The 55,559-nt window shown below is 69.2% G+C and carries 57 protein-coding genes (2 of these 57 only partly in view); 17 read left to right on the top strand and 40 right to left on the bottom strand.

Features of this window, described 5'->3' with window-relative positions; genetic code table 11:
* From CK951_RS03940 to CK951_RS03910, 7 genes are all read left to right on the top strand, one after another.
* A protein-coding gene (locus CK951_RS03940) for a sigma-54 dependent transcriptional regulator (protein WP_096784914.1) crosses the window boundary here: on the top strand, positions 1-1,137 show its 3' portion. 390 nt of this gene lie to the left of the window's left edge; the window shows 1,137 of its 1,527 coding nt (coding positions 391-1,527); the start codon falls outside the window, past its left edge; the stop codon is at positions 1,135-1,137.
* A gap of 1 nt (position 1,138) precedes the next feature.
* Complete coding sequence (gene hypC / locus CK951_RS03935) at positions 1,139-1,429, top strand: HypC/HybG/HupF family hydrogenase formation chaperone (protein ID WP_096784913.1); 291 nt, start codon at positions 1,139-1,141, stop codon at positions 1,427-1,429.
* Positions 1,426-2,565: a hydrogenase formation protein HypD gene (hypD, locus tag CK951_RS03930; protein ID WP_096784912.1), complete on the top strand. Its 1,140-nt coding sequence runs from the start codon at positions 1,426-1,428 to the stop codon at positions 2,563-2,565. Before hypC ends, hypD begins: the two co-directional genes overlap by 4 nt.
* 28 nt (positions 2,566-2,593) lie before the next feature.
* On the top strand, positions 2,594-3,616 hold the full coding sequence (gene hypE, locus CK951_RS03925; RefSeq protein WP_096784911.1) for a hydrogenase expression/formation protein HypE: 1,023 nt from the start codon (positions 2,594-2,596) through the stop codon (positions 3,614-3,616).
* 61 nt (positions 3,617-3,677) lie between these two features.
* Positions 3,678-4,076, top strand: a complete 399-nt coding sequence (locus CK951_RS03920; protein ID WP_096784910.1) for a rhodanese-like domain-containing protein — start codon at positions 3,678-3,680, stop codon at positions 4,074-4,076.
* A 171-nt stretch (positions 4,077-4,247) separates the two neighbouring features.
* Complete coding sequence (locus CK951_RS03915) at positions 4,248-4,823, top strand: DNA-binding response regulator (protein WP_232520675.1); 576 nt, start codon at positions 4,248-4,250, stop codon at positions 4,821-4,823.
* A gap of 273 nt (positions 4,824-5,096) precedes the next feature.
* Complete coding sequence (locus tag CK951_RS03910; protein WP_198402399.1) at positions 5,097-8,378, top strand: PAS domain-containing protein; 3,282 nt, start codon at positions 5,097-5,099, stop codon at positions 8,376-8,378.
* Here the strand turns inward: CK951_RS03910 and CK951_RS03905 are convergent.
* The 8 genes from CK951_RS03905 to CK951_RS03870 all read right to left on the bottom strand — a co-directional run bounded on the left by CK951_RS03905 (position 8,375) and on the right by CK951_RS03870 (position 18,574).
* Positions 8,375-9,748 (bottom strand): family 16 glycosylhydrolase, encoded by a 1,374-nt coding sequence (locus CK951_RS03905; RefSeq protein ID WP_096784908.1) that lies wholly within the window; start codon positions 9,746-9,748, stop codon positions 8,375-8,377. The genes CK951_RS03910 and CK951_RS03905 overlap by 4 nt on opposite strands.
* Before the next feature lie 275 nt (positions 9,749-10,023).
* A complete protein-coding gene (locus tag CK951_RS03900) occupies positions 10,024-11,037 on the bottom strand; it encodes a UDP-glucuronic acid decarboxylase family protein (protein ID WP_096784907.1) in 1,014 nt (337 codons plus the stop codon).
* A 61-nt stretch (positions 11,038-11,098) separates the two neighbouring features.
* Positions 11,099-12,172 (bottom strand): glycosyltransferase, encoded by a 1,074-nt coding sequence (locus CK951_RS03895; protein ID WP_096784906.1) that lies wholly within the window; start codon positions 12,170-12,172, stop codon positions 11,099-11,101.
* Entirely contained in the window at positions 12,169-13,263 is a 1,095-nt protein-coding gene (locus tag CK951_RS03890) for a glycosyltransferase (protein ID WP_096784905.1), read from the bottom strand. The genes CK951_RS03895 and CK951_RS03890 overlap by 4 nt, the downstream gene beginning before the upstream one ends.
* The gene (locus CK951_RS03885) at positions 13,260-14,369 is read right to left on the bottom strand and encodes a glycosyltransferase (protein ID WP_096784904.1); all 1,110 of its coding nucleotides are present in this window, start codon (positions 14,367-14,369) and stop codon (positions 13,260-13,262) included. Before CK951_RS03885 ends, CK951_RS03890 begins: the two co-directional genes overlap by 4 nt.
* A gap of 1 nt (position 14,370) precedes the next feature.
* Positions 14,371-15,471 carry a glycosyltransferase family 4 protein gene (locus tag CK951_RS03880; RefSeq protein WP_096784903.1) on the bottom strand — a complete coding sequence of 367 codons (1,101 nt, stop codon included), beginning with the start codon at positions 15,469-15,471 and terminating at the stop codon, positions 14,371-14,373.
* Positions 15,468-17,471, bottom strand: coding sequence for an NAD-dependent epimerase/dehydratase family protein (locus tag CK951_RS03875; RefSeq protein ID WP_096784902.1), 2,004 nt, complete (start codon positions 17,469-17,471; stop codon positions 15,468-15,470). The genes CK951_RS03880 and CK951_RS03875 overlap by 4 nt, the downstream gene beginning before the upstream one ends.
* Positions 17,468-18,574 (bottom strand): NAD(P)-dependent oxidoreductase, encoded by a 1,107-nt coding sequence (locus tag CK951_RS03870; protein WP_096784901.1) that lies wholly within the window; start codon positions 18,572-18,574, stop codon positions 17,468-17,470. The genes CK951_RS03875 and CK951_RS03870 overlap by 4 nt, the downstream gene beginning before the upstream one ends.
* Between CK951_RS03870 and CK951_RS21310 the strand changes: the two genes are divergently transcribed.
* The 4 genes from CK951_RS21310 to CK951_RS03855 all read left to right on the top strand — a co-directional run bounded on the left by CK951_RS21310 (position 18,527) and on the right by CK951_RS03855 (position 21,620).
* A complete protein-coding gene (locus CK951_RS21310) occupies positions 18,527-18,670 on the top strand; it encodes a hypothetical protein (protein WP_198402468.1) in 144 nt (47 codons plus the stop codon). The two genes, CK951_RS03870 and CK951_RS21310, sit on opposite strands and share 48 nt — an antisense overlap.
* Positions 18,671-18,802: 132 nt before the next feature.
* On the top strand, positions 18,803-19,801 hold the full coding sequence (locus CK951_RS03865) for a zinc-binding dehydrogenase (protein WP_096784900.1): 999 nt from the start codon (positions 18,803-18,805) through the stop codon (positions 19,799-19,801).
* Entirely contained in the window at positions 19,792-20,811 is a 1,020-nt protein-coding gene (locus tag CK951_RS03860) for a Gfo/Idh/MocA family protein (protein ID WP_096784899.1), read from the top strand. Before CK951_RS03865 ends, CK951_RS03860 begins: the two co-directional genes overlap by 10 nt.
* A gap of 5 nt (positions 20,812-20,816) precedes the next feature.
* Complete coding sequence (locus CK951_RS03855) at positions 20,817-21,620, top strand: Ku protein (protein ID WP_096784898.1); 804 nt, start codon at positions 20,817-20,819, stop codon at positions 21,618-21,620.
* 210 nt (positions 21,621-21,830) lie between these two features.
* Here the strand turns inward: CK951_RS03855 and CK951_RS03850 are convergent, their stop codons facing one another.
* Positions 21,831-22,628 carry a Ku protein gene (locus CK951_RS03850; protein ID WP_096784897.1) on the bottom strand — a complete coding sequence of 266 codons (798 nt, stop codon included), beginning with the start codon at positions 22,626-22,628 and terminating at the stop codon, positions 21,831-21,833.
* A gap of 137 nt (positions 22,629-22,765) precedes the next feature.
* On the opposite strand from CK951_RS03850, the gene CK951_RS03845 reads away from it, so the two are divergent.
* Both CK951_RS03845 and CK951_RS03840 read left to right on the top strand, forming a co-directional pair.
* Positions 22,766-23,422 carry a hemolysin III family protein gene (locus CK951_RS03845; RefSeq protein WP_096787153.1) on the top strand — a complete coding sequence of 219 codons (657 nt, stop codon included), beginning with the start codon at positions 22,766-22,768 and terminating at the stop codon, positions 23,420-23,422.
* Positions 23,423-23,431: 9 nt separating this feature from the next.
* Positions 23,432-23,863 (top strand): DUF1810 domain-containing protein, encoded by a 432-nt coding sequence (locus CK951_RS03840; protein ID WP_096784896.1) that lies wholly within the window; start codon positions 23,432-23,434, stop codon positions 23,861-23,863.
* Here the strand turns inward: CK951_RS03840 and rpoN are convergent.
* From rpoN to CK951_RS03705, 27 genes are all read right to left on the bottom strand, one after another.
* Positions 23,860-25,164, bottom strand: a complete 1,305-nt coding sequence (gene rpoN, locus CK951_RS03835; RefSeq protein ID WP_096784895.1) for an RNA polymerase factor sigma-54 — start codon at positions 25,162-25,164, stop codon at positions 23,860-23,862. The two genes, CK951_RS03840 and rpoN, sit on opposite strands and share 4 nt — an antisense overlap.
* A 64-nt stretch (positions 25,165-25,228) precedes the next feature.
* Complete coding sequence (locus tag CK951_RS03830) at positions 25,229-25,534, bottom strand: ferredoxin family protein (protein WP_096784894.1); 306 nt, start codon at positions 25,532-25,534, stop codon at positions 25,229-25,231.
* Complete coding sequence (locus CK951_RS03825; protein ID WP_096784893.1) at positions 25,531-26,838, bottom strand: FAD-dependent oxidoreductase; 1,308 nt, start codon at positions 26,836-26,838, stop codon at positions 25,531-25,533. The genes CK951_RS03830 and CK951_RS03825 overlap by 4 nt, the downstream gene beginning before the upstream one ends.
* Positions 26,839-26,852: 14 nt before the next feature.
* Positions 26,853-27,938, bottom strand: coding sequence for an electron transfer flavoprotein subunit alpha/FixB family protein (locus CK951_RS03820; protein WP_096784892.1), 1,086 nt, complete (start codon positions 27,936-27,938; stop codon positions 26,853-26,855).
* A gap of 12 nt (positions 27,939-27,950) precedes the next feature.
* Complete coding sequence (locus CK951_RS03815) at positions 27,951-28,856, bottom strand: electron transfer flavoprotein subunit beta/FixA family protein (RefSeq protein ID WP_198402398.1); 906 nt, start codon at positions 28,854-28,856, stop codon at positions 27,951-27,953.
* Between the two features lie 14 nt (positions 28,857-28,870).
* Positions 28,871-29,197: a nitrogenase stabilizing/protective protein NifW gene (gene nifW / locus CK951_RS03810; RefSeq protein ID WP_096787151.1), complete on the bottom strand. Its 327-nt coding sequence runs from the start codon at positions 29,195-29,197 to the stop codon at positions 28,871-28,873.
* 11 nt (positions 29,198-29,208) lie between these two features.
* The gene (gene nifV / locus CK951_RS03805) at positions 29,209-30,381 is read right to left on the bottom strand and encodes a homocitrate synthase (protein ID WP_096784891.1); all 1,173 of its coding nucleotides are present in this window, start codon (positions 30,379-30,381) and stop codon (positions 29,209-29,211) included.
* Positions 30,381-31,544: a cysteine desulfurase NifS gene (gene nifS / locus CK951_RS03800; protein WP_198402397.1), complete on the bottom strand. Its 1,164-nt coding sequence runs from the start codon at positions 31,542-31,544 to the stop codon at positions 30,381-30,383. Before nifS ends, nifV begins: the two co-directional genes overlap by 1 nt.
* The gene (locus CK951_RS03795) at positions 31,544-32,275 is read right to left on the bottom strand and encodes an iron-sulfur cluster assembly scaffold protein (protein WP_096784889.1); all 732 of its coding nucleotides are present in this window, start codon (positions 32,273-32,275) and stop codon (positions 31,544-31,546) included. Before CK951_RS03795 ends, nifS begins: the two co-directional genes overlap by 1 nt.
* A gap of 9 nt (positions 32,276-32,284) precedes the next feature.
* A complete protein-coding gene (locus tag CK951_RS03790) occupies positions 32,285-32,605 on the bottom strand; it encodes an iron-sulfur cluster assembly accessory protein (protein ID WP_096784888.1) in 321 nt (106 codons plus the stop codon).
* 170 nt (positions 32,606-32,775) lie between these two features.
* On the bottom strand, positions 32,776-33,315 hold the full coding sequence (locus CK951_RS03785) for a nitrogen fixation protein NifQ (RefSeq protein ID WP_096784887.1): 540 nt from the start codon (positions 33,313-33,315) through the stop codon (positions 32,776-32,778).
* The gene (fdxB, locus tag CK951_RS03780) at positions 33,296-33,601 is read right to left on the bottom strand and encodes a ferredoxin III, nif-specific (protein WP_096784886.1); all 306 of its coding nucleotides are present in this window, start codon (positions 33,599-33,601) and stop codon (positions 33,296-33,298) included. Before fdxB ends, CK951_RS03785 begins: the two co-directional genes overlap by 20 nt.
* A gap of 84 nt (positions 33,602-33,685) precedes the next feature.
* Positions 33,686-34,156, bottom strand: a complete 471-nt coding sequence (locus CK951_RS03775; protein WP_096784885.1) for a NifX-associated nitrogen fixation protein — start codon at positions 34,154-34,156, stop codon at positions 33,686-33,688.
* Entirely contained in the window at positions 34,153-34,587 is a 435-nt protein-coding gene (gene nifX / locus CK951_RS03770) for a nitrogen fixation protein NifX (protein WP_198402396.1), read from the bottom strand. The genes CK951_RS03775 and nifX overlap by 4 nt, the downstream gene beginning before the upstream one ends.
* Positions 34,588-34,600: 13 nt before the next feature.
* Positions 34,601-35,968 (bottom strand): nitrogenase iron-molybdenum cofactor biosynthesis protein NifN, encoded by a 1,368-nt coding sequence (gene nifN / locus CK951_RS03765; protein WP_096784883.1) that lies wholly within the window; start codon positions 35,966-35,968, stop codon positions 34,601-34,603.
* Complete coding sequence (gene nifE / locus CK951_RS03760) at positions 35,968-37,431, bottom strand: nitrogenase iron-molybdenum cofactor biosynthesis protein NifE (RefSeq protein WP_096784882.1); 1,464 nt, start codon at positions 37,429-37,431, stop codon at positions 35,968-35,970. Before nifE ends, nifN begins: the two co-directional genes overlap by 1 nt.
* A 246-nt stretch (positions 37,432-37,677) precedes the next feature.
* Positions 37,678-39,198 carry a nitrogenase molybdenum-iron protein subunit beta gene (nifK, locus tag CK951_RS03755; RefSeq protein ID WP_096784881.1) on the bottom strand — a complete coding sequence of 507 codons (1,521 nt, stop codon included), beginning with the start codon at positions 39,196-39,198 and terminating at the stop codon, positions 37,678-37,680.
* A gap of 101 nt (positions 39,199-39,299) precedes the next feature.
* On the bottom strand, positions 39,300-40,781 hold the full coding sequence (gene nifD, locus CK951_RS03750; RefSeq protein ID WP_096784880.1) for a nitrogenase molybdenum-iron protein alpha chain: 1,482 nt from the start codon (positions 40,779-40,781) through the stop codon (positions 39,300-39,302).
* A 61-nt stretch (positions 40,782-40,842) separates the two neighbouring features.
* Positions 40,843-41,718: a nitrogenase iron protein gene (gene nifH, locus CK951_RS03745; RefSeq protein ID WP_096787150.1), complete on the bottom strand. Its 876-nt coding sequence runs from the start codon at positions 41,716-41,718 to the stop codon at positions 40,843-40,845.
* Positions 41,719-42,232: 514 nt separating this feature from the next.
* Entirely contained in the window at positions 42,233-43,066 is an 834-nt protein-coding gene (locus CK951_RS03740; RefSeq protein WP_096784879.1) for an SIR2 family protein, read from the bottom strand.
* Positions 43,067-43,070: 4 nt separating this feature from the next.
* Entirely contained in the window at positions 43,071-43,286 is a 216-nt protein-coding gene (gene nifT / locus CK951_RS03735; RefSeq protein ID WP_096784878.1) for a putative nitrogen fixation protein NifT, read from the bottom strand.
* The gene (locus tag CK951_RS03730; RefSeq protein ID WP_096784877.1) at positions 43,283-43,564 is read right to left on the bottom strand and encodes a nitrogen fixation protein NifZ; all 282 of its coding nucleotides are present in this window, start codon (positions 43,562-43,564) and stop codon (positions 43,283-43,285) included. The genes nifT and CK951_RS03730 overlap by 4 nt, the downstream gene beginning before the upstream one ends.
* Positions 43,557-44,318, bottom strand: a complete 762-nt coding sequence (locus CK951_RS03725; protein WP_096784876.1) for a 4Fe4S-binding leucine-rich repeat protein — start codon at positions 44,316-44,318, stop codon at positions 43,557-43,559. The genes CK951_RS03730 and CK951_RS03725 overlap by 8 nt, the downstream gene beginning before the upstream one ends.
* 4 nt (positions 44,319-44,322) lie before the next feature.
* Complete coding sequence (locus CK951_RS03720; RefSeq protein WP_096784875.1) at positions 44,323-44,517, bottom strand: 4Fe-4S binding protein; 195 nt, start codon at positions 44,515-44,517, stop codon at positions 44,323-44,325.
* 33 nt (positions 44,518-44,550) lie between these two features.
* On the bottom strand, positions 44,551-46,017 hold the full coding sequence (nifB, locus tag CK951_RS03715) for a nitrogenase cofactor biosynthesis protein NifB (RefSeq protein ID WP_096784874.1): 1,467 nt from the start codon (positions 46,015-46,017) through the stop codon (positions 44,551-44,553).
* Positions 46,018-46,167: 150 nt separating this feature from the next.
* Positions 46,168-47,931: a nif-specific transcriptional activator NifA gene (gene nifA, locus CK951_RS03710; RefSeq protein WP_096784873.1), complete on the bottom strand. Its 1,764-nt coding sequence runs from the start codon at positions 47,929-47,931 to the stop codon at positions 46,168-46,170.
* 260 nt (positions 47,932-48,191) lie between these two features.
* The gene (locus CK951_RS03705) at positions 48,192-48,584 is read right to left on the bottom strand and encodes a rhodanese-like domain-containing protein (protein WP_096784872.1); all 393 of its coding nucleotides are present in this window, start codon (positions 48,582-48,584) and stop codon (positions 48,192-48,194) included.
* A gap of 399 nt (positions 48,585-48,983) precedes the next feature.
* Between CK951_RS03705 and CK951_RS03700 the strand changes: the two genes are divergently transcribed.
* The 3 genes from CK951_RS03700 to tmk are packed head-to-tail and all read left to right on the top strand — an operon-like array spanning position 48,984 to position 51,670.
* Positions 48,984-49,790: an SPOR domain-containing protein gene (locus CK951_RS03700; RefSeq protein WP_096784871.1), complete on the top strand. Its 807-nt coding sequence runs from the start codon at positions 48,984-48,986 to the stop codon at positions 49,788-49,790.
* 17 nt (positions 49,791-49,807) lie between these two features.
* Positions 49,808-50,977, top strand: coding sequence for a D-alanyl-D-alanine carboxypeptidase family protein (locus CK951_RS03695; RefSeq protein WP_096784870.1), 1,170 nt, complete (start codon positions 49,808-49,810; stop codon positions 50,975-50,977).
* A gap of 48 nt (positions 50,978-51,025) precedes the next feature.
* Entirely contained in the window at positions 51,026-51,670 is a 645-nt protein-coding gene (tmk, locus tag CK951_RS03690; protein WP_096784869.1) for a dTMP kinase, read from the top strand.
* On the opposite strand, the gene CK951_RS03685 is transcribed toward tmk, so the two are convergent.
* The gene (locus CK951_RS03685) at positions 51,671-52,288 is read right to left on the bottom strand and encodes a hypothetical protein (RefSeq protein ID WP_096784868.1); all 618 of its coding nucleotides are present in this window, start codon (positions 52,286-52,288) and stop codon (positions 51,671-51,673) included.
* 193 nt (positions 52,289-52,481) lie between these two features.
* Here CK951_RS03685 and CK951_RS03680 point away from each other — a divergent pair, with 193 nt between their 5' ends.
* Positions 52,482-52,823 (top strand): SMR family transporter, encoded by a 342-nt coding sequence (locus CK951_RS03680; RefSeq protein ID WP_096784867.1) that lies wholly within the window; start codon positions 52,482-52,484, stop codon positions 52,821-52,823.
* A gap of 3 nt (positions 52,824-52,826) precedes the next feature.
* Here the strand turns inward: CK951_RS03680 and ruvB are convergent, their stop codons facing one another.
* The 3 genes from ruvB to ruvA form a co-directional block, all read right to left on the bottom strand.
* Complete coding sequence (gene ruvB / locus CK951_RS03675) at positions 52,827-53,852, bottom strand: Holliday junction branch migration DNA helicase RuvB (protein ID WP_096784866.1); 1,026 nt, start codon at positions 53,850-53,852, stop codon at positions 52,827-52,829.
* 60 nt (positions 53,853-53,912) lie between these two features.
* The gene (gene htpX / locus CK951_RS03670) at positions 53,913-54,809 is read right to left on the bottom strand and encodes a zinc metalloprotease HtpX (protein ID WP_096784865.1); all 897 of its coding nucleotides are present in this window, start codon (positions 54,807-54,809) and stop codon (positions 53,913-53,915) included.
* 85 nt (positions 54,810-54,894) lie between these two features.
* A protein-coding gene (gene ruvA, locus CK951_RS03665) for a Holliday junction branch migration protein RuvA (RefSeq protein WP_096784864.1) crosses the window boundary here: on the bottom strand, positions 54,895-55,559 show its 3' portion. 4 nt of this gene lie beyond the right edge of the window; only the last 665 of its 669 coding nucleotides appear in the window; the start codon falls outside the window, past its right edge — the gene reads right to left on this strand; its stop codon occupies positions 54,895-54,897.

Genomic DNA, 55,559 nt, shown 5'->3' with positions numbered 1-55,559 from the left:
GCGGCAAAGAACGCCTCGCGCCTGTTCCAGCTGGCGCGCGAGAACGAGCGGCTGGCGCTGGAAATGCGGTTCCTGACCTCGACGGTCGAGAGCCGGCTGGAGAAGCGCCGCCGTGCGCTGCGCGAGGGGATGGGGTTCGAAAGCATCCTCCGCGCGCCCTCCTCGCCGATGAACGCAGTGGTCGCGGCCGCCCGCCAATACGCCAGCTTCGACGTGCCGGTGCTGTTGACCGGCGAGCCGGGGACGGCCAAGGCGCAGCTGGCGCGGGCGATGCATTACGGCTCGCTGCGGTCGGATCGGCCGTTCCACGAGTTCAACCTTCAGGGCGTGCCCGAGGATCTGGCGGCCATCGAACTTTTCGGCGCCAAGCGCGGCGTGGCGGCGGGCAACTCGACGCGCATCGGGCTGGCGCAGAAGGCCGATCGCGGCACGCTCTATGTCGGCGCAATCGACACCGCCTCTCCCGCGCTGCAGATGGCGCTGATGCGGGTGCTGGCGAGCGGGGCCTTCAGCCCGGTGGGCGGGCAGGAGACACTGACCACGAACCTGCGCCTCATCGCCGGCTCGCACCGCGACCTGCGGACGCTGGTGGCCGAGGGTCAGTTCCGCGCCGACCTCTACTATGCGCTGTCGGCGGGCGAGATCGCCGTGCCCCCGCTGCGCGCCCGGCGGGGCGACGTGGCGATCCTGGCGCAAGCGCTGCTCGCGGATCTGGCGGCAACCCATGGCAAGCCGGTGCACGAGATCGAGGCGGCGGCGCTCGAATTCCTCGAGAACTACGACTGGCCGGGCAACCTGCGGGAACTGGCGAACGAGATCACGCGGATGCTGATCTTCGCTCAAGGCAAGGCGCTGACGGCCGACCTGATCTCGCGCCCGATCCTGCAGGCCGCCCCTGGCGAGGGCGGGGCCGACCGCTCGGCCGAAGGCGTGCTGACGGCGGACGGCACGCTGAAGGACCGGGTGGAACTGATCGAGATGCGCATCCTGCGCGAGACGCTGACGCGCCACCGCTGGAACAAGAGCCGTGCCGCGGCCGAACTGGGTCTCAGCCGCGTCGGCTTGCGCGCCAAGCTCGACCGCTACGGAATTGCGGACCCGGCCGGGCGCCTGGTCCCTGAGGAGGAGGAAGACTGACATGTGCCTCGGCATTCCCGGCCGCATCACGGCCATCACCGACGAGGCGCGCCTGATGGCGATGGCCGAGGTGTCGGGCGTGCGCCGCGAGGTGAACGTCGCCTGCGTCGCGGACGGCGCGCTTCAGGATCTGGTCGGCCGCTGGGCGCTGATCCACGTCGGCTTCGCCATGAGCCTGATCGACGAGGACGAGGCGCAGAAGACGCTCGAGGCGCTGCGCGATCTGGGCGAGGCGCAGGAGACGCTGGTCGCGATGGCGGAAGGCGCGAAGGCGCTGGAGGTGCAGCCGTGAAGTTCGCATCCGAATTCCGCGACCCGGCGCTCGCCCGCAGCCTGCTTTCCGCCATCGCCGCGCGCGCCGACCAGATCGGCGCCACTCGCGAGAAGCCCTGCCACATCATGGAGATCTGCGGGGGCCACACCCATGCGATCTTCCGCTACGGCCTCGACAAGCTGGTGCACGAGGGGATCGAGTTCATCCACGGCCCCGGCTGCCCGGTCTGCGTCCTGCCGATGAGCCGGGTGGACGAATGCATCGAGATCGCCGAGCGGCCGGAGGTGATCTTCACCACCTTCGGAGACGCCATGCGCGTGCCGGGAACGCGCGGATCGCTGCTCCAGGCCAAGGCGCGCGGGGCGGACATCCGCATGGTGTATTCGCCGCTCGACGCGCTGGAGCTGGCGCGGCGGAACCCGGACCGGGAGGTGGTGTTCTTCGGCCTCGGCTTCGAGACGACGACCCCTTCGACCGCGCTCTCGATCCAGCAGGCCGCGCGCGAGGGCCTGCGGAACTTCAGCGTCTTCTGCAACCACATCACGGTGCCCGAGCCGATCAAGGCGCTGCTCGACGATCCGGACATGCTGCTCGACGGCTTCATCGGCCCCGGCCATGTCAGCATGGTCATCGGCACCCATCCCTACGACTTCATCCCGCGCGACTACGGCAAGCCGATCGTGGTGGCCGGGTTCGAGCCGACCGACCTGCTGCAATCGGTGCTGATGGTGCTGACGCAAATCGCCGAAGGCCGGGCCGAGGTCGAGAACCAGTATGCCCGCGTGGTGCCCGAGCATGGCAACGCGGTCAGCCTCGCAGCCATTGCCGAGGTCTACGAGCGGCGTCCGAGCTTCGAATGGCGGGGTTTGGGCGAGATCGACGCCTCGGGCCTGCGCATCCGCGAAGCCTTTTCCGACTGGGATTCCGAACGGAAGTTCGGCGTGGGCTACGGTGCCGGCCGCCAGCCGCAACCCGAGCCCGAGGGCTGCGCCTGCGGGGCGGTGATGACAGGGCGGATCAAGCCCACGGCCTGCCCGCAGTTCGGCCGCGGCTGCACGCCGGAAATGCCGCTCGGCGCGCTGATGGTCAGTTCGGAGGGCGCCTGCGCCGCCTACTGGCAATATGGCGGGGCGCGGGGTCTGGCGGCCGAATAATACTTCCGGAAATTCGAAGGACAGGACGATGGCCCTCAGGGACACTCATGTGACGCTGGCGCACGGCGGCGGCGGACAGGCGATGCGCGACCTGATCGACGAGGTCTTCGCCTCGGTCTTCCAGCCGCCGGGCATGGAGGATCAGGCCCGCCTGAGCGCCGAGGCGCTGGCCGAACCCGGCGCGCGGCTGGCCTTCACCACGGACAGTTACGTCGTGACGCCGCTGGAGTTTCCCGGCGGCGACATCGGCAAGCTCGCGATCTGCGGCACGGTCAATGATCTGGCGGTGGGCGGGGCGCGGCCGCTGTGGCTGTCGGCAGCCTTCATCATCGAGGAAGGCACCGAGGTCGCGCTGCTGCGCCGCATCGTGGCCACCATGGCGGCCGAGGCCGCGGCGGCCGGCATCCGGATCGTCACCGGCGACACCAAGGTGGTCGGACGGGGCGCGGCGGACGGGCTGTTCGTGACGACCTCGGGGATCGGGGTTATCCCGCCCGGCCGCGACATCCACGCCGGGGCGATCCGGCCGGGCGACGTGGCGCTGGTGAACGGCGTGCTGGGCGACCACGGCGCCACCATCCTTGCCGCGCGCGGAGATCTGGCGCTGTCCACCGACCTGAAGTCGGACTGCGCCGCGCTCGGCCATCTGATGGAGGCGGTGCTGGCCGCCGCGCCCGGCACCCGGGCAGCCCGCGACGCGACGCGGGGCGGCGTCGCCTCGGTCCTGAACGAGATGGCGCAGGCCTCCCGCACCGGGATCGTGATCGACGAAGCCACCCTGCCCCTGCGCGAGGAGGTGCGGGGGATGTGCGAGATCCTGGGCCTCGATCCGCTCTACCTGGCCAACGAGGGGCGGCTTGTGCTGTTCGTGCCGGAGGCCGAGGCGCCCGCCGCGCTGGCCGCCATGCGTGCCCTGCCCGAGGGTGCGGGCGCGACAGCCATCGGCCGTGCGGTCGAGGCGCATCCCGGGCAGGTGCGCATGACCACCGCCTTCGGCGGCAGCCGCATCGTGGACATGCTGGTGGGCGAGCAGCTTCCGCGAATCTGCTGAGGCGCTTGACCGGCAGGCGCGGGGCTGCCACATCCGGGCTGTGCAAGTTACGGAGTTCCGCATGATGCGCATGCTGATGGCCCTTGTGGCCGCCCTGCAGTTCGTGGGTCCCGCCGCCCGGGCGGGCGATGTGGTGCAGGCCGCCCCCACCGCCTCGGAACTGATCGACGGCCCCGCCCTGGTGGTCGACATCCGGGAACCCGACGAGTGGCAGGCCACCGGTGTCCTGCCGAATGCCGTCCTGGTGTCGTATCGCGATCCGCAGAGCTTCCTTGACGCGGTGGGTCCCCGCCTTGTTGCGGGGCAGCCGATCGCGCTGATCTGCCGCTCCGGCCGGCGCTCGGCCGCGGCCGCCGCGGCCATCGCCCCGCTGACCGAGCATCCGGTCGTCAACGTCGTCGGCGGCATGGGTCGGCTGGTGGGCGAAGGCTACCGGCCCGCCGCCTGCTCCTCCTGCTGAATCGGAATGCGCAACGGGGTGCGGCGCCCTTAAGGTCAGCCGCACCCGAAGCCCGAGACGCGAGCGGCCCGCGCGATGGCCGCCCCACAAACCAGCAAAGGCCACCGGATGAACCAGCCGTCAGCCTTGGAAGGACCGATTTCCGTTCTCGTCGCCGATGACCAGCCCCTGGTGCGGGAACTCATCCTGAACCTTCTTGCGCGCGAGCCCGACATGGTGGCCGAAGGGGCCGAGGACCTGGAGGGCGTGCTCGGACGGATTGCCGCACATGGCCCGTTCGATGTCATCCTGCTCGACTACTTCATGCCGGGAATCGAGGACCTGCGCGGTGTGGGGCGCACCATCACGGCCAATGGCGGCCGACCGGTGCTGCTGATGTCGGGCAACCTGCCGGCCGAGATAGTCGAGGGCGCACGTCGCCTCGGCGTCCGGGGCTTCCTGCCGAAGACCCGTTTCGGCGCGATCACCGAAGCGGTCCGGGCTGCGGCCGCCGAACCCGCCCTTCCCCAGCCTTCGGTGGCCGAACCCCGGTCCGCGGAGCCGGTTCCCGCAGCCGACGGGGCGCTTCTGACCGAGGACGAGCGGACCATCCTGCGCGAACTCGCCGAAGGGTGCTCGACCGAGGCAATCCTTGCCCGAATCGGTGGCGAGGATCTCGAGTCCCGCCTGCGTCCGATCTTTGACAAGCTGGGCGCCCGAAACCGCGCCCACGCCATCCTGGCCGCAAAGCGGATGGGAATTGTATGACGCTGCGTCATGTGCCGCAGCACCACCCATGCGAAAGTAGGGGTCCGGATAGCGAAACGAACCGCGCTTTCCGTTCACAAAGCGATTAAATCTTCCGCAAGTGATGTCGTGCAGGATCCCCGCAGACTCGAAGCAGTGGCCCGGGTCGATCCTCAGGGAGGCCGGGGCCGCAGGTTGCATGTAGGTGAGGAGGAGTAAAGGTCAGATGGCAGCCCTCCTTGTGCCGTCGCTCTCTCAAACCGGGTCCTCTCCGGAATGATGGGAGCATTCGCCGTGTCCGCTTCGGACAGCCCGTCTGCCGTTGACCCCGCGCAGGATCGTCGCGACGCCTTCGACCGGCTGAGCCGGCTTCAGGATGTCCTGGCCGAGGTGCTGAACGACCTGCTGCGCGCCGCCCCCGCCGGGGCGGATGAGGCCATTGACCATGCGCTCGCCAGCCTCGGCGCCTGCTACGGATCCGATCGCAGCCATGTCCTGCGCCTGCGCGGCGGCGCGGCATCCGTCTCGCATCAATGGACGCGTCCCGGCAGCGCCCGTCGCCCCGCGGACGTGCCTCCGGTCGTGGTCTGGCGTGCGGAGCTTGAACGGGATGAGCCGGTCTGCATCCCCGATGTCGCCGCCCTGCCCGCCGACCGGCCCGAAAAGGTCGGGCTTGAGAGGCTCGGCCTGAGGTCGCTGCTCGTCCTGCCGATGTTCGAGGGCAGCCGACTCGCCGGTTGCCTGCATCTCGAGGCCCTGCAGGACCGGCGTCCGTTCCTGCCGTGCGAGATCTCGCTGCTCCGCCCGGTCGCCACCGCCATCGGCAGCCTGCTTGCCCGCCGCGAGGCAGAGGCCGAGATCCTCCGCACCCAGCAGGCTCTGCGGGAGGAACACAACCGGCTGAAGGCCACGTTCCGGGCCCTGCCTGACCTGACACTGGAACTCGACGCCGAGGGGCGGTTCGTGCGCTGGCATGCCGGCGGGCTCCGCCCTCTGCCCCTGCACTGCGAGTCGCTGATCGGCAAGCCGGTCGGCGAGGTCCTGCCGGCCGAGGTCGCGGCGGTGGCGTGCAACCTCATGGGCGAGGTGGATCGCCACGGCACCGCGGCGGGCCAGGAATACCGGATCCGGCTGGACGACGGCATCCACTGGCACTCCGCCTCGGCAGCCAGCCTGCCGCCGGCCGAACCGGGCGGCCGGCCCGGCTACCTCGTGGTGATCCGCGACACGACCCAGGACCATGCGCAGCGCGAGAAGGTCGAGCGTCTGGGCATGATCGTGCAGCTTACGTCGAACCTCGTGATCATCACCGACGCCCGCCAGCGCATCGAATGGGCCAACATGGCCTTCGAGACACAGACCGGATATTCGCTGCACGAGGCGCAGGGCAAGCCGCTCTGCGCGGTTCTGAACTGCCGGGACGGCCAATGCCCGACCGACCGGCTTCAGACGCTGCTGCAGGCGGGACAGCCCGGCCGGGCGGAACTTCTGGCCAATCTGCGCAACGGCCAGTCGGCGTGGTACGACCTGACGATCCAGCCGCTGAGAAGCGCGGAGGGGGCGATCACCGGCTACATGGCGGTCGCGAACGACATCTCCGCCCACAAGCGGCACGAGGCCCAGCTTGCCGCCACGGCCGAGGATGCGCTGGCCGCGCGTCGCCAGCTTGCGGCGGCGGTGGACGTGCTGCCCGATGCCTTTGCCTATTTCGATGCCGATGACCGGCTCGTGCTCTGCAATGCGCGGTATCGCGAGTATTATCCCGCCTCCGCGCCCGCGATCCGCCCCGGCGCCACCTTCGAGGAGATCGTGCGCGAGGGCATCCGCGCGGGCGAGGTCGTCGAAGCCCGCGGCCGCGAGGAGGAGTGGATCGCCGAGCGTCTGGTTGCGCACCGCAAGGACCACAACGAAGAGGAGCAGCTTCTTGCCGACGGCAGGTGGCTCCGGGTGCTGGAGCGATCGACGCCCGACGGCGGACGGGTCGGGCTCACGGTGGACATCACCGCGCTGAAGCGGGCCGAGCAGAACGCACGGGCCGACCTGACCACGGCCATGGACGCATCGCAGGACGGCATCGCCATCGTCGATGCAAAGGGGCGCTATGTCTACATGAACCCCGCCCACCGCGAGATGTTCGGCATCGGCAGCCCGGCAGAGATCCTTGGCCGCTCGTGGCGCGACCTCTACACGCCCGAGGTCGCCGACCACATCTCGACCACCGCCTTCCCGGTGCTGGAGCTCGAGGGCGGATGGCGCGGCGAGGTCATCGGCCGGAAGGTCGATGGCAGCGACTTGCCTCAGGAGGTCTCGCTGACGCTCAAGGCCGATGGCGGGATCATCTGCATCTCGCGCGACATCTCCAAGCGCCTGCGCGAGCAGAGCGAGCAGACACGGCTGCGGGAAGAGTTGCAGATGGCGCAGCGGCGCGAGGTGATCGGCCAGCTTGCCTCGGGTCTGGCGCATGACCTCAACAACCTGCTGGCGGCGATCGGCGGATCCGCCACGCTGATCCGTGACCTGAAGGCCGGCGCGGCCGAGACCCATGCCCACCGCATCATCGCCGCGACCGAGCAGGCCGGCGCGCTTGTCCGTCGCTTCCTCAGCCTCGGCCAGCGGCAGAGCAACCGGTCGCGACTCGACCTGCGCGCCCTGCTGCGCGAGGCGGCGGATCTGGTGCGGCCCAGCCTGCGGAACCAGACCCGCCTGATCCTGTCGCTGCCCGACACTCCGATCGAGGTCGAGGCGGATCCGACCGACATCCTGCAGGTCGTGCTGAACCTGGTGATCAACGCGCGCGACGCCATCGCCGTCGCCCCGCCACGGCCGGCCGGCTACGAGATCTCCGTCGCCCTGACGATCGCCGATGCCGGGCACCTGGAAGCCGCGTTCGCCGCCGGCACCCCGAGCGCCGACCAACGCTATGTCTCGATGACCGTGACCGACAACGGCCCGGGTATCGACCGCGAGACCCAGGCGAAGGTGTTCCAGCCGTATTTTTCCACCAAGGGCGCCGCGGGCACGGGGCTCGGGCTTGCGATCGTGTCGGGCGTGCTGTCGGCCAATCATGGCGCCATCGCGCTCGACAGCGAGCCGGGGCGAGGCACCTGCTTCACCGTGCTCTGGCCGATCGAGGTGCACCCGATGCCCGAAAGCCCTGCCACGCCCTCGGCCCCGGCGGCGCTGACCGGGCAACTGACGGGCCGGCTGGCGCTGGTGGTCGATGACAATGCCGATGTGCTGCGCGTGCTGTCGGCCTTCCTCGAACAGGCGGGGGCCGAGGTGGTGCCCTGTGCCGACCCGCGCGACGCGCTGCAGGCGGTGCGCGACGATCCCGGCATGTGGGACCTGTTGGTGACGGATTACGACATGCCGCACCTGACCGGCGCGGACCTCGCGCAGGCCGTGCACGGGATCGCGCCCGGCCTGCCGGTCCTGCTCATCACTGCCCTGCCCGACTGGCGCAGCCGCGTCGGCAAGGCCAACCCCCGGTTTGCCGGAGTGCTGGGCAAGCCGCTGACGCGCAGCGATCTGGTGACCGCGGCCGAGGCCGCAATCGGGTCCCCGATGCCGTCCTAGACGAAGACGAAGTCGCCCGCCGTCAGGGCCGAGGATTGCACGTTGGTCAGCAGGATGCTGTCGGTGGCGGACAGGACGACCAGCGTGTCCGCCCCGACCTGACGCAGCTGCTGGACCGCAGCGTAGCCGCTGATCTCCAGCCGGTCGTCCGTTCCGGCGGCGATGAAATCCGTGATGACGTCGTTACCGCTTCCGCTTGAGAAGACGAAGGTGTCGTTCCCCCAGCCGCCGCTCATGGTGTCGCTGCCTCCGGCGCCGATCAGGCGGTCGTGGCCGCTGTTGCCCAGCAGCCGGTCGTTGCCCGACGCGGTGTTGAGCACGTCGTTGCCCTCGCGCCCTTCCAGCCGGTCGTTTCCGCCGCCCCCCTGCAGCCGGTTGGCCGCGCTGTTGCCGACCAGCAGGTTCGCGAGGGCGTTCCCCGTGCCGTCGATGGCAGTCCGGCCGGTCAGGATGAGCTGCTCGACATTGGCCGCCAGCGTCCAGCTGACCGAGCTCTTGATGACGTCGGTGCCCTCGCCCGCACGCTCCACCACGCGGTCCGCCGCATCGGCGACCAGATAGGTGTCGTTGCCGGCCCCGCCCTGCAGGCGGTCGGCGCCTGCGCCGCCGCTCAGCGTGTCGTTGCCGCCGAAGCCATAGATCAGGTCCGCCGCGGCCGTGCCGGTGATCGCATTCGCCGATCGGTTGCCGAACAGCGTGCTGTCGTCCGGCAGGCGGATGTTCTCGACATAGCCGGTCAGCGGCACGCCCGGATCCCGCCAGGTGCCGGCCCACTGCGCCATATCGGGCGTCGTGACCCAGAGGTCCGCGAGGCTCTTCAGCGGGCCGGGATCCCAGACACCGCCCTGCACGTCCGAGGCGTCGATCACATCGACCACCTCGCCGTCCACGCGGAAGATCGCATTGGTCGAGGTCACGTCGATGGAATAGACATGCGGCGCGTCCGAGGCATCGAAGCCCAGGTCGATGACATGTTTGTCGACCGTCGTCACATGGCGCCCCGAACTGTCGAGGAAGTGCACCGTTACCTCCATCTGCGTGGTGTCCCCGCCGACGAACTCGATGTCGTATTCGCGCCATGGCTGTGTGCGGTAGTCCGCTTGGTAGAGAAACAGGCCAAAGACCGCGCCATCCACCATTTCCGGCGCCTGCGCCATCCAGCTCCACGAGCCGGTGGTGAAGGCTTCCTCCGACTGGATCTCGCCGCCGATCCACGGACGCGTCGTGCTGTCCGGGGCGCGCGACAATTTCAACCCGATGCGGCCGTCATCGCCGACGATGACGTTGTTCTCGGACCAGTGGGTCAGATAGGACTGCCCGGCATCCCAGGTTGAAACGAGGAAGCTGTTGTTGTCGTGGGTGATGTGCACCTGTGTCCCTCCGGCCGATCTGGCTCGCCCGGACGGATCACAGGATCAACCAGAGCGCGAGCAAACCGATACACGGCGGGAGAGGCGGAAAAACGACGGGACTTCGGGTGCCTTGCATACTTCCGGCAACCCGGATGGCACAGTTCGGATGCAGCGCCACAATGTTGCCATACTTTCGCGCCCCGCGCGAAAGCCAAACGTATGGCCTCGCGCAGGACGTGATGTGCACATCTCTCTGCAGGAAACTGGCGGCGACGGCAGGAGGGGCTTGCCGGTCAGGCGCTTGCGGCCGCTGCCCTTCGACCCGGACGGGCGGGCGGCGGCAGGCTGCCCGCCAGATGGTTCACGAACCATGCCGCGGTCTGCGGCAGCCCTTCGGACAGCGGCACGCGCGGTTCCCATCCCAGCAGGTCCCTTGCGCGGCGGATGTCGGGGCGACGCCGGCGCGGGTCATCCTCGGGCAGTGGCCGGTGCACGATACCCGCGGCCGAGGGCACCATCCGCTGTACGAGGTGCGCCAGCGCCGTGACGGTGAATTCGGAGGGGTTGCCGAGGTTCACGGCGCCGTCGGGCGCGTCGCCGACCTCCATCAACGCCATCAGCCCCTCCACCAGATCCGAGACATAGCAGAACGAGCGCGTCTGCTCGCCCGAGCCGTAGATGGTCAGCGGCTCTCCCTTCAGCGCCTGCACGATCAGGTTGGACACGATCCGTCCGTCGTCCGCACGCATGTGCGGGCCGTAGGTGTTGAAGATCCGCGCCACCCGCACGTCCGCCGTGCCGCGCCGGCGATAGTCGAAGCAGAGCGCCTCGGCCGCGCGCTTGCCCTCGTCGTAGCAGGCGCGCGAACCGGTGCAGTTGACGCTTCCGCGATAGTCCTCGGACTGCGGATGAACCTCGGGATCGCCATAGACTTCCGAGGTCGAGGCCTGAAGGAAGGTCGCGCCGTGCTCGGCCGCCAGCGCCAGCAGGTTCCGCGTGCCCACGACATTCGTCATCATCGTGTGGATCGGATCGGCCTGATACTGCGGCGGCGATGCGGGGCTTGCGAGGTTGTAGACCCTGTCGAGCGCCTCGGACAGGCGGATCGGCTCGATCACGTCCTGCCGCACCAGCCGGAACTCGCGGAAGGCGCAGAGCGCGCGCACGTTCTCGATGTTGCCGGTCAGGAAGCTGTCGAGGCAGATCACGCGATGGCCTTGTCGCAGCAGCGCCTCGCAAAGGTGCGACCCGACGAAGCCCGCGCCTCCGGCGACGAGTATGGTCTTCTGGGCGGTTTTCTTCAGCATGGAAATCTCCGTTCTGGTGGCGCAACCTGCGCCCTGCCACCGCCTACCTTGCCCTGCCCGGTCAGGCCGCCCGCACACTGCGCCGGCGCAGCGCCTCAACCAGTTCCAGCGCCCTTGCCTGCCCGGTATGGCCCTCCAGCACCCGCGCCCGCGCGGCGCGACCGATCGACTGCCGTATCCCCTCGCCGGCTTCCAGGATCCGCACCACATCCTCCGGTGTGCTCGCGATCAGGATGGCCTCGCCGTCGGGCAGCAACTCGTCCAGCCCGCGCCAATCGTCCGAGATCACCGGCACCCCGCAGGCCGCCGCCTCGAACAGGCGGACCGAGGGCGACCAGCCCATCCGCCGCATCGCCGCGCGCGTCACGTTCAGCGTGTAGCGCTGGCTGCTGTAGAAGGGGGCATGATCGCCCGGCGCCAGATGCTCGATGCGCTCGACATTGGCGGGCCAGTCGATCCCGTCGGGATAGGAGGGGCCGGCCACGACGAAGCGTCGCCCGGGCAGGCGGCGGGCCGGCTCGATCAGCAACGCCTCGAGCGTCGGCTGGCGGTCCGGGCTGTAGGTGCCGAGGTAGCCAAGGTCCCACCGCGGTTCGACCGGAACCGGCCGGTAGTGCTCCGGATCCACCGAGCAGTAGAGCGCGCACGCCTCGCGCGCGCCGCGAGACTCTTCCAGATGACGCAGAACCTCGCCGCCCGAGAACGAGAAGTAGATATCGAACCGCGGCACCTGTCGGGCCGCGAGGAACTCCTCTTCCCGCCGGTCCAGCAGGTCCATCGTGACGGGCGTGTCGATGTCGTAGAAGCACAGCAGCCGCGGGCCGAGTGCCGCCACCGCGTCGATGACCTCGCGCCCCTCCGGCACGTAGGAGCCGATGATCACCGCATCGGCGGATCGCAGGCGGGCCGCCCAGCGGCCGGTCAGGTCCGAGACCGATCCGTAAAGCCGGAGGTCGCAGAAGTCCGGCTCGGGCAGGTCGCGGTTCGCCGCATACCATGGCACGTCGCGTTCAAGGAACAGCACCCGATGCCCCTCGGCCGCAAGGCCGCGGAGGAGCGCGCGGTAGGTCGTCGCATGTCCGTTGCCCCAGGACGAGGACAGCGCCAGCCCGATGATCACGATGTCGAAGCTCATTCCGCGGCCTCCACCCGGCGCGCGTGCCGGTTGAAGAGTTCATCCGCCTGCGCGGCGCGGTGGGCATAGGTATGCTCGGTCAGCACCCGCCGCATCGCGGCCTCGCCGATCAGCCGCGCGCGCTCGTGGCCCACCTCGCGCACCAGGTCGGCCACGTCCCGGCCATCGCGCGCCACCAGAACCTCGCGGTCCGGAACAAGGAACATCTCGATCCCTTCCCAGGCGTCGGTCACGAGGCAGGCCGCGGCGCCCGCCGCCTCGAACACGCGCGTGGCGGGCGAGAAGCCGTTCGCCGCCATGCTGTCGCGCGCGATGTTCAGCACCAGCCGCGACGAGCCGTTCAGCGCGTTGTGATCTCCGGTCCCGACATGGCCCAGCCGGCGCACGTTCGCAGGCAGCGCCACGTCCTGCCAGCCAGAGCCGCCGAGCAGGAAGCCCGCGTCTGGCACGCGCTCGGCGGGTCCGATGAAAAAATCCTTCACGCGGTCGTCCCGATCCGGCAGGCGATTGCCGAGGAACGCCAGATCGCCGGCGAAGCGGTCCTGCGGCGCCACGGGATGGTGCGTCTCGGGATCGAGCGCGTTGTAGACCGGAACGCAGGCATGGGCGCCCAGCGCGCGATAGGCGCGCACCACCGGCTCTCCGCCGCCATAGGTCAGCACGAGGTCGATCCGCGGCAGCGCCAGCCGCAGCGGGTGGTCGGGCGCGGCCTGCATCGCCGCCAGCGTCGCCGGGGCGTCCACATCCCAGAACACCCGCAGGGCATCCGGGCGCGCGGCCGACAGCACCTCCTCGAGCAGCAGGTCGTCCTCGAAGCCCACGCCCGAGCACTTGACCACGATGTCAGCCTGCGAGGCCCCCCGCGCCGCACGCCGGAGCGCCTCGACCGTGCCGTCATAGACCACCACACGGCACCACGGCGGAGGGTCGATGTCGCGGTTCCGCTGCCGGTCGTAGACGTCGGGCTCGTGGAAGGTGACCCGGTAGCCCCGGTCCGCAAGGGCGCGGATCATGCCGCGATAGTAGGTGGCTGCCCCGTTCCAGTAGGCCGAGAGCAGGCTCGACCCGAAGAAGGCGATGCTTTTCGTCATGCGACCTCCGACGCTGCAGCGGGCAGGCCGAGCCGCGCGACGATGGCGAGCAGTTCGTCGACGCGGTGGCGGCAGGTGTGACGCGAGCGGATCGTGGCAAGGCCGTGTTCGGCCAGCGCCTCGGCCAGATCGCGGTCGTGCAGGATGGCGCGCAGGTGACGCTCCATCTCGGCCCCGTCGCGCGCCAGAAGGTAGTCCGATCCGGTGCGGAACAGCCCTTCCGCATCGTTCCACGGCGCCGAGACCAGCGGGATGCCGCAGGCCAGCGCCTCGAAGACGCGGATGGTCGGGATGCCGGGCAGCGCCTCCACATAGGGTCGGCGCGGAACGTGGACAGTGACGCGGTGCCGACCGAAGGCGCGCGGCACCTCGGCATTGGGGATCCAGCCGCGGAAGTCGATGCCGGCGGCCGAAAGCCGCTCCAGCGCCTCGGCCGGATAGCGCACGCCATGCACCGCGGCGCGCAGGCCAAGGCGTTTGACCGGCTCGATCAGGTATTCCGCCAGTTCCGCGCTGCGCTCGCCGTCGCCCCAGTTGCCGATCCAGATCAGGTCGCCCTCGGCCTCGGCCGGCAGGGGGCGGAAGATCGAATCGTCGGCGGCCTCGTGCCAGGTGAAGACCTGCCGGCCCCAGCCCGCCCTTTCATAGGTTTCGCGCAGCGTCTCGCCGAAGACGAGGATGCCGTCATGGCCGGACAGGTCCAGCGCGCCGATCTCGGCATCGGCACTGACCGCGCGGTGATGGGTGTCGTGGAACAGCAGCAGGAACCGCCCTCCCCCGGCCCTTGCCCGGCCGATGCGCGCGACCAGTGCGGGATCCGTCCATTCATGCACCACCACGACATCCGCCGCGTCGAGCGCCGCCTCGTGGTCGAAGTCGGCGCCATATCGGCGCACCGGAAGGTCCGGGAAGGTGCGCGTGAAGGCGGCGACGGGCGCCTGCCCCTGATCGGCCTCGAGGTTCATCCGGCTCCATGAGGACACCGGCTCCAGCGCCTCGGCGCCGTGGCCGCGGTTGACGAGATCGCGCATCACCCCGCGCAGGAAATGCGCATTGCCGTGGTTCCAGTCGGACACTAGCGAATGGGTGTAGAAAAGGAATTTCATGTCACCTCGCGGCGCGGAGGGTTTCAGGGATGGGGCAAAGGCCGGTGTAGATCGCGGCCATTGCGCAGGCCTGCCGGTCCGGGGTGTAGAGCGACGCGCGCCCCGCCGCCGCCTGCCCGAGCTGCCTGCGTCGCGACGGATCGCGGATCAGCCGGTTGACTGCCGCCGCCAGCGCCACCGGGTCCTGCGGCGGGAAGAACTCGGCCGCGCCCTCCCACAGTTCGCGGAAGGTCGGGATGTCGGCAAGGACGAGCGGCAGCCCGCCGCGCGCGGCCTCGAGCACCGCAAGCCCGAACGGCTCGTAGCGCGAGGGCGAGACGAAGATCGCGGCGTCGCGCATCAGGTCGAGCACCTCGCCATGCGGCAGCTCTCCGCGGCTCTCCGCATAGCGGATCGCGATCTCCTGCCCGACGGGCGAGGCGGTGGCGCCCGCCATCACCACCTTCCAGCCGATCAGCGGCGTCGCCGCATCGAGCACGGCTGCGTTCTTGCCCTCGTCCCACCACCGCCCGGCGGCCAGAACCATCGGCTGCGCCATCCGCCGCACCGGCGGGGCATGGCGGCTGGCGTTGGGCACGACGCGCACCTCGGGCAGCGGGCCATAGGCGCGCAGCATCAGGTCGGCATGTGCGCGGGTGGGCGTCACCACCACGTCGGCGCTGGCCAGCCCGAGGCGGTTCAGCCGCCGCTGCCAGAGCCAGCCCGAGGGGAGCACGCCATCGCGCATGGCCGCGAACCAGGTGACGACGCAGGAATGCGCGACCGCCAGCACCGGCACAGGCACGGACAGGCCCGCGGCCTGCGTCGGCAGGTTGAGATGGATCAGGTCCACGCGGTGCTGCCGGGCTACTCCGGCGATCATCTTCGGCACCACGGCCAGTTCCGCCTCGCCGCTCACCAGCCAGTCGAGCGGCGCGTCGCACCATTCAAGGGTGCCCAGAGCCGCGGCCTCGCGCCGCTGCTCTGTCGTGGGCTCGGGTCCGAAACCCGCAAAGACAAAGCGCACCTGCCCGGCAAGCCCGGCGGCAAGGTCCATGGCATACCTCCAGACGCCCCCCACGGCGTCCAGGGTCATCAGCACGGTCAGGCGGGGTTCCGTCACGCGCGCAGCCTTTCCGGTTCGCGGGCGGGCCTCACCCGGTGGGTGGCCAGCCACTCTGCCAGATCGGCAAGACCGGCGCGCCAGCCAATCTTCGCCTGCCAACCGATCGCGGCGGAAAGGGCGCGGGTGTCGGCCACGAAGTAGAGCTGGTCGCCCTGCCGCCAGTCGTCCTGCGTCACCGGCACGGGCCGCCCGAGAAGGCGGCCGATCTCGGCCAGCACCTGCCGCAGGCTCACCGCATTCGCCGCACCACCGCCGAGGTTGAAGGCGCGGCCCGCGACGTGGCCCTGCTCCAGCGCCTGCATCAGCCGCAGGTAGGCCGCCACCGCATCGTTGACATGCAGGACATCGCGCACCTGGCGGCCGTCGCCATAAACCGACACGCCCTCGCCGCCGAGAGCCCGGATCAGGAAATGGGCGACCCAGCCCTGATCCTCGGTGCCGAACTGCCGCGGCCCGTAGATGCAGGACATCCGCAGCACCGCCGAAGGGATGCCATAGCTCTTGGCATAGTCGAGCACATACTGGTCTGCCACGCCCTTCGAGCAGCCATAGGGCGTCGAGAAGTCGAGCGGCCGATCCTCGGCCAGGCCGTGGCGCAGGATGCGGGGATCCTCCGGCACATGGCGTTCGTCGCCGGCCCGCATGTCCAGATCCTCCAGCGCGCCATAGACCTTGTTGGTGCTGGCGAAGATCACCGGCACCGGGCGCCCGGTGGAGCGGATGCCCTCGAGCACGTTCAGCGTGCCGCGGGCGTTCACCTCGAAATCCGCCACCGGGTCCTGCAGGCTGGTGGTCACCGCCGTCTGGCCGGCGAGGTGATAGACCGAGGCGGCGTCGCGCACGGCCTCGGCCATGGCGGTCTCGTCGCGCAGGTCGGCGATCATCGGATGCAGCCGGTCGCCGTGGCGCTCCTTCAGCCAGCGCAGGTTGTCCTCGACCCCGGGCCGGCTGAGATTGTCGACTAGGATCACCTCCTGCCCGTCGCCAAGCAGCGCATCGGCGAGGTTCGAGCCGATGAAGCCGGACCCTCCGGTGATCACGGCGGGCCGTGCCGCCCGGGCAAGGCCGGGCGAGCAGAGCCCGGTGATGGCCGTCACCCCTGCCACCCCCTCGGTCGAAAGCAGCCGTCCCAGCAGCTTCGGCCGCCCGGCGGCATCGACCGCCCCCAGGTGGTAGTGGCGAGGATCGAACCAGAGCCCCTCCTGCACCGGCACGTGGCGCGGAAGGTCGCGCCAGCCATACCAGTAGATCCGCTCGGCCGGGGCCTTGAGGGCACCGGCGAAGCGGCGGGCCTGCTCCAGCTCGTCATTGCGCCATGTGGAATAGCCGGTCTCGGTGATCCAGATCTCGCAGTCCGGGTTGTGGCGGTCGAGAACGGCCCGCATCTCGCCCAGATGCAGGTCCCATCCGCCCCAGGAACCTTCCTCGCTGTCCCAGGTTCCGGGAAAGCCGTGGAAGCCGGCGGCGGCGCATTGCGCCAGCACTCCGCGCTCGCCCATCAGGTCAAGCCAGAGCGGATCGAACGGACAGGGTCCGCCAAGCACGGCCTTCCAGCCGCGCTCGCGCACCCACCACGCCGCCCCGCCTACCATCTCGCAGAACAGCAGGAAGTCGCCGTCCAGCCGCCAGTCCCAGTCGAGCAGGTTGTTCGGCTCGTTCCACAGTTCGACATGCGAGAAGCAGGTGCCGTAGCGGGTCAGGACGTGATCGATGAAGTCGGCATAGGACTTCAGCTCCCGGGGCGGACCGGAACAGCGCCCGGTGCGCGACAGCGAGGGCGGCGTATAGTGGATGCAGGGCAGCAGCTCCACCTCGCGCGCAAGGCGCGGGATCAGCCAGTCGTGCCACTCCGCACCGCCGGGCGAGAGATATTCGGCCCAGCTGAGATGCGTGCGCAGGTAGCTGGCGCCCGCGGCCCGCATGCCCGCGAGCGCCTCCTCGACCCGGTCGTGCTCGCCGGGGCGGAACCATTCGACGAAGCCGAACGCCCGGGTCACGTCACAAGCCCCCGCTCCTCGAGCTGTCGGCGCATGTCGGCGCCACGGTCCAGAGCCATCGAGCCGGCGACCCAGTCCACGAAGTGGCCCAGCGACTCCTCGAGCCGGAAGCGCGGCTCGAAGCCCAGCAGGCGGCGCGCCTTCGCGATGTCGGCAAAGCAGTTGCGGATGTCGCCCGACCGCGCCCGGTTCAGGATCTCGGGCGTGATCTCCGGCCGGCCCATCGCGCCCGCCAGCAGCCGGGCCACGCCCGAGATCGTGTAGGCCGTGCCCGAGCCGATGTTGATCACCTCGCCGGCGGCGTCGGGTGTTTCGAGCGCAAGCCGGAAGGCGCGCGCGACGTCGCGGACATGCACGAAGTCGCGCTTCTGCTCGCCGTCCTCGAAGATCGTGGGCCTTTCGCCATTCGCCAGCCGCGAGGCGAAGTTCGCCAGCACCCCGGTATAGGGGTTCGACAGCGCCTGCCCCGCGCCAAAGACGTTGAACAGCCGCAGCGCCACCGCATCGACCGAATAGGCCTCGCCATGGATCAGGACCGCCTGCTCCTGCGCATATTTGGTCAGCGCATAGATCGAGGCGAGATCCACCCGCTTGGCCTCGTCGGTCGGAACCGCGGTCAGCGCCTCGCCCGCGGCATCGAGCGGGTTCCAGCGTCCGGCGCGGATGTCGGCGGGCCTGCGCCGGACGCGCTCCTCGATCGTGCCGTCCGCGCGGGCATAGTAGCCCTCGCCATAGACGCTCATCGAGGAGGCGACGACGATGCGCGAGACCGGCCGGTCGATCAGCGCCTCGAGCAGCACCGCCGTCCCGAGGTCGTTCGCGCCGACATAGCGCGCAATCTCATACATCGACTGGCCGACGCCCACCTCCGCCGCCAGATGCAGCACCGCATCGCAGCCCTTCAGCGCCGATGCGACCCGATCCGCGTCGCGCATGTCGCCACGCACGACCTCGGCGCCCTCGGGCAGGGGGACGGCCACCCCGTCGTGAACCTGGGCGATCAGGGCGTCATACAGACGCACCTCATAGCCGTTCGAAAGGAGGTCCTCTGCCACATGGCGGCCGATGAAACCGCAGCCGCCCGTGATGAGTATCCGCGCCATGAGAAGATCCTGATGCTGTCAAAGATGATGCTGATGCCGGGCGGCAACCTGAGGATTGCGGGAATGTTCCATCCGGGCCTGCAATTGTTGCCGTGACCGAGGGTTTTCCGCCGAGGCGGGCACGGGGTCGGGTCTCTTCTCTCGTCCCCGCGTCCGTGGCTGGAACCTCGGCCCGGGCCGTTCGTTCCGCAGGATGATCATGAAGCTGGCGAACCGACCGGAGGACGCATGAACGTCTCGCTTACCCCAGCCCGCGACCATCGGGCCGATGCCGCCCGGATGCGCGCGGCCCGCCTGACCGGGCCCGGCCACATCGAGATCGTCTCGCTTCCGCTGCCCGACCCGGCCGAGGGCGAGTTGCGGATCGCCATCGAAGGCTGCGGGGTCTGTGCATCCAATCTCGGGCCATGGGCGGGGCCGGAGTGGATGAGCTTTCCCACCGAGCCCGGCGGCATGGGACACGAGGGCTGGGGCAGGATCGACGCCCTCGGCCCCGGCGTCTCCGGGCTCGCACAGGGGCAGCGGGTGGCCTTCCTCGGACAGCACGGCTATGCCAGCCACGAGGTTGTCCCGGCGAACCACTGCCTCCCCCTGCCCGACGACATGGCCTTTCCGGCCGAACCGGTGGCCTGCGCGCTGAACATCTTCCGCCGATCGGGCATCGCGCGGGGCGACCGGGTGGCGATCGTCGGCATCGGGTTTCTCGGCGCGCTTCTCACCCGGCTCGCCTCGGATGCGGGCGCCGAGGTCATCGCGATCTCGCGGCGCGAGGGGTCGCTGGCGCTCGCGCGCCGGATGGGCGCGGCACGGACTGTGCCCATGCTCGACCATCACGCCATCGTCGAGGAGGTGCGCGGACTGACTGGCGGGCGTTTCTGCGACGTGGTGATCGAGGCGGTGGGCAAGCAGTGGCCGCTCGATCTGGCGGGCGAGCTGGTGGCCGAGGGCGGGCGGCTCGTGATCGCCGGCTACCATCAGGACGGGCCAAGGCAGGTCAACATGCAGCAATGGAACTGGCGCGGGATCGACGTGGTGAACGCCCACGAGCGCCGGCCCGAGGTCTACCTGAGCGCCATGCAGGAGGCGATCGAGGCGGTGCGCAAGGGGCGTCTGGATCTCTCGGGGCTGATCACGCACAGCTACCCGCTCGACCGGCTGGCCGAGGCGCTGGATGCGACGCGGGACAAGCCGGGGGAATTCGTCAAGGCGGTGGTCACGTGCTGCTGAGCCTCGGGACCCGCCCGCGGCTGGCCTTCGTGGGGCTGGGCTGGATCGGCAGGGCGCGCATGAAGGCGCTGGCCGAGGAAGGCCTGGCCGAGATCGTGACCTTGACCGACCCGGACGCCTCGGCGGTTGCGGCGGCGCTGGACCTCGCGCCCGAAGCGCGACCCGCAGCCACGCTGCGCGAAGCGCTGGACGAGGCGCCGGACGGAGTGGTGATCGCGACGCCCAGCGCGCTGCATGCCGCCGAGACGATGCAGGCACTGTCGGCAGGCTGCGCGGTGTTCTGCCAGAAGCCGCTCGGGCGCAGCGCGGCCGAGGTGCGCGAGGTCGTGGCGGCCGCCGAGGTCGCCGACCGGCTGCTCGGGGTCGACCTTTCCTATCGGCTGACCGCGGCGATGCAGGCGATCCGGCCGCTTGTGGCGAATGGCGAACTCGGCCGGATCTATGCCGTGGACCTCACGTTCCACAACGCCTACGGGCCGGACAAGCCGTGGTTCTACGACAGGGCGCTGTCGGGGGGCGGCTGCGTGCCCGATCTGGGCGTGCATCTGGTGGACCTTGCGCTCTGGTCGCTGGGCTGGCCAGAGATCGAGGCCGTCGAGGCCCATCTGCTTGCCGGCGGCCGACCCGCACGTCCCGACGAGGTCGAGGATTATGCCGTGGCCACGCTGCGCACCGCCTCGGATTGCGTGATCCGGCTGGCCTGCTCCTGGAAGCTGCAGGCGGGTCGCGACGCGGTGATCGAGGCGCAGTTCCACGGCACCGAAGGGGGCGCGGCGCTGGCCAACATCGGCGGCTCGTTCCACGACTTCGCGGCGCATCGTCACCGCGGCACGCGGGCCGAGCCGCTGGCCGCCCCGCCCGACGACTGGGGAGGTCGCGCCCTGCTCGACTGGACACACCGGCTGGCCGAGGGTGGCAGGTTCGATCCCGAGGCCCGGCATCTCGTCTTCCTGCACGAGGTGCTCGACCGGATCCATGCGGCCGGAACCCGGATGCCGGGCACGGGTTGAACGGGATGGCAACGCGGACCTACTGGAAGGGCTACCTGAAGCTCTCGCTCGTCACCTGCCCGGTGACGCTGATGCCGGCGACCTCGGACGCCGAGCGCATCCGCTTCCGAACGCTCAACCGCAAGACCGGCCACAGGGTGTTAAGCCGGCTGGTGGATACGGAAACCGGAGATCCCGTGTCCGAGGAGGACCAGGCCCGCGGCTACCCCAGGGGAGAGAGCGGACATGTGATCCTTGAGGACGAGGATCTGGACGCCGTGGCGCTTGAAAGCACGCGGACCATCGACATCGACTGTTTCGTGCCGGCGGACGACATCGCGTGGATCTGGTATGACCGGCCGCACTACCTGATGCCCTCCGACCCGGTGGGCGAGGAAGCCTTCGCCGTGATCCGCGAGGCGATGCGCGCCACCGGCCGGGCGGGCATCTCGCGGCTGGTGATGGGCGGGCGCGAACGGGCGATCCTGCTCATGCCGCGCGGCGAGGGGATCATCCTCTGGACCTTGCGCTTCGGCGACGAGGTCCGGCCAGCCGAGGAGACGTTCAAGGGGACGGGTGGAAAGACGCCGGACGCCAAGGCCCTCACCCTGGTGCGCAAGCTGATCGACGAGAGCACGCAGGCGTGGGATCCCGCCATGGTGAAGGATCCGGTGCAAGAGAACCTGCTGGAGATCCTCCGCAAGAAGAAGGAGAAGACCAGGCCGCGTGCGGGCCGCGGTGCCGCCAAGGCTCCGGCCACCGGCAATGTGGTCAACATCATGGACGCGCTGCGGCAGAGCATCTCTGGTGGCAAGAAACGCGGATCCTGACGGGGAGGTGCCGCCCTTGGGGCCATTTAGGCCCCTGCGGGCGGCGTTGCCACGGAACGCGTTGACCGACGGCTCTCCGACGGAAGCGTTCGGACATCCGCTGGCCAAGCGGTCGTCGAACGATCCGCCTTCCGCGGCAGCGCCGGATCCGGGGGTTCGATGCCCCCGGAGCCGGCACCCTCCGCCGGAAGATTGCCGCGTGATGCGGGATCAACCGGCCTTCCGGGATCGGCGTTCCGCAGCGGCGGCGCTCTCCCGCAGGGCTGCGAGCAGATCGGTCGGCTTCGCCGCTTTCGGCGCGGCCCGGCGCCGGGGCTTCCGCCCCTCGAGCTTCGACTTCACCAGCTCCGCCAGCGCCGCGTCGTAGCGGTCGTCGAAGGTGCCGGGATCGAAGCGTCCCGCCTTGGTCCCGATGATGTGCTTCGCGAGATCCAGCATCTCGCCCTTGATCTTCAGCTTCGGGATGTCGGCAAAGGCCTCCTCCGACGATCTCACCTCGTAGTCGAAGTTCAGCGTGTTGCCGATCATCCCCACCCCGTGCGGCCGGATCAGCATCGTCCGAACCCGCCGGAACAGGACCGCCCGCGCCAGCGCCGCCACCTTGCGCGCCTTCATCCCCTCGCGGATCAGGGCAAAGGCCTCCTCGGCCTCGGCGCCGGCGGGCGTCAGGTAGTAGGGCTTGTCGAAATAGGCGCCATCGACCTCGCGGCAGGGCACGAAGCTCGCCACCTCCAGCCGCTTGTCGCTTTCGGGCACGGCGGCGGCGATCTCCTCGGGCTCGAGTTGCACGAACTCGTCGGGAGCGACTTCATAGCCCTTCACCTGGTCCTCGCCCGGAACCGGCTTGCCCGAGACCGCATCGACGAACTCGCGTCGGACGCGGTTGCCCGTCCGGCGATTGACCGTGTGGAAGGTCACCCGATCCGAGGTCGAGGCTGCCGCATGCAGCGCCACCGCACAGGTCAGTTGCCCGACCGCAAGCCAGCCCTTCCAGATCGCTCTTGGCATCGTCCGCGCCCCGCTGCTTCCGCGAGTCCAAGCCCGAGGCCCCGCCCCAGGTTCCCGCTACGGAACCCGCGCGCGCAGCCCCGATCACGCAAAAGCCATGCCGGGCTCCGGGCGCGCCGTGCTACCATCGCGACATGATGCAGCACCTGGAACCGCGTATCGAGTACAGCCGCGCAGAGCGCGTTTCAGACGCCGCCGTTCACGTGTCGGGGGTTGCTGCCGCGCTGTTCGGCGTCCCGATCCTGATCGCGGTGACCGTGCTCTGGCGAGGCGATGGCATGGCGGTCGCGGGCGCCACGATCTATGGCGTGACGCTGATCCTGATGATCTTCTGCTCGGCGATCTACCACATGATGCCGCATCCGGACTGGAAGGCGTTCTTTCGCCGGCTGGACCATTCCGCGATCTACTGCAAGATCGCCGGCACCTATACCGCCTTCACCCTGATCTCGGGCCACGGGCTGGCGCTGCTGGCGGCGATCTGGGCCGCCGCTCTCTGCGGCACGGTGCTGAAGCTGCATTCGCCCGACCGGTTCCGCTGGGGAGCCCTGGCGCTTTACCTCGGCATGGGCTGGCTGGGCGCCGTGTTCGGCTGGCCGCTGTTCTCGACCATGTCCGGGTCGGTCCTGGTGCTGATGACCGCGGGGGGGCTGCTCTATACCGTCGGCGTCGCCTTCTTCCTGTTGGAGCGCTTGCCCTTCCACAACACGATCTGGCATGTCTTCGTCCTGGCTGCGACCGGCGTGTTCTACGCCGCGGTGATGATCCACGTCGCCGGAACGGCGGCCGCCTGAGAGGAACGGATGCAGGACGACCCCTTTGACCTGAAGCGCTTTCAGGTCGCGCAGATGCCGGTGTTCGAAACGGCCATCAAGGAGCTTCGCGCCGGCCGGAAGCAGAGCCACTGGATGTGGTTCGTGTTCCCGCAGCTGCGCGGGCTCGGCCATTCCGCCAATGCCGAGCGCTACGGCATCGCCTCGCTCGAGGAGGCACGGGCCTATCTCGCGCAGCCGGTGCTCGGCAAGCGGCTGGAGTTCGCGACCGAGATCGTCCTGTCGCAGGACCCCAAGGCGGTCCGAGACGTCTTCGGGACGCCCGACGACCTGAAGTTCCATTCCTGCATGAGCCTGTTCGACGTCGCCGACGGCAGCGCCTTCTCGTGCTTCCGTTCGGCGCTGACGCGCTGGTTCGACGGCAAGCCCGATGCGGGGACGGCGCGGCTGCTTGGACTCTAGCAGGCCGCAGCCGCCCGCTTGCGGTCGTAGGAGGACGGGATTCCCAGCGCTTCGCGGTATTTCGTGACGGTGCGGCGGGCGAGGACCGCGCCGGAGGCTTTCGCGGCTTTCACGATGGCGTCGTCCGACAGCGGCTTCGCGCGGTCCTCGCGCGAGATGATCTCGCCCACCAGCGCCATCAGCGCGTCCTGCGATTGCGGCGCGTCCGGCCCGTCCGACGCGACCGAGCGGCTGAAGAAGTTGCGCAACGGGATCAGCCCGCGCGGCGTCTCGATCAGCCGGGTGGCGGTGGCGCGGCTGATGGTGGACGGGTGCAACTCCAGTTCCAGCGCCACCTCGTCCATCGACAGCGGCTTGAGCGCCCGCGGACCGTGATCGAGGAACGCCTGCTGGTGCCGGACGAGGCAGGCGGCGGTGCGCAGGAGCGTCGTCTGCCGCCGTTCGACCGCCCGCATCAGCCAGCGCGCCTGCGACTGCGCCCGCGAGAGCCACGCGTCCGCCGCCGATTGTCCGGTTTCCGACACGACCCCGACCGAGACGCGCGGAAGCTGCGCGCGGGTCAACTCGACCTCCCAACCCTCCTTGCCGCGCAGCACGCGCAGGTCCGGCGGCTGGATCGGCAGGCGGCCGTGCTCGAAGGCCTCGCCGGGCTTTGGGTTCAGGCTGCGGATCAACGCGAGGTTCTCGCGGATGTGGGCGACCTTGCAATCGCAGCGGCGGGCGAGTTCGGGAAGCTTGCCCTCGCCCACCAGATGCAGGTGGTCGAGCATGGTGCGCAGCTCCCAGGTCAGCAGGCCCTGGTCCTCGAGCTGCAGCGCGAGGCACTCAGCCAGCGAGCGGGCGAAGAGGCCAACCGGCTCGAAAGCCTGAAGGCGGTCGAGGATCGCCAGTGCCTCGTCCTCCTCCACCCCGGCGGAGGCCGCGATCTCCGCGACCGGCAGGCCGAGCCAGCCCGAAGGCTCCAGCGCCTCGGCGAAGGCCAGCGCGATACGACGGTCGCCGGGATCGAAGAAGGCGAGGTCGATCTGCTCCTCGACATGGGCGAGCAGGCTCACGGGCTGCGCCTCGACCGTGGCGAAGGCGTCGCGGTCCACGGCGTTCTGGATCCCGCGCGAGGGCAGCGCGGGCGCGACCGAGGCGCCTTCGGGCACGCGCACGTCGAGACAGGGATTCTCCAGCGCCTGCGACACGAGGTATTCGGTCAGGTCGGCGTTGCTCATCTGCAGGATGCGCAGCGACTCCTGCATTCTCTGCGTCATGGCCAGCTGGGTCGTCTGGCGCTGGAACTGCATCATGTCCATGAGCGCACCCTAGCATCTTGCGCCGAGTCGGGGCTGCGCGCACCGTCGCAGCCCCGCATCTTCATCAGCCGAACTTGAACAGCACGCCGTAGCCGCCGCGCGGCCAGAACCAGTCGATCTCGCCGGTCTCCTGGCAGATGATGCGGCACGAGCCGCATTCCATGCAGCCGTCGGCGACGACTTCCACGCGGCCCTCGTCGTCCTTGCGGTAGCAGCCGGCGGGGCAGATCTGCACCAGCGCCTGCAACTCGGGGCTGTCCTGATCGGTCTTGGCGTTGATCCGCACATGCGGACGGCCCTCGTCCACGAGGTAGCGGTTCTGGTAGAGCCGCTCCTCCATCCGGGGGGACTTGCCGGTCTTGTCTGTCATCTCCACGCCCTCGCCAGTTTGAAGAAGTCCTTCGCCACGCCGAACCAGCCACCCGCGCCCCGGACGAGGTTGCGGATGGCGAGGCCCTCCTTGCTCTTCTTGTCCATGCCATCCACGCGGAAATAGGTGCGGATCGCGCGGTTGATCTCGGCCGGATAGGCGTTGAACAGCTGCCGGTTCTTCTCCAGCAGATGCGGCACCTTCCGGTATTTCTTCAGGTCCTTCATCACGAAGCTGTCGGCCAGCTTGTCGCGGAAGAGCTTGAGGTTCTCGTTGGTGGGCGGCAGCCCCTTGGCCTTGAGTTCCACCAGCGACTCTGCCGCGAGCCGCCCGGTCGTCATCGCGAGGTTCGACCCCTCGCGGTGCACGGCGTTCACGAACTGGCCCGCGTCGCCCACGATCATCCAGCCGTCACCGGTCAGGTTCGGGATGGCGTCGTAGCCGCCTTCCGGGATCAGGTGCGCGACATATTCCTTCATCTCGCCGCCGCGGATCAGCGGGCGCACCGAGGGGTGGTTCTTGAACTTGTCCAGAAGCTCGTAGGGCGAGATCTGCGTGCGGGTGAAGTCCGACAGGATGCAGCCGACGCCGATCGAGATCGACTCCTTGTTGGTGTAGAGGAAGCCGGTCCCGACCATGCCCGAGGACACCGAGCCCAGCACCTCGATCACCACGCCGTCGTCCTCACCCTGCAGGTTGAAGCGCTCGCGGATGGTTTCCTCGGGGAAGAAGTGCGTCTCCTTCACGGCAAGGGCCACATGCTGCGGCTTCACCTCGGGGCGGAGCTTCGCGCGCTGGCCCACGACGCCGTTCACGCCTTCGGCCAGCACCACCACGTCGGCGAAGATCGGCCCGCCCTCGCGGTCGGTCTCGACGCCGACCACGCGGCCCTCGTCGTTCTTCACGAGGTTGGTGACGGTGGTCTCGGTGATCAGCGTGGCGCCCGCCTCGCGGACCTTCTTCGAGAACCACTTGTCGAAGGGCGCGCGCAGGATGGTGTAGCGGTCGGGCTTGTCGCCCTCGAACTGGTCGGTGCGATAGTGGCCCGCGGAATGCGAATGCTCCGACAGCATCCAGAACCGCAGTTCGCCCACGTGACGCTCGAGCGGCGCATCCTCGCGGAAGTCGGGGATGATGCGCTCCAGCGCGTCGGAATAGAGGATCGCGCCCTGCACGTTCTTCGACCCCGGATACTCGCCGCGGTCGATCTGGAGGACGTTCATCCCCGCCTTGGCCATCGTGTAGGCGCAGGCGTTCCCCGAGGGGCCGGCGCCGACGACGATCGCATCGAAGTGGTCTTTCATGGTCCCGTCCCCTTTCAGCTGGCCATCTTGCGTGCGCCGAGGCGCCGCTCGAAGGCATCCGCCAGCGCCGGCAGCACGGTGAGTGCGTCGGCGACGATGCCCAGGTGGGCGAATTCGAAGATCTTCGCGGAAGGATCGGTGTTGATCGCGAGGATCAGGTCCGCGCCTTCCACCCCCACCCGGTGCTGGATCGCGCCGGAGATGCCGGCGGCGATGTAGAGCCGCGGCCGGATCGTGTTGCCGGTCTGGCCGATCTGGCGCTCGGCCGGCATCCAGCCCTTCTGCACTACGGGGCGCGAGCAGCCGTATTCCGCGCCCAGCACCTGCGCGAGCCGCTTCACGAGGCGGAAGTTCGCCTCGTTCTTCAGCCCCATGCCGCCCGCGACGACGATGTCGGCATAGGCGAGGTTGGCCTTGTTGGTCGTGGCGTCGGCGACGAATTCGAGGACCTTCGTCACGATGTCCTCTTCCTTCATCCGCAGCTGTTCCCAGATCATCCGGCCGGCGCGGCTGGTGTCGGGCTTCGGCATCCCGAAGACGCGCGGCCGCACCGTGGCCATCTGCGGGCGGAAGTTCAGCGTGTGGATGGTGCAAAGGAGCGTGCCGCCGAAGGTCGGACGTGTCGCGGCGAGCGAGTTGTCGTCGTCGATCCTGAGTTCCGTCGAGTCCGCGGTCAGGCCCGTCTGCAGCGTCGTCGCCACCGATCCGGCGAGGTCGCGGCCCAGCGGCGTCGCGCCGAGCAGCAGGATTTCCGGCTTATGCTTGTTCACGAGGTCAGTGAGGATCTCGGTATAGGGCGCGTTGCGGTAGTCGGCCAGCGCCGGATCCTCGCAGATCAGGCAGACGTCGGCGCCATAGTGATAGCTCTCGCGGATCGCCTGCTTGGTCTCGGGCGCCTTCGGGCCCAGAACCACGGCGTAGAGCTGGACGCCCAGCCGGTCAGCGAGCTTGCGGCCCTCGCCCATCAGTTCCCAGGATACGGGATGGACCTTCCCGCGCTCGATCTCGACGAAGACCCAGACGTTCTTGTAGTCCTTGAACCGCTCGGGCAGCTCCTTCTTCATCGAGGCGCGGCCGGCAGCTTGCGGCGTGTTGGTCATGGCGCTCTCCTGTCAGGCGGTTGCATGGGCCGAGGCCATGTCGGCCTCGAGTTTCGAGTCGCGGGCGAAGATCAGGTCGAGGATCGCATCCGCCATCGCGGCCGGGTCCTTGCCCTCGACGGTGACCATCTCGGCGGGCTCCTCGCGGGCGGACGGCGCGAAGACGCGCTTCACCACGGTGGGAGAGCCGCGCAGGCCGCATTTCATCACGTCCGTCACGCCCGCATCCTCGGCCGACCAGACGGTGACCGGCGCGCGTGCGGCGCGCAGCAGGTCCTGGATCGAGCCGCGGCGCGGCACGTTCGAGTCCTCGAGCATGGTGATCAGCGCGGGCAGCTTCGAGCGCAGCACCTGCACGCCGCCCTCGGACCGGCGCCGCACCACGATGGAACGGGCGACGAGATCGAGCGAGTCGATGGCGCTGACATAGGTCAGCTGGTTCAGCTCCATCCGCCGCGCGATGCCGGGGCCGACCTGCGCGGTGTCGCCGTCGATGGTCTGCTTGCCGGTGAAGACGATGTCGATGGGCCGCTCCTCGGCGATCTTCGTCAGCGCCGTGGACAGCGCGAACGAGGTCGCAAGCGTATCCGACCCCGCGAAGCGCCGGTCGGTGATCAGCACCGCCTTGTCCGCCCCGATCCCCAGGCAGCGCCGCAGCGCATCCTCGGCCATGGGCGGGCCCATGCAGAGCACGGTGACCTTCCCGCCGTATTCGTCGCGCAGCCGCAGCGCCTCTTCCAGCGCGAAGAGGTCGTAGGGGTTGACGATGGTCGGCACCCCTTGCCGCATGATCGTGTTGGTCACCGGATGCACGCGGATCTGCGCGGAATCCGGCACCTGCTTGATGCAGACGACGATGTTCAGGCCCTTGAAGGGCGGCGGCGGCGGGTCAAGCCCTTCGATGATCGGCTCGTCCATGGGAGGGGCTCCTTTCAATCCGTGAGTGTCTGGATGCCGGCCAGCGGCACGAAGGTGCGGGAGGGCTTCGCGAAGACCTTGAAGACCCCCTGCTCCAGCGGCGTGCTGTCGACGAAATCGGTGTAGGCGCGGGAAAGCGCGTCGCGGGCGGCCGCGCGGGCGTCCTCGGCCCCGAGCGCCGCGAAGTCGATCGCGGCAAGATACTGGCCGAAGCGCTTCATGATGTGCAGGCGCGAGACGTTCACCACCTCGGGCCGGTAGGGATGCTCCAGCGCGTCGAAGATCTCCTCGGCGGTGGAGAGCTTGCGGAGCGCGTCGAGGACGGCGGTTCCTGTGGACATGGCGGTCTCCATCACGTGGTCTCCTTCAGGCTGGCGAGCAGCCGGGCGAGGTCCTCGGCCCCGGCGCTGCGCTTGGTTTCGGCGGCCCAGTCGCGCAGCGCGGGGATCAGCGCCTCAAGCGTCGCCTCGTCGGCCGGCAGGCCCGCCGCGGCCAGCGCACGGGCAAGCCCGGCGGCCGAGGAATGCTTGCCGATGGCGATGCGATGGCTGCGGCCGAAGCGCTCGGGGCGGAGGTCCGCGCTTTCATAGGTGGCGCGGTCCTTCATCAGCCCGTCGACATGGATGCCGCATTCGTGGGTGAAGACGCCCTCGCCCACGATGGGCTTCTGCGGCGACAGGGGGCGGCCCGCGGCCTGCGCCACCAGTTCGGACAGGTCGCAGAGCCGCCCGAGCGCGATGCCCGTCGGCCGGCCGGCCGCCTCCAGCGCCGCCGCGACCTCTTCCAGCGCGGCATTGCCCGCGCGCTCGCCGAGGCCGTTCACCGTCACCGACAGATGCGAGGCGCCGGCGCGGACCGCGGCAAGGCTGTTCGCCGTGGCCATGCCCAGATCGTTATGGGCGTGGAACTCGACCGGCAGCGGGCAGCGCGCGACGATCCGCGCCACCAGATCATGCGTCGCGAAGGGATCGAGCACCCCCAGCGTATCGGCCAGCCGGAAGCGGATGGCCCCCGCCTCGGCGGCGATATGGGCGATCTCGGCCAGGAAGAACGGATCGGCACGCGAGGCATCCTCGGCCCCGACCGAGACATGGTGCCCGGCCCAGGTGGCGGCCCGGACGAGCTTTTCCACCCGGCGGCGCACCCAGTCGGCATCGCGGCCGAGCTTGGCGGTGATCTGCCGCTCGGACACCGGCACGCCGATGTGCAGGCGGCGGACGCCGGTGCGCTGCGCGGCCGCCAGATCCTCGGGGCGCAGGCGACACCAGACCACCGGCGCCGCACGCCGCAGCACCGCCGCCACCGCGCGGATGTCGGCCTGCTCGTCCTCGCCCATCGCGGGCACGCCGATCTCGACCTCAGCCACGCCCGCATCCTGCAGCGCCTCGGCGACCGCACGCTTCTCGGCGCGGGTGAAGGCCACGCCGGCGGTCTGTTCACCATCACGCAGCGTCGTGTCGCACAGAGTGACCGGCGCGAGCGGGCTCTTGCTCAGGAAGGCCGTGGCGGGGTGTTGGCGGCTCATCACTGCACCTCCTCGGCCCCGAAGGGCGACAGCGCGCGCAGCTGCGCCACGATCGGCGGCAGCGCCTCGATCACGCGGTCGATCTCGGCCGCCGTGGTCTCGCGCGACAGCGAGAAGCGGATCGCGCCATGGGCGGCGGTGAAGGGCACCTTCATCGCCCGGATGACGTGGCTCGGTTCCATCGAGCCCGAGGCACAGGCGGCGCCCGACGAGACGCAGATCCCCGCGCGGTCGAGCAGCATCAGGATCGCCTCGCCCTCGGCGAAGTCGAAGGCGATGCACGAGGTATTGGGCAGCCGGTCGCGCAGGTCGCCCAGCACGCGTGCCTTCGGGATGCGGGCGAGGATGCCCTGCTCCAGCCGGTCACGCAGCAGGCGCATCGCGACGTGATCGACCTCGAGCGCCAGTTCGGCCGCCCGGCCGAAGCCGGCGATGGCGGGGATGTTCTCGGTGCCCGCGCGGCGACCGCGTTCCTGCTTGCCGCCGCGGATCAGCGGCTGGAACGGCACGCCCTTGCGGAGGTAAAGCGCGCCCGCGCCCTTCGGCCCGTGCAGCTTGTGCGCGCTCATCGACAGCATATCGATGTCGGTGCCCCTGACCGAGACGGGGACCTTGCCCACCGCCTGCACGGCATCGGTGTGAAACAGCGCGCCCACGCCATGCGCGAGTTCCGCCAGCCCCTCGACCGGGAAGATCGTCCCGGTCTCGTTGTTGGCCCACATCAGCGTAACCAGCGCCACGCGCGGCGACAGCGCGGCGCGATAGGCGTCGATGTCCAGCCGCCCTTCGGCATCCACGCCGATGCGGTGCACCTTGATGCCCTCATGGCGCTCCAGATGGTCGCAAAGGCCGAGCACCGCCGCGTGCTCAACAGTTGAGGTCACGATCTCGCGCCGTGCCGGGTCGGCGGCGAGCGCCGAGCGGATCGCCGTCGCATCCGCCTCGGAGCCGCCCGAGGTGAAGACGATCTCGCTCTCGGCCCCCGCGCCGATCAGCTGCTGCACCGCGCGGCGCGCAGCGGCCAGCGCCCGCGCCGGCGCGCGGCCCATCGCATGCATCGAGGACGGGTTGCCGAAGTCCCCCGTCATGAAGGGGATCATCGCGTCCAGAACCTCGGGCAGCAGCCGGGTCGTGGCGTTGTTGTCGAGGTAGACGCGATCCATCACCGGGCTCCCGCGATGCTCACCAGCGGCTTCTGCTCGGGGATGACCCGGATCGGCCGGCCCAGCGCGTCGGCGAGGCGCTTCTGCAAACCACCGAGCGTCAGCGCCGCCAACTGGCAGCCCGAGCAGTTCCCCGTCAGGTGCACCCGCACCTTCGAGCCCTCGACCGCCAGCAGCGTGACGTCGCCGCCATCGGCGCGCAGCGTCGGGCGGACGCTGTCGATCACGCGGGCGATCACCTCGGCCTCCTCGGCGGGCGAGAGCGGCACCTCGCGCATCACCTTGGGCTTCGATTCATGCTTCGGTGCCAGCAGCTTCACCGCGGCGGGGGCGGCTTCGGCCTTCGGCGCCTCGGGCTCCAGCCCCAGGAAATGCGCCAGCGCCGCCTGCAGCGCCTCATTGCCGAGGTCGGCCGCGCGCCGCCGCTCGCCCGGCAGGCCACCGAGTGCTGCGTCGATCGCATCGCCGGTCAGGCACCGGGCTTCCTCGACCGTCTGGCCCGCCACCAGCACTGTCAGCGCCGAGCAGCAGGCGATGGCGTCGCCGCCGCCGAAGGCCTGAAACCGCGCCTCGGCGATCACCTTCGTCTCGGGGTCGATGCGCAGCATCAGCCGCACCGCGTCGCCCGTCTCGAGCGAGCCGGCAGAGCCCACCGCATTCGCGGCCTCCAGCACGCCGGCATTGCGCGGGTTGAAGAAATGGTCGAGCGCCTTTTCCGAATAGTCGAGCATCACGTCACCTCAGCAGAAGGACTTGCCGCAGCCGCAGCCGCCCTTGGCGTTCGGATTGTCGAAGACGAAGCCGGTTCCTTCGATCGACGACACGAAGTCGATGGTCGTGCCCTTCAGCTGCTCTCCGCTGGCCGGGTCGATCAGCACGCGCACGCCGCCCGCCTCGACGATCACGTCGTCCGCGGCTTCCTTCAGCTCGAGCGCCATGCCGTATTTCAGCCCGGCGCATCCGCCGGACTGCACCATCAGGCGCAGGCCCACGACGGGTTGGCCGGCGCCTTCGATGGCACCCTTGATGGCGGCCTGGGCAGCGGGGGTAATCTGGATCATCCGGTCTCTCCTGAGTGTCGCGGGTCCCGCATCAGGAGAAGCATGCATCGTGCCAAGTTCCGAGGACGTTTGATTTCAGCGCCTTGGGAAGTGGACGGTCGTCGGTCGGTTCTGACAGGAACACGACAATGACGGGTTTGCGACAGCGACCCGGGCCTGTCGCCCGGACCTCAGTCCGCGCCGGGCGCGAAGCAGACCGGCTTTTCGGCGCAGTCGTCGCAATGCGGCGCAAGGCACATCGTGCCGCCGTTGTCGCTGCAGATCTGGCGGTAGAAGAACCGCTTCCAGCGCATGTTGCGCGTGTTGGCAGCGTGCAGCCGCGGGAAATGGCGCTGGATCAGCAGGCCGAGGTGAGCCCGCGAGGGCAGGCCCAGATCCTCCCACAGGTGGCTGGTCTCCAGCGAGCGGCGGGCGAGGATGGCGGCCAGCCAGCGCGCCTCGTCCCCCGTGCGCCCGCCCCGCCACAGCAGAAGCGTGACGATGTCGGCCTGTTCCAGCGGAACGGCCGACAGCGGCAGCAGCGAGGGCAGCGTCAGGCCCGGGCACCAGCGCGCGGTCAGCGCGACCAGCGCCGCCGGCTCCAGCCCGAGCAGGTCGGTCAACTCGCCCTTCCCCGCGGCGTGCTCCCGCAGGGCATGGGCGAGGATGGCGGCAAAGTCCGCCCGGTCGGCATCGTGGTCGGCGAGGACGTCAGCGCTCCACAGGTTCATGGGTCTGGCAGTCCTTCGGGCAGACCCGGTTGCAGGCGCCGCAGCCGACGCAGAGGTCGGGGTTCACCATGACCATGACCTTGCGCAGGATCTCGTCGTCGTCATCGTCGTCGTCCTCCGAGACCTCGACCAGGTCACCGTCCTCGTTGACGCCGCGCAGCGTCATCACGTCGTGGCCGCAGACCTTGTAGCAGCGGCCGCAGCCGATGCATTTCTCGGAGTCGATGGAAATCAGGAACTTGGGCGTGTACTCGACCCCGCCCCGGGTAAACGCAGTAATGAACAAGGTTGTCTCCTTTGAGGTCACCGGGCCGTGCCCGGATACGGATGGGGCCGCGAGAAGATGGCGGCCACTCGCGGCCGCCTCCGGTCAGTCGCGCGCGGCGTCAGGATAGGTTTCGATCTTCTTCACAGCGTCGGCGGTCAGCTTCTCGCCGGCCTCGGCCAGCTTCTCGTAGGTGGCAAAGCCGAAGCGGTGCACGTCGCGCAGGTGCTTCGAGATCAGCACCAGGCTGCCGCCGATCAGCACGATGCGGCCGAAGCCCTCGTGGTTGATCTTGGCCATCTGGCCCGCCATGACGCCCGTGCGCTTCTCCACCAGCAGGCCCACCGCATCGTAGAATTTCTCGATCCGAGCGATCACCTCGGGCTCGGGGTCGCAGATGATCGGGATCTCGCGCCGCTCCTCGGGCGTCACGATGTATTCGGCCAGCAGCTCCGCATCGGACTTGCCGTCCCAGTGGCCATAGCTGTCCTGCGCCCGGATGATGGAGGCAAGCTGGTTCAGGTAGTCGCTCTTCGGGTAAAGCCCGCCACGCGGCAGGGTTTCGGTGTCGCTCATTGTGCTTCCTCTTCCATGAAGCTCTGGGCCGGGCGGCCGAGGACTTTCCGCAGGAACGGCGGGATGTTGCCGTTCAGCATGGTCTGCACCTGCTCGATCACGGAGGCGATCGGCTCGGGATCCTTGCGCTTGATCGGGTGCACGCCCGCGCGCACCACCTTGGCCGCAGCCGGTCCGCCGATGGCGAGCACGAACAGCAGCGCGCAGCCTTCCAGCGCCTCGACCTTCGGCGTGATCCGGTCGGCGCTGTCGTCGTGCTTGCCGCCCTGGTCAGTGGTGGCATCGAACTCGATGGCTTCCACGAAGCGGGCGCTTCTTGCCGAAACCTCCCAGATCGCGAAACTCCGGCACGAGCCGAAGTGGGCGTCGAGATGTTCGAGGTCGTTGGTGGCAATGGCGATCCTGAGGGGCGCGTCGGCCGGGTCGGTCATGGGGGGCTCCGGGTCAATGATGCGAAGGCGGCGGGGGGGCATGGTCGAACTCCGGGGAGATGCGGGCAGCGCCGAAATCCTCCGGGCGCGGCCGGTGCGGATGCGAAAGCACGGCATTGGCGATCTCGTAGAGGAAGGCGCGCGTGCCGCGGTATCCGGTGCGGCAGACGTCCTGCGCGCCGAGGCGGTCGAAGATCGGGAAGCCCGCGCGGACATGGGGCATGTGCAGCCGCTCGGCCATCATTCGGCCATGCGCGTGGGTAAGCAGCAGCTTGCAGCCCCCGGCCTCGGCCGCGCGTTCCAGATCGCCGAGGTCGCCCACGATGACCTCGGCGGTCGGAATGCGCTCGGCGGCCCGGCTGCCGGTGGTGGTGACGACGGTCAACTCGGCACCCATCGCGGCCAGCGTCGAGCCGAGCGCCAGGCCGAGATCGGGTTCGGCGCCCATGGCGACCTTCAACCCGCCGATGTGGAAATGCGCGTCGAGCATCGCATCCGAGAGCCGCGCGCGGTCGCGCCGCACGGTGGCGGGAACGTCGGCTCCCGACAGCTTCATCAGCGTTGTCACGAAGGCATCGACCGCCTTGAGGCCGGTGAGCGAGGGGAAGACATGCGCGGCCACCCCAAGGGCGGCCAGCTTCTCGGCCGCCGGCCGCATGGCCTCGCCGATGGCGAGTGTCGCGATGCTGCCGCCCATTGTCGCGATGTCGACAAGCTTCGTGCCGCCCAGCGAATGCCCGCGCCAGTCCTCGGCCAGATGCCCGTCGAGCGAGAGCGAGATGTCGGGCAGGATCACCGGGTTCAGCCCGAAGGCGCGGATCAGGCCCGCCACCTCCTCAACATCGGCCGAGGTCATGTGGCTGCCGGGCAGCAGGTTCACCTGGCCCGGGCGGCGGGTGCAGGGCACCGCCAGCGCATCGATGATCGCCTCGACCGCGCGGGCCCAGCCGTCCTCGAGTCCCCCGGCAAAGTCGGGGGTTGCGGCGTAGACCACGGACGTATCCGCGAAGTCGGTGCGGCGGCGGAGCATCTCGCGCAACTCGCCCGCCACGTCCTCGCCGCGCGTCTCGACCAGCGCCGTCGAGGCGATGCCGATGAACTTCGGGTTCGCGCGCTTGCGGATGTTCTCGATCGCCTCCTCGATCTGCTCGCCACCGCCGAGGATCGCCGAGACCTCGTTCATCGCGGTGGTCTGGAGCGGGATCGCCTCCTTGAAGTGGCGCACCATGTGGACCATCGCGAAGGCCGTGCAGCCCTGGGCGCCGTGGAAGAGGGGAATGGCGCCCTCGATGCCGAGATAGGCCATTGCCGCGCCCAGCGGGGCCGAGACCTTCAGCGGGTTGGTGGATAGCGCGCGGTCGGGGTGGATCAGGCGGGCCATCAGCAATCCTCGAAATCGGCTTTGGAGCCTGGAACGGCCGAAAGGACGAAGGGCTCGTCGGTGGCGTCGCAAGCCGACATCTCCCACGGCGCGGGGCTGCGCAGGTCGGCCCACATCGGGTTGTTCACCGCCCGGTCGATGGCGCGGACCAGCTCGACCATGCCCACGTAGCCCGCATAGGGCTCGTGCTTTTCCTGGTTGACGTCGATCCACGGCACGCGGGCCTTCAGCGCCACGAATTGCGAGCGTCCGCCCGACATCAGCACGTCGGCCCGCGCCTCGCGCAGCATCTTGTACATCTCCTTGGGCGCCATGTTCTCGTACATGTGCGCGTCGGTGCCCATGATGTCGGTGACGCGCTCGCGGTCGCCATCCGTGGCCTTCCGCATCGAGGTGCCGACCACCTCGACCCCCAGTTCCTGAAGCGCCGAGACCACCGACCAGGTCTTGTGGCCGCCGGTGTAGAGCAGGACGCGGCGCCCCTCGACCTTCGGGCGAAGGGGAGCAAGCTCCGCCCGGGTCCGCGCTTCCTCTTCCGCGATGAGGGCGTCGCAGCGGTCGAGAAGATCGGCGGGGGCGCCGCGCTCCACCAGCAGCCGGCACATGGTGCGCAGCGCGGCGGAGGTGTCGGAAATGCCGTAGAAGCTGCCCTCGAACCACGGGATGCCGTGGCGCTCCTCGAGCTTGCGGGCGATGGCCATGAAGGCGTGCGAGCAGACCAGCATCGTGACCCGGGCGCGGTGCATCATGGCCACTTGCGCATAGCGGGCATCGCCCGAGATCGAGCCGAGGATGCGGATGCCCAGGCGGTCCAACAGCGGCTTCACCTGCCAGAGCTCGCCCGACAGGTTGAAGTCGCCGATGATGTTGACGTCGAGCGGCGTGACGGTGGCGGGCTCCATCGTGCCCACGACATGCTCCACCAGCGCATCCACGCCCAGCTTGTTGCCGAGGTTCTTGGACCCGACGTAGCCCGGAACGTTGACCGGGATCACGGGCCGGCCGAACCGCTCGGCCGCGGCCTTGCAGACCGCACCGATGTCGTCGCCGATCAGCGCCGTCACGCAGGTCGAGTAGACGAAGACCGCCGCCGGGCTCTCCTGCGCGATCACCTCGCGGATGGCGCGGAACAGCTTCTTCTCGCCGTTGCCCATCACGATGTCGAGTTCGCTGAGGTCGGTGGTGAAGCCCTTGCGGTAAAGCTCCGACCCCGACGAAGCCGAGCCGCGGTTGTCCCAGCCGTTGCCCCAGCAGGCGAGCGGCGCATGGACGAGATGGGCCACGTCGGTGATCGGCTGCAGCGCGATCATCGCGCCATCGAAGGCGCAGCCGCCCGCCGCAGCGCCGGGGGTGAGTTGCTTGGCGCAGCCCTTCTTCCGCTCGCTCTCGGACTTCGCGACGTTGGTCGCGCAGCCGGGCTCGACGAAGGCGGTCTGGATCTTCTGCTTCAGCGCTTCGGACATCTGTCCCTCCGGGCCATTCGACAGCAGAGAAGCAGGCACCGTGCCAAGCATGAGGTCCCCAAGCCTTTTCAGCGGCTTCGGCCCGAAGGCCCCGTGTCGGGCCGCACGGCGGAACGACGGAAGGGAGGGCAGACAGCCGCCATTGTCGGATCTGCGACAGGCCCACAAAGAACGACGGCCGGTGCGGGAGGCGCACCGGCCGTCTGGAAGCAGGCAGCGGCGGCCCGTGGCGGGCCGCCGTCCGATTCAGCGCGTCAGGTCGAACGAGATGTCCGATTCCGTGTCGAGCTTGTCGAAGATCGTGTCGAGCAGCTTCACCAGCACGTTCAGCGCCCCCTGGTAGCCGAAGGTCGGGAAGCGGTGGTGGTGGTGGCGGTCGAAGATCGGGAAGGTCAGGCGGATCAGCGGCACGTTGCAGTCACGCTCCAGATACTTGCCGTAGCTGTTGCCGATCAGCAGGTCCGCAGGCTCGGTGGCGAGGATCGAGCGCAGGTGCCAGAGGTCCTTGCCCGCCCAAACCTGGCAGCCTTCGCCGAAGGGCGAGGAGGCCAGCAGCGCCTTCATCTTCTCTTCCCAGTCCTTGCCGCCGTTGGTGGCGAGGCAGTGCTTCGGCTCGCCGCCGGTCTCCATGACGAAGCGGGCCATCGCATAGACGAAGTCCGGGTCGCCGTAGATCGCGTAGGTCTTGCCGTGCAGGTAGGCCTGGCTGTCGGCCATCGCGTCGATCAGGCGGCCACGCTCCAGCCGCAACTGCTCGGGGATTTCCTTGCCGGTCAGTTCCGAGAGCTTCATCAGCAGCTCGTCGGTCGCCTGCACGCCCATCGGGTAGTGGAAGGCGGCCGTCTGCTGGCCGACTTCCTCGGCAAAGGCCAGGGTCTTGCGCGAGCAGTATTCCTGCAGCGAGATCGTGGCCTTGGCGTTCAGCGCGGCCTTGATCTCGTCCTGCGTCGTGCCGCCGGCATACATGCGGAACTCGCCATCCGAGGGCGTGTCATAGACGTCCGACACGTCCGACAGGATCGTCGCCTCGACCCCCATCACGCCCAGCATCCGCTTCAGCTCGCGGATGTTGCCGACCGCATAGCCGTCGAAGCCAGGGATGATGTTGATGCCCTCGCCGGCGGTGCGCGGCGCATCCTTCCAGAAGGTCGACAGGATGCCCTTCTGCATGTTGTCGTAGCCGTCGACGTGGCTGCCGACGAAAGCCGGGGTATGGGCGAAGGGCACCGGGAAGTCGGCCGGCACGCTTTCCTTTTCCTTCGACTTGATGATGAAGGAGTTGAGGTCGTCGCCGATGACTTCCGCCATGCAGGTGGTCGAAACCGCGATCATCTTCGGCGAGTAGAGCGCGTAGGTGTTGGCCAGGCCCTCGATCATGTTGTTCAGGCCGCCGAACACCGCCGCATCCTCGGTCATCGAGGACGAGACCGCCGACGAGGGTTCCTTGAAGTGCCGGGCGAGGTGCGAACGGTAGTAGGCCACGCAGCCCTGCGAGCCATGCACGAAGCTCATGGTGCTGTCATAGCCCGCGGCGGCGAAGACGGCGCCAAGCGGCTGGCAGGCCTTGGCCGGGTTGATCGTGACGCAGGAGCGGGCGAGGTTCTTCTCGCGGTAGTCCCAGGACTTCGTCCAGTCCTCGACCTCGGCCACCTTCTCGGCCGGGGTCGCGTTCTCGTAGGTGGCGCGCTTCTTCTCCAGCATCGCCTGGTATTCGGGTTCCTTGAACAGGTCCTTGTGATCGAGGATCTTCTCGGCCGACTGCGGCATGGGCGTGTTCCTTCTGCTGGCCGTCCTCATTCCGGGACGCGCCTGGCACGGGTGATGGGGGGAGGATCCGGGGGACGGGAGCAGGCCCCCCGGAGGTCGGCTCAGGCCGATTTCTTCCAGGGCGCGTCGAACATGCCCCAGACGGGGTTGTTGATCGCAAGGTCCATGTCGCGCGCGAAGATCGCGTAGCCGTCATAGCCGTGGTAGGGGCCGGAGTAGTCCCACGAGTGCATCTGACGGAACGGGATGCCCATCTTCTGCGTGTTGTACTTCTCCTTGATGCCCGAGCCGACCAGATCCGGACGGATCGCCTCGACGAACTTCTCGAGCTCGTAGCCCGAGACGTCGTCGTAGATCAGCGTGCCTTCCTTGATGTAGTGGCCGGTGCGCTTGTAGTCGTCGTTGTGGGCGAATTCGTAGCCGGTGCCGACGATCTCCATGCCGAGGTCATGGTAGGCATCGACCACGTGGCGCGGACGCAGGCCGCCGACATACAGCATCACCTTCTTGCCTTCGAGGCGCGGCTTGTACTTCGCGTTCACCGCATCGACGAGCGGCTGGTATTTCGCGATGACGGCCTCGGCATTGGCCTGGATCTTGGCGTCGAACTTCGCGGCGATGGCGCGCAGCGAGGCCGCGATCTGGCTCGGCCCGAAGAAGTTGTACTCCATCCACGGCACGCCGTGCTTCTCTTCCATGTGCCGGCAGATGTAGCTCATGGAACGGTAGCAGTGGATGAGGTTCAGCTTCGCCGCCGGCGCACGCTCGATCTCGGCGATCGTGGCGTCGCCCGACCACTGGGCGATCACGTTCAGGCCGATCTCTTCCAGCAGGATGCGGCTCGACCAGGCGTCGCCGCCGATGTTGTAGTCGCCGATGATGTTGACGTCATACTCGCCGGCCACGTAGCCCGCGCGCGCGCCCTCGCCCGCTTCCAGCACCCAGTCGCGGATCATGTCGTTCGCGATGTGGTGGCCGAGCGACTGCGACACGCCGCGGAAGCCCTCGCAGCGCACGGGAACGATGCGCTTGTCGATGTCCTTCATCTTCTTCTTCGACACCGCCTCGATGTCGTCGCCGATCAGGCCGATCGGGCATTCGGACTGGATCGAGATGCCCTTGTTCAGCGGGAACAGCTCGTTCAGCTCGTCGATGGACTTTTCCAGCTTCTTGTCACCGCCGAAGACGATGTCGTTTTCCTGGAAGTCGGTGGTGACCTGCATGGTCACGAACGAGTCCACGCCCGTGGTGCCGGTGTAGTAGTTGCGGCGCTGGGACCACGAGTAGTGGCCGCAGCCGACCGGGCCGTGGCTGATGTGGAGCATGTCCTTCACCGGGCCCCAGACCACGCCCTTCGAGCCGGCATAGGCGCAGCCGCGGATGGTCATCACGCCGGGCACCGACTTGATGTTCGATTTCACCGTGTCGCATTTCGACTGGATGCCGGGCTCGGCTTCCGTCAGCGGCTGGGCGACGGCCAGGTGTTTCGCGCGTTTCTTCTTCGCCTTGTCGGGGTAGGCGGCCAGCACCTCCTCGATCAACTTCAGGTTGGCTTCCGCAGAATCTGCAATGTCTTTCGCCATGGGGCGGGCTCCATTCGGCAGGGAGGGGAAGGGACCGGGCGGCGCCCGGCCCCCGATCGGATCAGGCCTCGGCGGCGGCGATGGCGGCGAGCCGGTCTTCCTCGGACTGCATGATGCCGAAGTCCATCAGCATCTCTTCCAGCTCTTCCATGGTGATCGGGGTCGGGATCACGCCCTTGCCCGAGTTCTCGTGGATCTTGCGGGCCAGTTCGCGGTATTCCTGCGCCTGCTGGCTTTCCGGGGCGTACTGGATCACGGTCTCGCGGCGGAGTTCCGCGTGCTGCACGATGTTGTCGCGCGGGACGAAGTGGATCATCTTGCAGCCCAGCTTGGCGGCCAGCGCCTCGGCCAGTTCCAGCTCGCGGTCGGTCTTGCGCTCGTTGCAGATCAGGCCGCCGAGACGGACGCCGCCCGAGTTCGCATATTTCAGGATGCCCTTGGCGATGTTGTTGGCGGCGTAGAGCGCCATCATCTCGCCCGACATGACGATGTAGATTTCCTGGGCCTTGTTCTCGCGGATCGGCATGGCAAAGCCGCCGCAGACCACGTCGCCCAGCACGTCATAGGAGACGTAGTCCACGTCCTCGTAGGCGCCGTTCTCTTCCAGGAAGTTGATCGCGGTGATGACGCCACGGCCGGCGCAGCCCACGCCCGGCTCCGGGCCACCGGCTTCGGTGCACTTGATGCCCTTGTAGCCGATCTTCATGACGTCTTCGAGTTCGAGGTCCTCGACCGATCCCGCTTCGGCGGCGAGGTGGAGCACAGTGTCCTGAAGCTTGGTGTTCAGGATCAGGCGGGTGGAGTCCGCCTTCGGGTCGCAGCCGACGATGAGGATCTTCTGACCCATCTCGACCAGCGCCGCGAGGGTGTTCTGCGAGGTCGTCGACTTGCCGATCCCGCCCTTGCCGTAGAAAGCGATCTGCCGGAGTTTGCCCATGTTCATGTCCTTTTGCAAAGGTGTCTCTGGTGGAAGGCGGCGAACCTCGCCGGTCTCACCGATCGGTAAAGCAGAGAGTGTGCCAAGCCGCTTGATCGAAAATTTTCCTATTTAACTCAGGCGTTTGATCCGGATTCACCTGGAAGACGCACCGAACGGCCGGTTCAGGCAGACTTGTGAGAAAGCCGACAATTCCACGACATTTGCGCCTCCTTGACGGTCTTTTGGCGTCAGGCAGCGGGACGAGAGGCATCCACCGCAGGCAGCTGCATCAACCGGCGAACGTCCACCGTCATGCGGAGAAGGCCCGACACGGCTTTGCCCTCGTCTGGATCAGGCGCCCTCCACGGGTCCCGCTGCGCGGGAAGCATGACCGAAGCAGAGAGAACGAACGACCGGCGCCAGCCGGGCGCGACGAACCCGGGCGGGCCGGACGGCCCGGCAGGAGGCCCGGAAATGCCGAAGGGCGGGACACCCTCCGGTGCCCCGCCCTTCCGTCCTGCCCTGCCGGCCTTCAGGCGGCGGGCATGCCCATGTCTTTCAGTTCCTCGACCACTGCCGCGAGCGGAAGGTCGATGCGCTCGATGCCGATCTCCTCGAAGAACAGCCGCTCCATGCGGGTCAGTTCGCCCTCGAGCACCGCGACATGCCCGCCGCCCGAGCGCTTCGCGATCTGCCGGGCATAGGTGCGCAGCAGCTGGTCGTCGAAGCGACAGCCGAGGAACAGGAAGCCCCGCCCGGTGCGCCGGTTGCGCACCTCGTCGGGAATCGGCGACTGGATGTCGATCTCTGTCAGGACCTCGACATAGTCACTGTCGGAGACGAGGAAGGAATGTCCCGGCAGCGCCAGCCCGTGCGGCTTGTAGAGCAGCATCGGCCACGCCGGATCGACGCCCTCGGGGCACGGCGTTCCGTCCGCCGCATAGCTGCGGTGCCAGATCTCGGACCACTCGCCGTTGCGGCTGACGCCCTGCACCATGCCCCAGTCGGAGGAGCCCGCGCGCAGCGCCTTCACGAGGCCCGGATCGTACCAGGCATCGACCACCATGGGCGGGCGAACCGCGGCGATCCAGTCGTGGATCGGATTGCGACCGGTCGGAGCCGAGAACGCCTCGATCACCATCTTCTCGACGGTGGCGCGGAACTTCTTCGTCTCGACGTACTGCGCCGCCGACCACAGGTTGCCGTGCGCACGCTTCGGCACGCGCACCTGCGCCTCGATCTCGGCGCAGAGCGCGGCGGGAGAGGCGATCGCGCCGCCCAGCGCCGCAACGCCAGGGCCGAGGTAGGGCACCACGCGACCCTTCCCCACTGCTTCAAGCGCGACGCGCAGCATCTCGCGCGTCATGGGCTCAGGCCTCCTGGTCGGTCAGGCGACGCGCCTCGACCGTGATCGGCAGCGAGGGCGGCGTGTCATACTCCGGCATCTGGAAGATCCAGCCGTTGCCGAGCTTCGCCCAGCCGCCCCACATGCCGGGCTTCTCCATCTCGACCACCGGCTCCTCGAGGTCCTTCTTCGCCACGTAGGCCACGAACCCCTTGGCGCCTTCACTGATCATCACCTTCATCTCGTTCCCTCCTGTATGTCGAGGCCGACCAGTTCGCGCCCCCGCATGCCCACGATGCGGCGGCGGTCGACGAATTCGACCGCGTAGATGTAGTAGCGTTGCAGATAGGTGCCGACGTCGCGGACATAGCCCTCGTCGCCCTTGTGGACGACGACCTCGCCGATCTCGGCATCCCACATCGTGCCGTCGTTCTTCACCGTGAAGCGCGAGCGGACCTTGTCGCCCGGCTCGAACAGCGGCGGCTCGTAGATCTCGACCGTGTCGTCGGCCTCAGGCATCGGCATCCTCGCGAAGCTGGGCGAGCCGCATCTGGGCGGTCTCGCGGATCAGGGGGTCCGGGTCGGCGGCGAGGCGCGTCGCGAGCGGCTCGTCGGCACGCTCGGCCACGGCATGGCGGACGCGGATGTCGGGATCGGCGGCGAAGGCGCCGAGGCGGGCGAGCTCGACCCGCTCGGCCGCGGTGCGGCGCACCAGCGGCTCGGGATCGGCCGTGAAATGGATCAGCCAGGCCGGACCGATCCGGCGGGCGACGCAGGCGCGCACTTCGGGATCGGGATCACGGGCAAGGACGGGCAGCGCCCCCTGCTCGGCCCGGCGTGCCACGACGAGGCGGACCGCCGGGTCCGCGTCGCGCATCAGGATGTGCAGCTCTCCCAGCGGCAGGCGGTGGGCGACGGCGATGCGCACCGCGCGGTCGGGGTCGGCCGCCAGCCGCTTCGCCTGCACGGCGGGCAGCCGCAGGATCGCCACCGACCGGACCGCCGGATCGGGATCGTCGAGCAGCGGCGGCAGGCGGAACAGGTTGGCCGCGCGGGCGGCCTGGGCCCGGGCCTCGAAATAGGGATGGCTCAGGAACTCGTCGGCGAGGTCGGGACCGAGCAGGAAGAACCGCTCGATCCGCTTGGCGTAGCGGTCGTTCGCGCAGGCCCAGCCCGGACCGCAGAGCCCCTGAGCAAGACGCTCGCGGTGCCGGCAGGTGTCGCAGTCGATGGCTGCGCCCTGCCAGTCCAGGGGCTCCGGGCCTTCCGGCATCAGGTCAGGCCGGGACGCAGGTTTTCGGCACCGGGCAGACCGAGACGCATTGGGGCGAGTCGGCCTGGCCCGCGCATTCGGTGCACTTGTCGGGGTCGATGATGTAGGCTTCGCCCTTGAACTTGATCGCGGCGTTCGGGCATTCGAATTCGCAGGCGCCACAGGCGGTGCATTGCGACTTGACGATCTTGTAGGCCATTTGGTCTGTCCCTCTGGCTGGTTGGTTTTGGCTTCAGGCGGTGAGCGCGCCCTTGCGGTGGCGCGCGGCATAGAGGTCGAGGATCGCGGTCTCGATGTAGTCCTGCGCGCAGGCGTCGATGACCTCGATGCCGGCTGCGGCCATCTTCGCCCGCGGGCCGTCACCGACGCGGGCGCAGAGCACGACCGGCACCCCTTCCAGCGTGCGGATGATCTCGGAGAGCGTCTCGCCCTCGCCATGGCCGCCGACGCAGTAGTTGTCGGCGCGGCGGTGGGTGACGAACCGGACGCCCGAGGCATCGACCTCGTAGATCTGGAACTCGGTGGCATGGCCGAAGTGCTGGTTGATCCGGCCGCCGCCCTTCGTGCAGACGGCGACGAGCATCGGCGGAGCGGCCACGTCAGCGGCCTCGGCCTGCGCGGCATCGGCGGCGGCGCGGCGATCCTCGCGCTCGCGTGTCACCCAGTCGCGGTAGGCGGCGCGCTTGCCGCCGTCGTCGCCCACCACCTCGGGCAGCTTGTCGAGCGTGAATTCCTGCCCGCGGTCCTCGCCCAGCATGCCGACTGCGTCGGCACGGCACTGGCGGCAGTGGCGCATCAGGTTGGCGCCGTCGCCACAGGCATCCTGCACCGCCTTCAGTTCGGCCGCCGAGGGGCCACGCTGGCCGGTCAGGCCGAAATGCGTGCCGTGCGCGGGGTCCGAGATCAGCGGCATGATGTTGTGCAGGAAGGCGCCCTTGGCCTTCACCACCTTGTTCAGCTCCAGCATCCCCTCGTCGTTGATGCCCGGGATCAGCACCGAGTTCACCTTCACCAGCACGCCACGCGCGACCAGCATATCGAGGCTTTCCATCTGCCGTTGCAGCAGGATTGTCGCAGCCTCGACCCCCTCGTGGCGTTTGCCGCGGAAGAAGATCCACGGATAGATCTTCGCCCCGACCTCGGGATCGAGCGTGTTGATGGTCAGCGTGACGTGGTCGATGTTCATCGCCACGATTTCATCGACGTGGTCCGGCATGGCGAGGCCGTTGGACGACAGGCACAGCTTGATGTCGGGAAGCTGCTTCTGCACCAGATCGAAGGTGGCCCTGGTCTTGCGCCAGTCATAGGCGGCGTCCCCCGGCCCGGCGATCCCCAGCACCGACAGCTGCGGCACCTCGGCGGCGACGGCCAGCACCTTGCGCGCCGCCTGCTCGGGCGTCAGACGCTCGGACACCACGCCCGGGCGGCTTTCGTTGGCGCAGTCGTACTTGCGGTTGCAGTAGTTGCACTGGATGTTGCAGGCGGGCGCGACCGCGACGTGCATCCGGGCGAAGTAGTGATGCGCTTCCTCGGAATAGCAGGGATGGTCCTTCACCTTGGCCCAGACCGCAGGGTCCATGTCCGCCGGCCCCGCCTTCGAGCCGCAGGACGAGGCGGCACAGCCGCCCCCTTCCATCGCCTTGCCCAGTTCGTCGCGCGAGGCGATCTGCAGCCCGCCCAGGGAGATGATGTCCGCCATGATCCGCGCCTCCGCATGTTCCGTGTCGGAAACCGGAGAAGCATGCAGCGTGCCAAGTTCAGGGGATCAAGGAATTCAGGCGCTCGGCCCGGTCCTGCCGGTGCAGGGTAGGAAACCCGACAATCGGATTGTCGGGTCGCCATTGTCGGATCAGAACTTCTCGACCCGGATGTTGTGCTTCTTCAGCGCGTAGCCGACCTGACGCGGGGTCTGGCCCAGAAGGCGGGCCGCCTTCGCCTGCACCCAGCCGGCGCGCTCCATCGCCTCGATCAGCGCCTCGCGCTCGGCCGCGTCGGAATCGGCGAGGGCGGGCCGGGTGGGCGGGGCGGCCAGCGCAGGCACTTCCGGCGCCACCGGCGTGGCTGGCGCCTCGGTGCCGTTTGGGCGGCGGGCCAGCACCGGAAGCTCCAGCGGCCCCTGTGCCAGTCCGCCGACCGGCGAGCTGGTGCCCGACTGCAGCCGCCACAGATCGGCGGACAGGCAGTGGTCGTGGTGACAGGCAAGGTCGTCGGCGTGGATCACCGTCTCGGTCGAAAGCGCGGCGACCCGTGCAATGCAGTTCTCGAGTTCGCGCACGTTGCCGGGGAAGTTGCACTGCGCCAGCGCCTCGACCGCCGAGGGGTGCAGCTTCTTCTTCATCCCGTTGCGCTTGTTGAAGCGGTCAAGCAGCCCCTGCGCCAGAAGCCCGATGTCCTCCTTGCGGTCGCGCAGCGGCGGCAGCACGATCGGCACCACGCAGATCCGGAAATACAGGTCGGCCCGGAAGCTGCCGTTCGCCACCGCCCGCTCGAGGTCCTTGTTGGTCGCCGTCACCAGCCGCACGTCCACCCGAAGCGTGCGCGACCCGCCGACGCGCTCGAACTCGCCCTCCTGCAGGATGCGCAGCAGCTTGGCCTGGAACTCCACGCTGATCTCGCCGATCTCGTCGAGGAACAGCGTGCCGCCGTCGGCCAGCTCGAACCGGCCCTTCTTCTGCTGCACCGCGCCGGTGAACGAGCCCTTCTCGTGGCCGAACAGTTCCGATTCCAGCAGCGATTGCGACAGCGCCGCGCAGTTCACCTTGATGAACGGCTTGTCGCGCCGCTCGGACAGGCGGTGGAGGGCGCGGGCGAACACCTCCTTGCCGGTGCCGCTTTCGCCCCGCAGCAGCACGGGCGTGTGGGTGCCCGCCACCTTGCGGATCTGGCCGATCACCCGCCGGATCGCCGGGCTTGCACCGATGATCCCTTCGAGCGCCTCGGCCGGCGCGTCCACCTCCGGCGCGGCGGTGGTCTCGGCCGCCATGCGGATCGCCTCGCGCGCCTCCTGCACGATGCGGTCGCGGTCGCGCGCGACAAGTCGGCGGAAACGGATCGACTGCTCCAGCACCGCCGCGACCATGTTCAGCACGCGCTGGTCGGACTCCAGATGGCGCGCGCCGTTGTTCTTCAGCCCGCGATAGGCGCAGAGCACGCCGAGCACGAAGGGCGAGTTTGCCTGATCGCGGATCGGCACCGCGATCAGCGCCTGCCGGCTGTCCTCGAGCCCCGGAGGCAGGGCATCGGCGCCGAATTCGTCGGCGATGTCGCAGGAGACGAGCGAGACGCCATTGCGGAAGACGTGCCGCGCGACCTGCGGCGGAATCGCGCGGCAGGAGGAAGGATGCGCCGGCGCCCCCGTCGCGGTGGCCGCAATGGTATATGGATTGACGTGGCGGGCATTGCGGGCCGCCTCGGACTGCGGCCCCTCCTGCAGAAGGGCCAGCGCCCCGTGCTGCAGCCCCATGAACGAGGACAGGATGCCGAAGACGGACGGCATGCGGGCGATCGGGTCACTCGCCCCGGTCAGGAGCTTTGCGATCTCGCAAAGCGCATCGAGCGTCAGATATTCCTCGCCCCGTTCGGCCGCGCCGGAACCCACTGCGGATGTGTCCATGACCCGACCTCCGTCTTCCACCTTACACTTGCACCATCTTCCGCGTTAGCCCAACCCAAGTCCAACGCGGGAGTGAGGGCGCATCGCACAACGCGCGAGCCCGCACAATCGCCCGGCGAATTCGCCGCATCGGTGAAGGCTCTGGTGAATAAATGTTCAACCAGAAAGACGGTTTTTAGGGCAACCCGCGAATCGTGCGGCTGCGGGGCCGGCTGTCGGGGATGCGCCGCCGCCCGGCTTGGGCCGCGACGCGGGATGGCTTACATGCCGGCGTCGATCGGTTCGTCCACGGCGCCGCCGCCCTCGGCCCAGTCCTTCAGGCCACCGAGGTTGTAGACCCGGGAATAACCCATGTCGCGCAAGAGCTTGCCTGCCAGAGCCGCCCGCCCGCCCGAGGCGCAGTGCAGCACGATGGGCCGGTCCTTGCGCAGTTCCGCGTCATGGAAGGGCGAGTCCGGGTCGGCGCGGAACTCCAGCATCCCGCGTGCGATGTGATGCGAGCCCCGCGCGCGTCCGGTCTTCTCGATCTCGGGCGCGTCGCGGATGTCGAGCAGAAGCGCCCCCTGCCGCATCAGCTCCTGCGCGCGGGCCGCGTCGATCCGCTCGATCACCGCATTCGCCGCCGCCATCATGTCCTTCAGGGTCAGTGTCATGGTTCCTCGCCTACAGGTCGCCGCCGGTTCCGTTCGGCCGGCTTCGCGGCAGACGGTAGAACGGCCGCGCCCGGCCTGTCCACCGCCCGCCATGTGCGGCACCCGGCTCCCCCGGCGGGCGGCGCAGCGCCGGCGGTGCCGACCGGAGGGCGGAGCCGCCGGTCCCCCTGCGCTACAGACGCATGCGCAGGCGGGTCCGCAGCCGCTTCGGTGCACGCGAAGGTGATGGCGGCCCGCCGCCCGGCGCGGCGGCGCGCGGGTGTGCCGCCCTTTCCAGCACTGGCCATCGTGGCTATGATGACGCCCGCCGCATACGGCTTGCGGCGGGGCAGCGTTCCACCGAAAGCGGCGGAACGGCAAGAGACGGGGAATGAACCCGCGCACGATTGGGGGCGAGCAATGTCACATCCATTGTTCTGGAACTTGGGTCTCGCGGCGGCGATCGGGCTGGCGCTGGCGGGATGCGACGCGATCAGGAAGGCCACCGGCGGGGACGAGGATACGCCGGCTGCATCCGCCGCCGCCGTTGCGCCCGTGGCCCTCGCCCGCGCGGTGGGCGAGGATGTCGAGGCGCCCGATGCCTACCAGTCCACCGACAAGGCGCTCTGGGACGGTCGGCCGTCGCTGGGCGGCATCTGGGTCGCGGCGCCGGACGTGAAGGACCCCGAGCGGGTGATCATGCGCAACCCGGCCAACGGCAGGTCGGTCACCGGCGCCCTCTTCCGGCGCGAGCGCGAGAACCCCGGACCCAAGCTGCAGTTGTCCTCGGATGCGGCCGAGGCGCTCGGCCTGCTGGCCGGGCAGCCCGCGACGATCAGCGTGACCGCGCTGAAGCCCCGGCCGGTCGAAGAGCCCGCCGCGCCGGCGGCACCCGCCGCCGCCGCCGCGCCCGCCGACGCAGGCAGCATCGGCGCTGCGGCCGGTGCGGCGATCGACCGGGCCGAGGCACCCGTGGCAAAGCCCGCACCCGCCGCGGCGCAGGGGCGGCTCATCCGCATCGGCACGTTCAGCCGCGAAGAGAATGCCCGCCGCGCCGCCGAAACGCTGAGCGATGGGGGCATTCAGGCCCGCGTCTCCGCCTCCACCCAGCAGGGCAAGGAGATCTGGAGCGTGCTGGCCGGTCCCGCTGCCCCTGCCGAAGCCGATGCAATGCTTGCCAAGGCCAGGGGCCTCGGCTTCGAAGACGCCTATCTTCTCGCCCGCTGACCGGAAAGGACGCGCCCGTGCTGCTGCCCCGCCTCTTCCCCGCCCTCCTCCTGGCCGCCCTCGCCGCGCTTCCGGCGCATGCGTTCGAGACCCGCGCCCGGGCCGCCTGGGTCTATGACGTGACGACCCACACCGTCCTGCTCGACAAGAACGCCCACGTCCCGCTGCCGCCGGCGTCGATGTCGAAGCTGATGACGCTGAACATGCTGTTCGAGGCGCTGCGCGACGGCCGCGTGACGATGGAGACCACCTTCGCCGTCTCGACCAAGGCCAAGCAGATGGGCGGCTCGAAGATGTTCGTCGAGGAGCGCGACCGCCCGACGGTCGAGGAGCTGATCCACGGCATCGTCGTGAACTCGGGCAACGACGCCTGCGTGGTGGTGGCCGAGGGGCTGAACGGCACCGAGGCCGACTTCGCCCGCGCGATGAACATCCGGGCCGAGGCGCTGGGGATGACCAATTCCCACTTCACCAATTCCTCGGGCTGGCCCGACACCGACCACAAGATGAGCGTGCATGACCTGGGCATCCTCGCCGTGCGGCTGATCGAGGAATTCCCGGAATACTACGGCTACTTCGACGACACCGGCTTCAACTACAAGGGCCGCGTGCCGTCGAACGCGAACAACCGCAACCCGCTGCTGCGGCTGGGCCCGGATGGCGACTGGACCGCGGACGGCCTGAAGACCGGCCACACGCAGGAGGCGGGCTATGGCCTCGTCGGCTCGGCGGTGCAGAAGGACGGCCGGCGCATCGTCTTCGTGCTCTCGGGCCTCGCGACCGAGGCCGACCGCGCGCAGGAGGGCGAGCAGATCGTGAATTGGGCCTTTCGCCAGTTCGTCCAGAAGACCCTGGTAAAGAAGGGCCAGCGCGTGACCGAGGCCGACGTCTGGATGGGCAACGCCCGGCAGGTGGGCCTCGTCCCGGCAAAGGACGTGAGCCTGCTCGTGCCCGCGCTGGTGCAGGAGGGCGTGACGGCCGAGGTGCATTATACCGGTCCGCTGCGCGCGCCGATCGCGGCCGGGCAGGAACTGGCCGAACTGGTGATCCACGTTCCCGACCTGCCCGACACCCGCGTGCCGCTGGTGGCCGAGGGCAGCATCGCCAGCGGCGGGCTGCAGGTTCGCCTGACGACGGCGGCACAGGTGCTGTATCGCCGCTTCATGGCCGAGGCGCCGGCCTCCTGAGCCGGACCTCCGCATGAGCCCGTCCGTTCCAGGGAGCCGGTCCTCCGCATGAGCCTGTCCAGGGGCCTGTTCCTCGCAGTCGAAGGGATCGACGGCTCCGGCAAGTCGGGGATCGTCGGCCACCTCGCCGATCACCTGCGCGCCCACGGCCGCGACGTGCTGACCACGCGCGAGCCGGGGGGCACGCCGGAAGGCGAGGCGATCCGCGCGCTTGTGCTCTCGGGTGCCGACGACGCGTGGGACCCGATGTCCGAGCTTCTGCTGATGACGGCGGCGCGCGTGCAGCACGTGCGCCGGGTGATCGCGCCGGCGCTGGGGTCTGGGCGGGCCGTGGTGTCGGACCGCTACGTCGGCTCCACCCTCGCCTATCAGGGCACCGGCCGGGGGCTGTCCGAGGATTTCATCCGCGATCTTCACGCCCGGGCCGTCGGGGGTCTCTGGCCCGATCTCACGCTGATCCTCGACCTCGACGCGGCCACCGGCCTTGCCCGCAGCCGTCGCCGGCTGACCGACGGGGCGGTGGACGAGGGCCGGTTCGAAAGCCTCGACCTCGACTTCCACGAGCGGATCCGGCAGTCGTTCCTGGCGCAGGCCGCGCGCGACCCCGATCGGCACGCGGTCATCGACGCCTCGGGCACGCCGGAAGATGTGCGGTCGCGGGCCGTGGCGGCGCTCGACCGTCTGCTGACCTGATCAGCCTCCCGTGCGGGCGGACAGGCGCAGCGCGTGGCTCGGATCCTGCGCGACGGCGGGCATCACCGGATCATAGGCGGCGCGGATCACGGCGGCGATGTCGGGGCGCAGCACCAGCGCGTCACCCGCCCGCGCCAGCGGCGAGGCCTCGGTGAAGGCGCGGTCCGACCAGAGCAGCATCGCCTGCGCGGCCTGCGCCAGCGCCAGCGCCTCGGCCGGCATGGCGGAGAGATGCTCGTCCATGCGCAGGAAGACGAAGGCCGCGCGGATCGCGCCGGCCGCATCGAAGCGGAACAGCCGATACTGGTTCGCCCGCGCGGCAGCAAGCCGGGCGCAGAGCGGCGCCAGATCCGGGATCATCCGGTCGAGGTTCGGCACCTCGGGCAGTTCGGCCCAGTCGCGGAAGAAGAAGACCATCAGGTTCGCGCCAAGCTCGGGGTCGGTCTCGGCCATGCGGTGCCCGGCCAGCGCCACCACCGCCTCGATGGCGCCCTTGACCACCGACAGCGTCGCATCCTCGACCCCGAACACCACCGGCACGACCGGCCGCCCCCAGCGCGCAAAGCGATAGGCGCCATCGCTGCCGGTGAACAGCGCCTCGACGTCCGAAGGTGTCATGCCGCCCTGCCGTCCCGAAGCGTTTCGACGCCCGCCGTTTCAGCGCGCCTCCGGACTAGCATGGGACCGGGTATGGGTGTCATGCTGGCTCTCCTCTGCTCGCGGCGCCGGAATAGGCGGTTTCGGCGGCACCGGCAACCGTTGACGCCCCGCGCCGGGCGGGGGAGGATGGCACCTCTTTCAGGGGATCCACATGCCGCTCGCCACAACCTATGCTTTTCTGGTCGTCGCCATCTTCGCCGAAGTCGTGGCGACCACGGCGCTGGCCCGCTCGGACGGGTTCTCGCGGCTCTGGCCCAGCGTCATCACGGTGGTCGGCTATACGGTGGCCTTCGCCTGCCTCTCGGTCACGCTGAAGGTGATGCCTACCGGCATCGTCTATGCGGTCTGGTCGGGCCTCGGCATCGTCTTCATCGCGGCGATCGGCTGGCTGGTCTATGACGAGCGGCTGGACGCGCCGGCGCTTCTCGGCCTCGGCCTGATCCTTGCGGGGGTGCTGGTGGTCAACCTGTTCTCGAAATCGATCCCGCACTGAGGCTCAGCCGAACAGGTCGCCCTGCCCCGGCCCCTTCGGCGCATCCAGCCCCAGATGCCGCCACGCCTTCTGCGCCAGCATCCGCCCGCGCGGGGTGCGCTGGATCAGGCCCTGCTGCAGCAGGTAGGGCTCGATCACCTCCTCGACCGCGTCGCGGGCCTCCGACAGTGCCGCGGCGATGGTCTCGATCCCCACCGGGCCGCCGCCGTAGTTCTCGGCGATGAGGCCCAGATAGCGCCGGTCCCCGCCGTCGAGGCCCAGATGATCCACGCCGAGCCGCGTCAGCGCCCGGTCGGCGATGGCCTGCGTCAGCCGCCCGTTGCCCTCGACCAGCGCGAAATCGACCACCCGGCGCAGGAGCCTTCCGGCGATCCGCGGGGTGCCGCGCGCGCGCTTCGCGATCTCGCGCGTGCCCTCGGGGTCGCTCTCGATCCCCATCATCCGCGCGCCCCGCGTCACGATCAGGTCAAGCTCGGCCTCGGTGTAGAACTGGAGCCGCGTCGGGATGCCGAAACGGTCGCGCAGCGGCGTGGTCAGAAGGCCCAGCCGCGTCGTGGCGCCGACCAGCGTGAAGGGCTGCAACTCGATCCGCACAGTGCGCGCCGCCGGTCCCTCGCCGATCACCAGATCGAGCGCAAAATCCTCGAGCGCGGGATAGAGCACCTCCTCGACCACCGGCGACAGGCGGTGGATCTCGTCGATGAACAGCACGTCGCGCGGCTCGAGGTTGGTCAGGATCGCCGCGAGATCCCCCGGTTTCGCGAGTACGGGGCCCGAGGTCATGCGGAACCCCACTCCCAGCTCGCGCGACATGATCTGCGCGAGCGTCGTCTTGCCCAAGCCGGGCGGCCCATGGAACAGAGTGTGGTCCATCGCCTCGCCGCGCATCCGGGCGCTTTCGATGAAGACGCGCAGGTTCGCCCGCGCCTCGGCCTGCCCTACGAAATCCTCGAGCGTCTGCGGCCGCAGCGCGCGGTCCATGTCTTCGGGCAGACGCTCGGGGCGCAGGGTCGGATCGGAGGATGTCATCGGCTCGCTCGGGTTCCCCGGAACATTCCCCGAACGGGCGTGCCGATGCAAGCGCGAACGTCAGCTCCAGGGGCCGCGGCGCGGCGCGAAACCGGCGGGAGCCTGCCGCACCTCGCCCGCCATCGCGCGCAGGGCGGCGATGCGGTTCGCGGTGTTCGGATGGGTCGCGAACAGCCGGTCGTGGCCCAGCACGTGCAGCGGGTTGATGATGAACATGTGCGCGCTCGCCGGGTTGCGCTCGGCCCGGACGTTGTCGATGCGCTGCGCCAGCCCCTCGATCTTGCCCAGCGCCGAGGCAAGCCACATCGGACGCCCGCAGATCTCGGCGCCGATCCGGTCGGCCTCGTATTCGCGCGAGCGCGAGATGGCCATCTGCACGAGACCCGCCGCCAGCGGCGCAAGGATCATCAGCGCGAGCGTGCCGACGATGCCCATCGGCCGCTCGCCCTCTTCGTTCGAGGAGCCGCCGAAGAAGAAGGCGAAGTTCGCCAGCATCGAGATCGCGCCGGCGAAGGTCGCTGTCACCGTCATCAGCAGCGTGTCGCGGTTCCGGATATGGGCAAGCTCATGCGCCACCACGCCCGCAACCTCCTCGGGCGTGAGGTTGCGCAGCAGGCCGCGCGTCACCGCCACGGCGGCGTTCTGCGGGTTGCGGCCGGTGGCGAAGGCATTGGGCTGGTCGGTATCGATCAGGTAGAGCTTCGGCATCGGCATCCCCGCGCCCTCGGCCAGACCCCGCACCATCGCGTGCAGATCGGGGGCCGAACGCGCATCGACCTCGCGTGCGCCGTGCATCGAGAGCACCGCCTTGTCCGAGTTCCAGTAGGTGAAGAGGTTCATCCCGGCCGCCACGACCAGCGCGATCACCGCGCCGTCCTGTCCGCCGATCAGCGCGCCGACGCCAAGGAACAGCGCCGTCATCACCGCCATCAGGATGCCTGTCCGCACGTAACCCATCGCACCTTCTCCCCAGTCGGAAACGCAGGCGATATGGGCCCGGCCGCGTCCGGTCGCAAGCCCGGCCGTCTTGCGGCCGGCCCGGTCAGGTCTTCGGGGCGAGCAGCTTCAGCGAGAGCCGGATCAGGCTAGCGGTATCCGCCTCGGGCGCCTCGGTCGCCGCCTGCGCCACCGCCTGCGCCGCATCCGACGGCTGGTAGCCGAGGTTGGTCAGCGCCGAAAGCGCATCGGCCGAGAAGGACGCCCGCGGTGCGGGCTCCGCCGCCCGGGGCGCCGCCTTGCGCCGGGACGGGCCGGCCGCTTCGCCGTCGGGTACCGGCACAGCCACGGGACCGCCGCCCATCGCCATCAGCGCCGGCGCCTTCGACTTCAGCTCCAGCACCACGCGCTGCGCGATCTTCGGCCCTATCCCCGGCGCCGCCTGGATCGAGCGGGCATCGCCCATCGCGATCGACCGCGCCACGCCCTCGGCCCCGAGCGTGCCGAGAATCGCCATCGCCGCCTTCGCCCCCACCCCCTGCACCGTCATCAGCAGCCGGTGCCATTCCTTCTCGACCAGCGTGGGAAAGCCGAAAAGCTGCAGCAGGTCCTCGCGCACCAGAAGCTCGGTATAGAGCGCGACCGCCTCGCCCGGGCCGGGCAGCGAGGCCAGCGTCCGGTCGGAGACATGGACGATGTAGCCCACGCCGCGCACGTCGATCAGCACGTGGTCCGAAGCGCGGTAGTCGAGGATGCCCGAGATCTTGCCGA

This window comes from Rhodobacter sp. CZR27, from assembly GCF_002407205.1.
Lineage (GTDB): Bacteria > Pseudomonadota > Alphaproteobacteria > Rhodobacterales > Rhodobacteraceae > Cereibacter_A.
Note: the sequence above shows the minus strand (reverse complement) of the source record. Positions and strands in the feature narration are given on the sequence as shown.

Bases quoted from the DNA above. Each gene is read 5' to 3' on its own strand.
- hypC (WP_096784913.1), top strand. From the start codon at position 1,139: ATGTGCCTCGGCATTCCCGGCCGCATCACGGCCATCACCGACGAGGCG.
- hypE (WP_096784911.1), top strand. From the start codon at position 2,594: ATGGCCCTCAGGGACACTCATGTGACGCTGGCGCACGGCGGCGGCGGA.
- CK951_RS03920 (WP_096784910.1), top strand. From the start codon at position 3,678: ATGATGCGCATGCTGATGGCCCTTGTGGCCGCCCTGCAGTTCGTGGGT.
- CK951_RS03900 (WP_096784907.1), bottom strand. From the start codon at position 11,037: ATGCTGAAGAAAACCGCCCAGAAGACCATACTCGTCGCCGGAGGCGCG.
- CK951_RS03895 (WP_096784906.1), bottom strand. From the start codon at position 12,172: ATGAGCTTCGACATCGTGATCATCGGGCTGGCGCTGTCCTCGTCCTGG.
- CK951_RS03890 (WP_096784905.1), bottom strand. From the start codon at position 13,263: ATGACGAAAAGCATCGCCTTCTTCGGGTCGAGCCTGCTCTCGGCCTAC.
- CK951_RS03885 (WP_096784904.1), bottom strand. From the start codon at position 14,369: ATGAAATTCCTTTTCTACACCCATTCGCTAGTGTCCGACTGGAACCAC.
- CK951_RS21310 (WP_198402468.1), top strand. From the start codon at position 18,527: ATGGCGGCCGATGAAACCGCAGCCGCCCGTGATGAGTATCCGCGCCAT.
- CK951_RS03870 (WP_096784901.1), bottom strand. From the start codon at position 18,574: ATGGCGCGGATACTCATCACGGGCGGCTGCGGTTTCATCGGCCGCCAT.
- CK951_RS03865 (WP_096784900.1), top strand. From the start codon at position 18,803: ATGAACGTCTCGCTTACCCCAGCCCGCGACCATCGGGCCGATGCCGCC.
- CK951_RS03855 (WP_096784898.1), top strand. From the start codon at position 20,817: ATGGCAACGCGGACCTACTGGAAGGGCTACCTGAAGCTCTCGCTCGTC.
- CK951_RS03850 (WP_096784897.1), bottom strand. From the start codon at position 22,628: ATGCCAAGAGCGATCTGGAAGGGCTGGCTTGCGGTCGGGCAACTGACC.
- CK951_RS03845 (WP_096787153.1), top strand. From the start codon at position 22,766: ATGCAGCACCTGGAACCGCGTATCGAGTACAGCCGCGCAGAGCGCGTT.
- CK951_RS03840 (WP_096784896.1), top strand. From the start codon at position 23,432: ATGCAGGACGACCCCTTTGACCTGAAGCGCTTTCAGGTCGCGCAGATG.
- rpoN (WP_096784895.1), bottom strand. From the start codon at position 25,164: ATGGACATGATGCAGTTCCAGCGCCAGACGACCCAGCTGGCCATGACG.
- CK951_RS03830 (WP_096784894.1), bottom strand. From the start codon at position 25,534: ATGACAGACAAGACCGGCAAGTCCCCCCGGATGGAGGAGCGGCTCTAC.
- CK951_RS03825 (WP_096784893.1), bottom strand. From the start codon at position 26,838: ATGAAAGACCACTTCGATGCGATCGTCGTCGGCGCCGGCCCCTCGGGG.
- CK951_RS03820 (WP_096784892.1), bottom strand. From the start codon at position 27,938: ATGACCAACACGCCGCAAGCTGCCGGCCGCGCCTCGATGAAGAAGGAG.
- CK951_RS03815 (WP_198402398.1), bottom strand. From the start codon at position 28,856: ATGGACGAGCCGATCATCGAAGGGCTTGACCCGCCGCCGCCGCCCTTC.
- nifW (WP_096787151.1), bottom strand. From the start codon at position 29,197: ATGTCCACAGGAACCGCCGTCCTCGACGCGCTCCGCAAGCTCTCCACC.
- nifV (WP_096784891.1), bottom strand. From the start codon at position 30,381: ATGAGCCGCCAACACCCCGCCACGGCCTTCCTGAGCAAGAGCCCGCTC.
- nifS (WP_198402397.1), bottom strand. From the start codon at position 31,544: ATGGATCGCGTCTACCTCGACAACAACGCCACGACCCGGCTGCTGCCC.
- CK951_RS03795 (WP_096784889.1), bottom strand. From the start codon at position 32,275: ATGCTCGACTATTCGGAAAAGGCGCTCGACCATTTCTTCAACCCGCGC.
- CK951_RS03790 (WP_096784888.1), bottom strand. From the start codon at position 32,605: ATGATCCAGATTACCCCCGCTGCCCAGGCCGCCATCAAGGGTGCCATC.
- CK951_RS03785 (WP_096784887.1), bottom strand. From the start codon at position 33,315: ATGAACCTGTGGAGCGCTGACGTCCTCGCCGACCACGATGCCGACCGG.
- CK951_RS03775 (WP_096784885.1), bottom strand. From the start codon at position 34,156: ATGAGCGACACCGAAACCCTGCCGCGTGGCGGGCTTTACCCGAAGAGC.
- nifX (WP_198402396.1), bottom strand. From the start codon at position 34,587: ATGACCGACCCGGCCGACGCGCCCCTCAGGATCGCCATTGCCACCAAC.
- nifN (WP_096784883.1), bottom strand. From the start codon at position 35,968: ATGGCCCGCCTGATCCACCCCGACCGCGCGCTATCCACCAACCCGCTG.
- nifE (WP_096784882.1), bottom strand. From the start codon at position 37,431: ATGTCCGAAGCGCTGAAGCAGAAGATCCAGACCGCCTTCGTCGAGCCC.
- nifK (WP_096784881.1), bottom strand. From the start codon at position 39,198: ATGCCGCAGTCGGCCGAGAAGATCCTCGATCACAAGGACCTGTTCAAG.
- nifD (WP_096784880.1), bottom strand. From the start codon at position 40,781: ATGGCGAAAGACATTGCAGATTCTGCGGAAGCCAACCTGAAGTTGATC.
- nifH (WP_096787150.1), bottom strand. From the start codon at position 41,718: ATGGGCAAACTCCGGCAGATCGCTTTCTACGGCAAGGGCGGGATCGGC.
- CK951_RS03740 (WP_096784879.1), bottom strand. From the start codon at position 43,066: ATGACGCGCGAGATGCTGCGCGTCGCGCTTGAAGCAGTGGGGAAGGGT.
- nifT (WP_096784878.1), bottom strand. From the start codon at position 43,286: ATGAAGGTGATGATCAGTGAAGGCGCCAAGGGGTTCGTGGCCTACGTG.
- CK951_RS03730 (WP_096784877.1), bottom strand. From the start codon at position 43,564: ATGCCTGAGGCCGACGACACGGTCGAGATCTACGAGCCGCCGCTGTTC.
- CK951_RS03725 (WP_096784876.1), bottom strand. From the start codon at position 44,318: ATGCCGGAAGGCCCGGAGCCCCTGGACTGGCAGGGCGCAGCCATCGAC.
- CK951_RS03720 (WP_096784875.1), bottom strand. From the start codon at position 44,517: ATGGCCTACAAGATCGTCAAGTCGCAATGCACCGCCTGTGGCGCCTGC.
- nifB (WP_096784874.1), bottom strand. From the start codon at position 46,017: ATGGCGGACATCATCTCCCTGGGCGGGCTGCAGATCGCCTCGCGCGAC.
- nifA (WP_096784873.1), bottom strand. From the start codon at position 47,931: ATGGACACATCCGCAGTGGGTTCCGGCGCGGCCGAACGGGGCGAGGAA.
- CK951_RS03705 (WP_096784872.1), bottom strand. From the start codon at position 48,584: ATGACACTGACCCTGAAGGACATGATGGCGGCGGCGAATGCGGTGATC.
- CK951_RS03700 (WP_096784871.1), top strand. From the start codon at position 48,984: ATGTCACATCCATTGTTCTGGAACTTGGGTCTCGCGGCGGCGATCGGG.
- tmk (WP_096784869.1), top strand. From the start codon at position 51,026: ATGAGCCTGTCCAGGGGCCTGTTCCTCGCAGTCGAAGGGATCGACGGC.
- CK951_RS03685 (WP_096784868.1), bottom strand. From the start codon at position 52,288: ATGACACCTTCGGACGTCGAGGCGCTGTTCACCGGCAGCGATGGCGCC.
- CK951_RS03680 (WP_096784867.1), top strand. From the start codon at position 52,482: ATGCCGCTCGCCACAACCTATGCTTTTCTGGTCGTCGCCATCTTCGCC.
- ruvB (WP_096784866.1), bottom strand. From the start codon at position 53,852: ATGACATCCTCCGATCCGACCCTGCGCCCCGAGCGTCTGCCCGAAGAC.
- htpX (WP_096784865.1), bottom strand. From the start codon at position 54,809: ATGGGTTACGTGCGGACAGGCATCCTGATGGCGGTGATGACGGCGCTG.